Raw genomic sequence first — 55090 nt, 5'->3', positions numbered from 1 at the left:
TACCCGCAGTAAAACGATATATTCCCTCGAAGATTTCAGAATCGAAAGTGGGCTTGTCGCTCGCTCCAGCACACTTCAGGCGATGCAGTATGTACTCCCGGGTTTCTTCAGAATCCAGTGGTCCGAGGTGGCAGGTGGCAATGACTCGCTGCCGCAGTTGCAACATGCCAGGGCTCTGCAGAATCTCACGGAACTCGGGTTGCCCTACAAGAAACGTCTGTAACAAAGCATCCTGTCCATTTTGAAAATTGGACAGCATGCGCAACTCTTCCACTGCCTGCGGTTGCAGGTTCTGCGCCTCATCGACGATCAGCAGGCAGCGCTTTCCCTTCAACGTCTGAGCGACAAAAAACGCCTCAAGCGCTAGCAGCAAATCCCCCTTGGGCACCCCATGCACGCGAACACCGAACGCGGCGCCTACCAAGCGCAGCGTATCGTCCGCACCTAGTTGCGTACTCACCAGATGCGCAGCCACGACGGTGTCAGGGTCCAAACTGTCGAGCAGGCCGCGCACAATCGTGGTCTTCCCTGCGCCGACCTCTCCCGTGATGACGATGAAACCTTCGCAGCACATGACACCGTATTCCAGATAGGCCCGGGCGCGCTGATGCTGCTTGCTGCTGAAATAGAAGCCTGGATCGGGATTGAGCTGGAAGGGTTTGCTGGTTAACCCATAAAAAGCTTCATACATGGATCAAAACCGATGTGTAATGAACCCCATGATGGCCGACTCATTATATCGAGTGACACTCCCATCAGACAATACACGACGCAGCTGAATTCCGACATTCGTACGCCGTGCTACAAGGGTATTCCATCCTAATATGAGCGGACGTACTCGGGTTTCCAACCCAGGGACCGATCCCACGCTATGCATTTCACCAAGACTTGCATTGATAGATGCATTTGGCGTGAGTCGATGGCCGACCATCAGACGCCAGCCGCGCTGACGAATCCGCGTATTGGCATCAAAGTCATCCCCAAGTTGAAGCGTTCCATCCAGCAAGCGAGTATCAGAACGCAGGACCGCTAGAGTGAATGTACTCCGCTGACCTAAGAGCGCCACAGATAGTTCTTGCAACCGCTGCAGCGTGCTCGATGATGTCAGAAAATCTGGGAAAACCTGCATATCTGCAGGAAGCCCCCTACGCTCAATTTCTGCCAAGACGAGCTGCGTACGTCGAATCGCATTCGGTTCGGTCCGCGCATAAAAGCTGTCAAGTAGATCAAACAACGACCCCATTGATGCCGAAGATTGGGCGCCCAGCCCAGCGAATATACCCTTGCGATCCGTGTAGCTCCAGATGGTACGCGAAGTGCGATATTCAAAATTGACTTTATGAGCCTCACCAAAGTAACGACTCTCGCGCTCAAGAAACAGTCGGGTTTTATTGGATGGCCGCCAATCGGCGCCAAACCCCACGATACCATGAGATTTGTGCGTTGGTGACAGCTGATTGGTGGATTCGACCCCGCCAATACCAACAAGAAGCAACTGCGGAGAAGCCAGATAACTCATGCGCGCGCGCAGCGTGGTTGTATCTATATTTCTTCCAGTGGAAAATTCAGCGTCCTCCTGCATTGCATCCAATGCCCACCCAATAATAGTGTGACCATCCGGTTTACTTCCGAGATGCAGAAGCCAACCCTGCACCGTAACACTGGCACGATTTTCCGCATCAGAACGCGTATCTTGCACGCTATAGCGCGCCTCGTAATCGACATTACTTCCAAAACTACCCTTCAGGTATGGCGATACCCGAAAGCTTGACGTCTGCGCCATATTTGGATTTGCGGGCGAATCAACGCCAGGCGCGCCGAATGCCGAAATTGGCTGCAACGCAACGACACCTGCCACATCGACAAAAACCCGGTTCTCAATCGCCTCAGCAGTTCCCTTGGCATTAAGGTTGTGCCAGACTTGGTCAGAAACCGTGCCACGGGCGTAATGTGCGGTTCGCAGAGAATAATCGACAAAGCCGTTGATACGAGCCGTATCACTCACCAACCGAAATCCTGGATTTACCTCAGTCACTTGGTCACTGATATGCGTCGCATCAAGCCGTGCATTGTTGGTGACCGTATGCTGCACCGTGATGCGTGGTTCCAGCCACACCCCTGATTGACGCGAGTCAGCCGGGGCATTGTCTCGCCGCTTTACTATGGCGTCCGTCGGTTCCGTGGGAACAACGGGTGACTGTACGGGGGCAAAGCCAGGCGGCTCCGCCGTGGAAACATCAGGCACCTGCGCCAAGGCAATGCCAGGTGAGAGTGCCGATGCTGCCGCCAGCGCCCACACAGCCCGGCCAGCAACGTGAGTACTTGCTATACGACAGTACTGCAGGTGCATACAGACGCCCTCTCTTCTCTCTTTCATCTCATGCCACAGCAGTGGCCGGCCCACGCTCTCCCACCATCCGTCCGTGGCCATAACCATAGCCGTAGCCATAAGCGCCCAGACCACTGCTACGCACCTGGTTGAGCACCATAAGTTTGATGGGGCACGACTCGATGGTAGACAACGCGTGCTCGACTTGTGATTGGAGCGTTTTTTCTGCCTGAACCACGATCACAACCTGCCCCATATGACCGGCCAGTACCCGGGCCTCCGTGGTCAGCAGTAACGGCGGTGAGTCGAAGATGATGATTCGGTCGCTGTAGCGCTTTCCCATCTCATCTAGCAAAGAAGTCATGGCATCGCTGGCCAACAGCTCCGTCGCGCGTGGATGGGGCAACCCTGCGGGCAGCAGTGTGAGCTTATCCACATTGGTGCGCAAAAGCACATCAGACAATTTGATCTTGTCGTCCTGCAACACATCCAGCAAACCTGCGGCGGGAGGCAGGCCTAACTTGGTCATGACCGAGGGGCATGTCACATCGGCATCTACAAGCATGACCGTGTGATCGAGTTCCATCGCCAGACTCATAGCCAAATTAATGGCTGTGAAACTTTTTCCTTCACCCGGCAGGGCGCTGGTGACCATGATCAAATTGCCATGCGCCACCAGGGAAGCACCTTTACCTGTTGCATTCTCAAGGAGCGGCCGTTTGATGACGCGATACTGCTCAGTGGTGACCGAGCGTGGCGCATTGGGCGTCACAAAGCCACTGGCCCCCAGCGCCGTCAGGTCGATTTGCACAGTTTTCGTGCCCGGTTTCGAGTGTGCTGCTGCTTGAGCCTCGACCGAATCCATTCCCGCAAAATGCGCCGCATGCTCAGGCAGATACGCAGATTCCTGCACTGCGGCTTCGGTTGGCCGTCCTTTGTCGCCAGCCAGCGACACACCCGCCTTGCGCAATTGCTCCAGCCGTTGAGCCGCCTTTTCAATAGAGCTGGTCATGATCGCTGTTACCCCAGAACGCCAGAATGAATGGACAGCGCCGCCATGCCGCCCGCATAAAGCAACAGGAATGCAACACATGCCATGATGAAACGCATCAAGCTACGCGATTCACGTCGCCGCGACTCGTCGCTGGCAATCTGCCCAACTACGCCCAGCAATGGCAACTGCGTCACCTGCCGCAGGGTGGCGCCATCAAAGAATACGGGCCTGACCTGGCTCATCACAAATGCCATGCCCAGCCCTGCGCCAATGGCAACCAAGAGCGAAATTGGCATTAACAGCAGCCGATTCGGAGCGACTGGTTTGGGGGCGACACGAGGGGGGTCGATGACTCGGAATTCGGCCACGTTGGATGTGTTTTCCAATTTCCCCGACATCAGGGCCGATTCACGACGCGCAACCAAATCAGCATAATTTTTCTGATTGACTTGGTAATCACGGTTGAGCTGCGCCAACTCCGCCTCCAACTGTGGGGCAACTTTGAGTTGCTCATGAATACGGCGAGAGCGCGATTCGTATTCGACCACACGCGCCCTCAGCGACGCCACCTGCACCTCTGCTGCAGAATAAATGCGACTGAGCTCCAAAATCGCCGGATTGGTCTCAACAGCAGGTGCGGCGTGCCCCTCCTGCGCTTTGCGGCGCAAGGCCTCTACTTCACGACGCTTCTGTGCTTCGAGATCCGCAATCAAGAAACGCGTCCTGACGACGTCAGGATGTTCGTCGGTGTAACGCTGCAGCAGCGTATCCAGATTGCGCTTTTGCGCATAGATACGCGCGTCAAGCTCGGGCGTTTGCACGTCGGGCGCAGAGGCGACCGGAGACTTGGCCGCTTGCGAGCGCAGTATCTCCAGTTGGCGACCTGCCGCCACCCGCGCACTTTCAGCTTCACGCAAATCAAGCCTGGCCTGACTCAGCTGATTGTCAATTTCAGCAGCCCGCCCGGCAGAATCGAGGCCGCTCTGGGATTGCATCTCGATGTTGCGCAGTTTGAATGCCTTGAGACGCCCTTCCGCCTCCGTCAACTTGGCCTCGTAACTCTTGATCTGCTCGTCCAGAAAGCGACGTGCGCTATCCGAATCCTGGCGCGCAGCGCCCAGGCTTGATTCGACAAAGATGGTCAGCAGGGCCTGTACAACCCGTTGCGCCTTTTCAGGGCTTGGATTGCGATAGGACAGCGTATAGAGGTTGTCGCGCCCGGTGGACTGGATGCTGATGGATTTTGTTACAGAATCAACCACTGCATCTGTCGATGCCTTGGATTGCGAACCCAAATCAAGATCCGCAATACGGACCAGCCGTTCCACCGTGGGACGATTGATCAGCGTACGACTGAGCATGGATACCTGCTGCTCGATATTCGGCTGCACGGCAATGCCGGTCATGAGCGGCCTCAGGATGGACTGTGTATCTACGAACACGCGCGCCGATGCCTGATAGTAATCAGGCATCAAGAGCACCACACCGACGCCGATGGCCCCCACCAGCCAAGTGGTCAGCATCGCCACCCGGCGATAGATCCACATACCACGCGCAGCGGTAGTGATCTGACCTAGAAGCTCATCCATTCCATCCCCCTAACAAACGCACGCTGCACCCAGCCGACAAGCCGGGTCAGAACCACCCTTGGGGGATGATGAGAATGTCTCCGGGAAGCACGTCCACGTTGGCGCCGATATCTCCACGCTTGATCAGATCATCGAGGCGCACCTTATAGCGTTTGTTGCCCTCGGCCGAGCGCACCAGCGTGGCACGGTTGCCATCGGCAAAATCGGTCAACCCGCCAGCTGCGATCATGACATCCAGAACCGTCATTTTTTGCTTGTAGGGCAAGAACTGCGGCTTGGCTGCCTCACCTACCACGCGGATCTGTTCGCTATACGGTCCAACGAAATTAGTCACGATCACGGTAACGACCGGATCCCGCACGTACTTGCCCAGTTCCTTTTCCACATCCCGGGCAATCTGGGCGGAGGTTTTGCCTTGCGCTACAAGCCCATCGATTAGTGGTGTGGACACCTGACCATCTGGGCGCACGGGAACGACCTGCGACAGTTCAGGATTGCGCCAGACGATGATGTTCAGCGTATCGCCAGGCCCCACGACGTAGTTGTAATCCGGAGTGGCCGCCTGGGCGGGTGCGGCCGGGTAGTCCCCACCTCTCATGGCACCGCAACCCACCATTGCCACGGCGACACCGGCCATTGCCAGGACACGAACCATTGAACCAAGGAGCCTCGAAACGTTTTTGTGCATGGCGCAACTCCAATACAAAGGTTTATAGAGCCCGATTTAACCAAATGTTACTACAGCATACTGTGGATGACTGTCGCACGTAAACACATATCTGACTTCTGCATTTCGCTACGTTTCACACTGTTTTACGTAGCAGCCAGCTTCTGATCCAATGACCCACACTAAGGCACACCACAATGCAACGGCTATCAGGCTGTCCACATGATAGACGGAAAGCATGTATTCACCTCCCGTAATAGTCTTCGAATCGCACGATATCGTCCTCGCCCAGATACGAACCGGACTGCACCTCGATCATCTCTAGGTCGACATGACCAGGGTTCTCTAGGCGGTGCGTCACGCCCAGGGGGATGTAGGTCGACTGGTTCTCCGTCAACAAAAAGACCTCCTCGCCCTTGGTCACGCGGGCGGTGCCGCGCACTACGACCCAGTGCTCTGCGCGGTGATGGTGCATCTGCAGCGACAGCTTGCCTCCAGGCTTGACCATGATGCGCTTGACCTGGAAGCGCTCTCCGCCATCGACCCCGTCGTACCAGCCCCAGGGGCGGTAAACCTTGCGGTGCAGTACCCCCTCCGTACCGCCATCGCGTTTCAGGCGATCAACGATCTTTTTCACATCCTGGGTGTGCCGTTGATCTGCCACCAAGACCGCGTCGGGGGTTTCCACGACAACCAGCCCTTGAACGCCGACGCAAGCCAGCAAGCGCCCCGAGGACAGCGCCAAGGTATTACTGCTGTCCTGCATGAGGGTTCTGCCCTGCACCACGTTGCCATCGGCGTCCTTGGGCAAGATCTGCCAGAGCGCGTCCCAAGCCCCCACATCGGACCATCCTGCAGACAACGGCAGCACCACGCCGCGCGGCAGCCCTGCCACCGATTGCGCACCAGCCAGACGCTCCATCACGGCGTAGTCGATGGAGTCGCTCGGGCAGGCGGCAAACGCCTCCGCATTCACACGCCAAAACGACAAGTCGGACGCACCGCCTTTCCACGCGGCTTCGCATGCTTCCAGAATATCGGGCCGGCACAGCGCCAATGCCTTGAGCCAGACGGAGGCCCGCAGCACGAACAAACCACTGTTCCAGAGATAGTCGCCCGCCTGCAAATAACCCTCCGCCGTGGCGCGATCGGGCTTTTCAACGAAGCGCGCAATGGCGCGCGCTCCATCCTCATCGACCGCAGCACCGGCCTGGATGTATCCGTAACCGGTTTCGGGCCGGTCAGGGGTGATGCCGAAAGTGACGATGGCGCCGTCCTGTGCCAGTCGCGCGGCATGGCGCACGCCCTCTTGGAATGCCGCGAGCTGGGTTACGACGTGATCGGCCGGCATGATCAGCAGCACCGGGTCTTCCCCGCCAGACTGCGCAGCCAGCGCGGCAAGCGTCAATGCCGGCGCGGTATTGCGCCCCACAGGCTCCAGAACGATACGCCCGAGCCTGCCGATCAGACGCAATTGCTCCGCAACCACGAAGCGGTACTCATCGTTGCACACCACCAGCGGCGGCGCGCTGTCTGCTCCGCTCACCCCGTTGAACCGCCGCAGTGTTGCCTGCAGAAGGGAGTCCTCGCCCATCAGCGCCAGTAGCTGCTTGGGATATTTCTCTCGCGACAGGGGCCACAGGCGTGTGCCCGAGCCGCCCGACAAAACCACCGGCTGAATCAACATGGTCGGCACGCACTCCGTTTGACCAAACACAAAAACCTATCCGACGCCACCCCACCAGCATGGGGCCTCAGGGGCTGCGAGTCTCCATCAAAGGTCCCCCGATGCATCCTAGCGGGGCCGCGCCCGGCACGCCAGCCCGACGATCCCCCGGCCAAGCGCATTGAACTATCGCAAAGGCCATGCTGCGGCGCAATAGGCACTTAAAGCGCTGCCCCTTGATCAGGCACTAAGCGATGAGGAACTCAGCCCTGGCGTCGGAAAGTTTTACAGAGCGTTGCCAAGAAAAAGTGAACCGCCCATAACACCATGTTTTTAAAAGAAAATTTTTCATGGCGCGCATCTTGCTATTTAAAACCGACCGCTCCAGCGGTTCAAGCCACCGATCCACCTGCCCCCAAGGAGTCCTTCAAATGCTCACTCTTTCGAAATTCCTGCGGCACATCGGCAGCGCATTAGCGCTAGCTACCGCTTCGCTGGCGACCTACGCGGCGCCCGTCACGACCCAACTTGGCTTCTTGGTCGACGCTTCGGGGAGCATCGGGTCATCCAACTTCCAAACGATGAGGAATGGCTATGCCGCAGCATTGGCGGCCCTGCCTACAGATGGTTCGATCGAGGTGACGGTGGTCACCTTCTCGTCTGGCACGACTACCGTGGTGTCCCCCACCGTCGTGACCGCCGCCTCACTGCCGGGCATCATCGCGGCAGTGAACAGCATGGCGTATTCGGCTGGCTTGACGGCCACTGCAGCCGGCATCGCCGCCATCTCCAGTTTGATGACAGGGTCCAGCAACTTCAGCACCGGACTCAATTCGATGATTAACATCGCCACCGATGGCGAGCCCAATATTCCTGGCAACAATCCGAATCAGGCAGCCATCAATGCCGCCATTGCCGCAAGGGCCGCAGGTATCGACGCGCTCACCGCCGAAGCCATCGGTAGCTTTGACGTGTCTGCTCTGAGGAGCTTGGTGTTTTCACCTGTCAATGGGCCCTGCAACAATTGCGGCACCTTCTTGCCTGACGGATCGTCACCACCCAACCCCATGACTTCCAACCCCTGGGTTCTGGCAGTGAATAGTTTCAACGACTTCCCCACTGCCATCCACAACAAGGTCCAGGCATCCACAGGACAAGTGCCGGAGCCCGGCATCTTGATGCTCATGGCGCTCGGTTTGGTTGGCTTGGGCATTACGCGTCGCAGCCGGTCTGCCTGACGTCCGTCAAGACCAGCCATAGCCCATAGGCTGCCCAGGCGAGGAGCGCCACACAGCGTGGCACTCCTCGCTTTTCCTTTTGCCTTTGGCACCAGGCCGTGGACAATGAAAGCGGTTGGGCAGTCGCACGCGCAATGCGATTGCAAATTCCACTCACCCCTTCAGAAAGCAAGCCATGCATCCCACCCTGAAATCATTGGCCCTGGTGACCTCGACGCTTGCGATGGCGGCGCCCTCGGTGACGCATGCGGCGCAAAACGGCTGCACGGTGAAAGCCCGCAGCGACTCGGTGGTGTTGATGCACTGCAAGGAAAACCTCTCCGAAACGGCATGGGTGGAAGCCGCCAAGGCAGCCTGCGAGCCCGGCAAGGCCTGCAACGTGTGGATCTGGGAGGATCCCGGCAAGATGCCGCTGGTGGCGCCCAAGACCGATGCAGAGCTGCCCAAGAGCGCAACCGGCGCAGCCGTGGCGGTATGGGCCAACGACACTGCCAGTCTGATCAAGCTGAAAAAGGTACGTTGATACGCACGCCTGCGATTTCACCGGAGCACGAACCGGAACACCGCTCCGGCTCCCGGCTGAGACATCAGCCGGATCGTGCTTTCATGCAGCTGCAGGATGCGATGCACGATCATGAGCCCAAAGCCACCCGAGCGAGCGCCTTGCGCGGCCGCGTAGCCTGTGAATGCGGGGCGTTCGAACAGGTGTTCCTGCAATGCAGCAGAAATGCCTGGGCCGGTATCCCGCACTGTGACCTCGATGCCACCCTGCGCATGCGGCTGTAGTTCCACGGTGATCTCGCCGCCTTCAGGCGCGACGCGCACCGCGTTGTCGATCAGGTTCATCAGCACGCGCTCCATCATTGCGAGATCGGCCGTGATGGGGGGCAACCCCGGCGCGATGTCCGCCACCAGGCGCTGATGCTTGGCCTCCGCGGCAAGTTCGAATTTCTGGAATACGTCCTGCAGCAGGTCGGCGAGGAAGAACTGCTCCATCTCCGGCTTGACCACGCCGTATTCCAGCCGCGCAAGTTCGAACATTTCCTGCGCCAGGCGGCCGACCTTGCGGCTTTGCTCCAGTGCGATGTCGAGATAGCGGCGCTGCTCCTGCGGCTCCAGCACCTCGGACTTCATGCGCAAGGTCTCCAGATAGCCATGCAACGAGGTGAGCGGCGTGCGCAAATCATGCGAGAGGTTGGCAAAGAGCTCGCGCCGCTGCTGGTCCTGGTTGCGAAGGGCCTGCCATTGCTCTTGCGTGCGTTGCGCAAGCCGCTCGAAGCTCTGGCCGAGCAACGCAATCTCTCCGCCGCTGCGGGCGGCCTGCTTCAGCAGTGGCCTGGCTTGCGGCAGCCAGGACATGCCATGCGTTTCCAGGCCGCGCACGGCTTCGGTCAGTGTACGCAGCGGGCGCGTGATGAGGCGAAACGCCGCAAGCCCCGCCATCAGGCCGAGCAGCGCGACCAGCGTCATGGACCACAGTATGGCGTTCGCCGCACTGCCGGCATTCACGCGCGCGGCCAGCGATTCGCGGCTCTCTCCTTGAAGAATCACGTAGACGTAGCCCGCATCGCGGCCCGCAGCTTTCAACGGCGCCGCGCTGAAGACCTTCCGCCCATCGGGACTGCGCGGGTCGTCCCCGAAGATCGGCAGTGCGCCGCCGCCCAGCAACCGGCGCACGGGCGCCAGATCCACCTGCAGACGCTTGACCGCGCCCTCCGGGGCCGAATAGGACTGGATGCGACCTCCCGCATCGAGCAGGTACACCTCGACGCTCGGATTCACTGCCATGAGTTTGTCGAACAGCCCGCTCACGGCCGAAGGGTTGAAGCCCCGTGGCTCCATCAGTTCGGGGTAGCGTGCGATTTGCGGCGCCAGATCCAGCGAAAGCCGCTGAATGACTTCCTGTTCGTGCCTTTCGCTGCCCCGCATCTGCAGCACCACCGAGGCGGCGCAGCAGGCCAGCAGCAGCAGCACGAACACAGCGGACAGGCGCTGCGAAAGCGAGAGACTCTGCACCGTCACAGGGCATCCTCCGCGAGTTTGTAGCCGCGACCCCAGACGGTGAGGATGCGCTTGGGGTCGGCCGGGTTCCTTTCGATCTTGATCCGCAGCCGGTTGATGTGCGTATTCACCGTGTGCTCATAGCCGTCATGCCGATAGCCCCAGACCTGGTTGAGTAGATCGAGCCGCGAGAACACCTTGCCCGGCTGGCGGGCAAAGAAATACAGCAGGTCGAACTCGCGCGGCGTAAGTTCGACGGACTGGCCGTCCACCCGGGCCTCGCGCGCGATCGGGTCGATGCTCAGGCCCCCCAGCGAGAGCACGCCGGCCTCGAGCTTGGCATTACGCGCGAGCGCCTCGCTGCGCCGCAGGAGCGCGCGCACCCGCGCGACGAGCTCCATGACGGAGAACGGCTTGGCCAGGTAGTCGTCGGCCCCCAGCTCCAGCCCCAGGATGCGATGCACCTCGCTCGAACGGGCGCTGGTGATGATGATGGGAACGTAGTAAGTCATGGCCCGCGCCCGCCTGCAGATCTCCAGGCCATCCACCCCGGGCAGCATCAGGTCGAGCACCAGCGCATGCCAGCCTCCACGCTCCACGGCGGCAAGGCCCAGCCTGCCATCGGCCACGCGCTCGACGTCGTAGCCTTCGTCGCTCAGATGCATGCGCAGCAGCTCGGCGATGCTGTCATCGTCTTCGACGATCAGGATGCGTTTGGGGGTGTCCATCGGCGCATTCTCCCGCAGCGGCCCGCGCCGAAAGATCACGATTTTTTGAACTTTCGGTGAGGATTTCGAGACCGGGCGCGCCGAACAATGCCCCCATGTCGTCGCCCACGCCGCAACCGTCGAAACACAGCAAGCCACTGCAACCGCTCTGGCTGCGCGTCACCCACTGGCTCAATGCCGTGGCCGTGTTGGTCATGGTGACGAGCGGCTGGCGCATCTACAACGCCTCGCCCATCTTCGATTTCGTTTTTCCTGCGGGCATCACGCTGGGCGGCTGGCTCGGCGGCGCGCTTCAGTGGCATTTCGCCGGCATGTGGCTGTTCGTGCTCAACGGGCTCGCCTACCTGCTGCTCAATCTGGCGACCGGCAGGTTCGCGCGCCGCCTGCTTCCCGTCACGGCGCGCGGCATTCTCCGCGATGCCTGGCTCGCGCTGACGGCGCGCCTGTCGCATGGGGACATGGGCCGCTACAACCAGGTGCAGCGCGCTGCGTATCTGTTCGCCATTGCGGACCTCGTCGTGCTGGTGCTCAGCGGCCTCGTCGTCTGGAAATCGGTGCAGTTCCCGTTGCTGCGCGAACTCCTGGGCGGCTACGACACGGCCAGACACATCCATTTCTACGGCATGGCCGCCATAGTCGGCTTCGCCTCCGTGCACCTCGTCATGGTCGTACTGGTGCCGCGCTCGCTGCTCGCGATGCTGCTGGGCCGGTCCACGCTCCGCCGGACGACCGCCAAGGAGGCCACGCCATGAGCCCCCCTACCTCCATCTGGCACAGGGACAACGCCGAAGCCGTGGTGGCCGATGCACGCAAGCTGCTCGCCAGGCAGCTGCCGCAAGCCTCGCGCCGGCAGTTTCTGACGCGCGGGCTCACGCTTGGCGGCCTGGGCCTGCTCAGCGGCTGCAGCATCGACGACAACGCCACGGCCGAGGCGGCACTGATGCGCATCTCGCGTTTCAACGACCGGGTACAGGGCTGGCTGTTCGATCCCTCGCACCTTGCGCCCACCTACCTCGACTCGATGATTACCCGGCCCTTCCCGTTCAATGCCTTCTATGGCGAGGGCGAGGTACCGCAGGTCGACGGTGACGGCTTCCAGTTGGAGGTCACCGGCCTCGTGGCCGACAAGCGCCGCTGGCGGCTGCATGAGTTGCGCGCGCTGCCACAGTACACGCAGGTTACGCGCCACATCTGCGTGGAGGGCTGGAGCGCCATCGGCAAGTGGGGCGGGCCGCGCTTCGGCGATTTTCTGCGCGCCGTCGGAGCGGACCTCGGCGCGCGCTACGTGGGCTTCGAATGTGCCGACGGCTACTACACCAGCATCGACATGGCGACCGCCCTGCACCCGCAGACGCTGCTCGCACTCGATTGGGACGGGCAGCCGCTGCCGCCCAAGTACGGCTTTCCGATGAAGCTGCGCATGCCCACCAAGCTTGGCTACAAGAACCCCAAGCACATACGGGCCATCTTCGTGAGCAACACCTTCAACCGCGGCTACTGGGAGGACCAGGGCTACAACTGGTTCGGCGGCAGCTGAACGAGCGCATCCACCTTTCGATTCCCCCTGCGGCGCATGCCGCCTTTTTCAGCCTCAACCAAGGAGCATCATCATGAAAAACGCATTCACCACCGCCACGCTCTCCATGTGCCTCGCACTGGGCGCCACCTCGGTTTTCGCGGCCGACTCGACATCCAAGGACTCCATGGGCAAGGGCCAGATGGGCATGGAGAAATCCTCCATGGACAAGAGCGCCAGCCACAAGGACGCCATGGGCATGAGCAAGGGCGCAATGACCAAGGACGGCAAGTCCTCCATGGATCAAATGGGCAAGGGCGGCATGTCCAAGGACAAAATGAGCAAGTAAGCGCCGTGACCGCAACAAATAAAGTCCGTCGGAACTTCCGCTCATAACTCGTTGATTCGTCGTCTACTGGTCTGTTCTGGAAAGTCCGTCGAAAATCGCTTAATCGACGACTCCCAGAACGCTCCAACAAAGAAAATCCGTCGGGCACCTTCCCGACAGCATCAACCGGACTTCCGAGCCCCCCGCTCTTTCATGTATGGCGCGGTCTGGGTTCGCGCGGGCTGTATATGGTGGAGTTAGACCCAAACCGGCGACATCTGGGAAGGGCTTGTGCGGGTAACCATTCCTATATGGACTCCCCCACAACAGCAAGAGCCTGACCGATTGGGGACCAAGGGGTAAAAAACCTGCAGTCGTATATCCGGCATCTGTAGTGGACTCTTTTCTGGTCCGTGCCGACATGGAATCTGCGTCACCGCGTCGCCACACGTTGCAAGCGGCAGGCAAGCTGCCGGAAGAGTTATCGGCGTAGTGCGGTGTGGGAGGAACCCGATTGGCCATGATGGTCGATCAAACCCTTCGCAAGTGGTGAAGGAAACTGGCCGTGGCGTGTGTCTCAGGCTGGCATGACATAGCTTTGGCGGTGGGTCTTTTTGCACAACCGCGCCGCCTCGTCAAACGGTGCGTGGTCGCGCAGCGTGGCGTAGCAAATGCGCGCCAGCTTGTTCGCCGTATGCGGCTGGCGAACCCATCTTGAATGAGGTGGTAAGGCTGAGCAAGATCGTGTGCACGCAACATTGGCGTGGACACGATGCTCAAAGACCCTCAGACCCCGCGCTATGCGCAGCGGCGCACGCACCGCACCTACACCCCGCAATTCAAGGCCGAGCTGGTGGCTGCCTGCCGACAGCCAGGCGCATCGGTCGCGGCGGTGGCCCTGCAACATGGCATGAACGCCAACGTGCTACACCGCTGGCTCAAGGAATGGGCGCAGGGATTTCACCGTCTTGAAGCTGGCGTCAGCACTGCAGTCGTTGCTTCCCCACCCCCGGCCTTTATCCCCATCGACCTGAGCGCAGTACCGCCGGCGTCTGCTGGTGAGCTGCCATCCGCGTCCTTGCCAACGCCAGCGGACGGCATCCGCATCGAATGCCAGCGCCCCGGCATGTCCGTGACCGTGCACTGGCCCTTGTCTGGCGCCGCCGAGTGCGCCCAGATGCTGCGGGAGTTGTTGCGGTGATCCGTATCGATGAGGCCTGGCTGGCCACCACCCCGCTGGACATGCGCGCGGGCACGGACACGGCCCTGGCGCGGGTGATCGCCACCTTCGGCGCGGCCCACCCGCACCATGCCTACGTCTTCGCCAACCAGAGAGCCAATCGCCTGAAGGTCCTGGTACATGACGGTGTGGGGCTGTGGCTGGCCGCGCGCCGGCTGCACCAGGGCAAGTTTGTCTGGGCACCTGCGGGCAGTCCGAACGTGGCGTTGGAACACGCCCAGCTCAACGCCCTGGTGCTGGGCCTGCCCTGGCAGCGTGTGGGCTCGCAAGGTGCCATCAGCGTGGTCTGAATCGTCGGCGCAAGGGCGTGGCCGTGGCAATCGGGAGATGCGTCAATGGCTGGACCCAGGGTGAGCGGGCACACTGCCAGCCATGGTGATCGACGAGCAAGCCCTGAGCGAACTGGACGCAGAGCAACTGCGCGAAGTGACCCAGCGCCTGCTGGCCGAACTGCGTCACCAGCGCGCGCTCAACGAGAAGCTCACCTATGAGTGCGCGCTGCTCAAGCGGCTGAAGTTCGCCGCCCAATCCGAGCGGCACAGCGCCGATCAGAAGAGCCTGCTGGAAGACGAGATGTTGATTTCCACGCAGAAGTGACCCACTAACCCCCGGGATTTCCATCCAAACCTGACCCACGTACTAACCCTAACCTGCTGCTTTGCTGAGCAGCAGGAGACCAGGAGTGATAGACGTGGCAACACTGAGTGTCATCAGGCGCTGGGCCCTGCGAGAGCAGCTGTCCATCCGGGAGATAGCCCGCCGCACGGGCCTCTCGCGCAACACCATCCGCAAGTACCTGCGCGTAGGCGAGGCCGAGCCGCACTATGCCAAGCGGGTCAGTCCATCCAAGCTCGATCCCTTCGCCTTGAAGCTCGCTGGCTGGCTCAAGACGGAAGCTGGCCGATCCCGCAAGCAGCGCCGCACCGTCAAGCAGATGTACGTGGATCTGCAGGCGCTCGGTTATGGCGGCTCCTACAACCGCGTAGCGGCCTTTGCCCGCCTCTGGCACGAGCAGCGCCTTGTGGCCCAGCAGACCACTGGCCGCGGCACCTTCGTTCCCCTGGCCTTCGGTCCGGGTGAGGCCTTCCAGTTCGACTGGAGCGAGGACTGGGCTGTTCTCGCCGGCGTGCGCACCAAGCTGCAGGTAGCCCACTTCAAGCTCAGCCACAGCCGAGCGTTCTACCTGCGCGCCTATCCGCTGCAAACGCACGAGATGCTGTTCGATGCCCACAACCATGCATTCGCAGTCCTGGGCGGTGTGCCCCGCCGTGGCATCTACGACAACATGCGCACCGCCGTAGACCGGGTGCGCCGTGGCAAGGAGCGCGACGTCAATGCGCGCTTTGCGGCCATGGTCAGCCACTTCCTGTTCGAGGCCGAGTTCTGCAATCCTGCTTCGGGCTGGGAGAAGGGCCAGGTGGAGAAGAACGTGCGCGATGCCCGCCATCGCCTGTGGCAGGTAGTGCCGCCATTCCCAAGCCTGCCCGATCTCAATGCATGGCTTGAAGAGCGCTGCGTGGCGCTGTGGCACGAGATCGAGCACGGCAAGCTGCCGGGCACCGTCGCGGACATCTGGACCGAGGAGAAGAACGACTTGATGCCAATGCCCCGGCCCTTCGATGGCTTTGTGGAGCACACCAAACGCGTCTCACCCACCTGCCTCGTCCACTTCGAGCGCAACCGCTACAGCGTGCCGGCGCCTTATGCCAATCGGCCGGTGAGCCTGCGGGTCTACGCCGATCGCCTGGTGGTCGCCGCCGAAGGCCAGATCGTGTGCGAGCATCAGCGCCTGATCGAGCGTAACCACCATGGTGCGGGACAGACCGTGTACGACTGGCGCCACTACCTGGCAGTGCTGCAGCGCAAGCCCGGGGCCTTGCGCAATGGTGCTCCATTCCTGGAACTGCCAGCAGCCTTCAAGCGCCTGCAGGCCGCCCTCTTGAAGCAGCCAGGCGGCGACCGAGAGATGGTGGAGGTTCTGGCTCTGGTGCTGCACCACGATGAACAAGCTGTGCTCGCTGCAGTGGAGTTGGCACTGGAGTCAGGGGCTGCCAGCAAGACCCACATCCTGAACGTGCTGCACCGCCTGCTGGACGGTAAGCCCGCCCCAGCACCGGTCACCTCGCCCCAGGCCCTCAAGCTGTCTGTGGAACCCCAGGCCAACGTGCTGCGCTATGACCAATTGAGGGAGGTGCGCTATGCGTCATGACCCTGCCATCGCTTCCATCGTGATCATGCTGCGCGAGCTCAAGATGCACGGCATGGCCCAGGCGGTTGCGGAACTGGCTGAGCAAGGTGCGCCGGCCTTCGACGCAGCGCAGCCCATCCTGTCCCAACTGCTCAAGGCCGAGACCGCCGAGCGGGAGGTGCGCTCTGTGGCCTACCAACTCAAGGTGGCCAGGTTCCCTGCGTACCGGGACCTGGCTGGGTTTGACTTCAGCCACAGCGAGGTGAACGAGGCATTGGTACGCCAGTTGCACCGCTGCGAATTCTTGGAGAACGCCAACAACGTGGTGCTGGTGGGTGGACCGGGTACGGGCAAGACCCACATCGCCACAGCCCTCGGGGTGCAAGCCATTGAGCACCATCACCGCAGGGTGCGGTTCTTCTCCACGGTGGAGCTGGTCAATGCACTGGAAGAGGAGAAGGCCCAGGGCAAGCCGGGGCAGATCGCGCACCGCCTAGCCTATGCCGATCTGGTGATCCTGGATGAACTGGGCTACCTGCCATTCAGCACGTCAGGAGGAGCCTTGCTGTTCCACCTGCTGTCCAAGCTGTACGAGCGCACGAGCGTCGTGATCACCACCAACCTGAGCTTTAGCGAGTGGGCCAATGTGTTCGGAGATGCCAAGATGACCACGGCGCTGCTGGACCGGCTCACGCATCACTGCCATATTCTTGAGACCGGCAATGACAGCTACCGGTTCAAGAATAGCTCCGCACAGCAACCACCACAGACCACCAAGAAGGAGAAGGCGACCAAGAACTTATCCACAACGTGAGCGTGAAGCTCACGAACCAGGGTGGGTCAAGATTCGATGGAAATGGTGGGTCAGCTTTGCGTGGAAATCAACAGGCATGAACGACTTCGTGAGCAGCAGACCCAGAAAATAGGCGCCAACCCGTCGTTCGAAGTCGCCCCCAGCTCCCCCCGTTGAGATCACGCTCGCCACGCTCATTTCGCCCCCTTTTTCTCGCACGCTTGGTAATTGTCCATGCTCTCGCAGATTGGAACCGGATGCGAGTCAAAGGGTGCTTCGATGCGCGCTTTCAGAGGGCTATTTCAGCTATAGCGCATGGTGCGCACGAGTCTCTCGGATGGTTCATGAAGATGCGCCTTCGTGGCGCTGCTGTCGACAAGTGACCATGACAGTCGTGTCACGTTGATGAAGGCGTCCAGCGTCCGTTGTCGAGTGATGCAGTCGTTCATGGACTGACGTGTGAATGACGGCTGCCAGCCTGAAACGGTCAACTGACTAATTGCGACGAAACATCACTTTTCAGAGAAGCAAATTTCAGTGCAGGCGCGTTCAGGAGTAGTTGACACCTTGCCAACGGGGACTTTCCTTCAAACGAAAAACTCCCCCAGCGACTGAACTCCATGCAAAATTTACAGAGTTAATTTTTACATTACAGAGTTTATTTTTACGATCAAGCCGCCGCCCCGGAGCGTGCCGGTCACTCCACCGTCACGCTCTTGGCCAGGTTGCGCGGCTTGTCCACGTCGGTGCCGCGCGCGCAGGCCGTGTGGTAGGCCAGCAGCTGCAGGGGCACGACGTGCAGCAGCGGCGACAGCAGGCCGTAGTGCTCGGGCATGCGGATCACATGCACGCCTTCGCTGCTCTCGATGTTGGTGCGGGCGTCAGCCAGCACGTACAGCACGCCGCCGCGCGCGCGCACTTCCTGCATGTTGCTCTTGAGCTTTTCCAGCAGCTCGTCGTTGGGCGCCACTGTGACCACGGGCATGCTGCTGGTGACGAGCGCCAGCGGGCCGTGCTTGAGCTCGCCCGCGGGGTAGGCCTCGGCATGGATGTAGCTGATTTCCTTGAGCTTGAGCGCGCCTTCGAGCGCGATCGGGTAATGGATGCCGCGGCCCAGGAACAGTGCGTTCTCCATCTTCGCGAAGTCCTCGGCCCAGCTGATGACCTGCGGCTCCAGCGCCAGCACGGCCTGCAGGGCCGCCGGCAGGTGGCGCATGGCCTTGAGGTATTGCTCCTCGCTTTCCTCGGAGAGGCGGCCCTTGGCCTGCGCCAGCGCCAGGGTCAGCAGGAACAGGCCCGCGAGCTGCGTGGTGAAGGCCTTGGTGGAGGCCACGCCGATCTCGACGCCCGCGCGCGTGACGTAGGCCAGCTGGCACTCGCGCACCATGGCGCTGGTGGCCACGTTGCAGACGGTGAGCGTATGCCGCATGCCCAGGCCCTGCGCGTGGCGCAGCGCGGCCAACGTGTCGGCCGTCTCGCCCGACTGGCTGATGGTCACCACCAGCGTGCGCGGGTTGGGCACGCTGGTGCGGTAGCGGTATTCGCTGGCAACCTCCACCTGCGTGGGGATGGCGGCGATGGATTCGAGCCAGTACTTGGCCGCGCAGCCGCTGTAGTAGCTGGTGCCGCAGGCGAGGATGAGCACGGAGTCGATCTCCTTGAACACGCGCCAGGCCGCCGCGCCGGGCTGGCCGTGCCGGGGCGCGCCGTCGAACAGCTCGGGGGCGATGCCCTGCAACCCCTCCAGGGTGTCGGCGATGGCGCGCGGCTGCTCGAAGATCTCCTTTTGCATGTAGTGGCGGTAGGGCCCAAGCTCGGCCGCGCCGCTGTGCGCATGCACGGTGCGCACGGGGCGGCTGTCCGCAGGCAACGGCTGGCCGTCGGGCCCGGTGATCCAGTAGCGACCCAGCTGCAGGTCCACCAGGTCGCCCTCCTCCAGATACACGATCTGGTCGGTGACGCCGGCCAGCGCCATGGCATCGCTGGCCAGGAAGTTCTCGCCGTCGCCCACGCCCAGCACCAGCGGTGAGCCCGCACGCGCGCCCACCACGCGGTGCGGCTCGTCCTTGTGGATCACCGCGATGGCGAATGCGCCGCGTAGCTTCCCGGCGGCGCTGCGCACGGCCTGGAACAGGTCACCGTCGTACAGGCTATCCACCAGGTGGGCGATGACCTCGGTGTCGGTCTGGCTGGAGAACACATAGCCGCGCGCCTGCAGCTGCGCGCGCAGCTCCTCGTGGTTCTCGATGATGCCGTTGTGCACCAGGGCCACGCGGCCGGCGCGCGCGGCATCGGCCGGCGCCTCGCCGGCGCCGTGGCTGAAGTGGGGGTGGGCGTTGTGCACCGCCGGCGCGCCATGCGTGGCCCAGCGCGTGTGGGCGATGCCGGTGGCGCCCTGCAGGCCGTCGTGGGCCACCTGCGCCAGCAGCTCGGCCACGCGCGCCGTGCTGCGTGCGCGCCGCAGGCCGCCCGCGGGCTGCCCGCCCAGGCTGGCCTCGTGCACGGCCACGCCGCAGGAGTCGTAGCCGCGGTATTCAAGCCGCTGCAGGCCCTGTACCAGGATGGGAACGATGTTGCGCGTGGATACCGCGCCGACGATGCCGCACATGAAAGACTCCTGCCGATGAATGGGCGTGATGCTAGGGAACGCCGGAAGAAATTTCTGACCTAGTTTTCCATATTTTTGTAGAAATCTTTCATCAAAGATAATGAATGCAATATTCATTCGAATATGGCAATCATATGGAATACGATTTCACGCCAGATGCCATCGACCTGCAACTGCTGGACCTGCTGCAAAGCGATGCATCGCTGAGCAACCAGGCCCTGGCCGAGCGCGTGCACGTCTCGCCCCCCACCTGCCTGCGCCGCGTGCGCAGGCTGCAGGCGTCGGGCCTGATAGAGCGCCAGGTGGCCCTGCTGCAGCCCGACAGGCTGGCCGCGCTGCAGGGCCACGGACTCACGGCCATCGTCGAGGTCTCGCTGGACCGCCAGGGCGCCGAGCACCTCGCCGCGTTCGAGGCCCGCGCCGTGGCCGACCCGGCGGTGCAGCAATGCTGGCGCGTATCGCCGGGGCCGGACTTCGTGCTCGTCGTCCATGCGCGCGACATGCCCGGCTACCTGGCGCTGTCGCAGCGCCTGTTCACCCAGGATGCGAACGTGCGCAACGTCAAGGCCTTCTTCGCCACGCACCGTGCAAAATTCGAGACAAAACTGCCTGTAGCGCTTTCCTGACAAGCGCCTACAGCTACGAAAATGAAAGCACCGCATCGTGCGGTACTTGACCTTGCGCTCCATCGCCCCCACTCTCGCACGGTGATGCCAAGCATGGAGGACGCATGGAGTTCAAGGACTACTACAAAATCCTCGGCGTGGAGCGCGACGCCAGCGCCGCCGACATCAAGAAGGCCTACCGCAAGCTGGCGCGCAAGTACCACCCGGACGTGAGCAAGGAGGCCGACGCCGCCGCGCGCATGGCCGAGGTGAACGAGGCCAACGCCGTGCTGTCGGACCCCAAGAAGCGCGCGGCCTACGACTCCCTGGGCCGCGAGGCGCCGCACCGCCCCGGCCAGGACTTCCGCCCGCCACCGAACTGGGACGCCGGTTTCGAGTTCACCGGCGCCCCCGGCGCCGAAGGCATGGACAGCGCCGAATTCAGCGACTTCTTCGAGCAGCTCTTCGGCCACGCGGCCCGGGCACAGCGCGCCCAGCGCGGAGGCGGCGCCCAGGCCCGCGGCGCGGAGCAACCCCGCCAGCGCGGACGCGACCACCACGCCAGCATCGAGCTGGACCTGCGCGACGCCTACCACGGCGCCCAGCGCACGCTGACGCTGCACGGCGCGCGGCTGGACGAAGGCGGCCACCTCGTCAACGAAGAGCGCCAGCTGCAGGTGACCATCCCCAAGGGCGTGCGCGAGGGCCAGCTGATCCGCCTGACCGGCCAGGGCGGCCCGGGCCTGGGCGGCGCGCCGGCGGGCGACCTGTTCCTGGAGGTGCGCTTCAAGCCCGATGCGCGCTGGCGCGCCGAAGACCGCGACGTGTACCAGTCCGTCTCCGTGGCCCCGTGGGAGGCGGAGCTGGGCGGCGCCATCGAGGTGCAGACGCCCGGGGGCAACACCGTGGAGGTGACCGTGCCGCCGCACTGGAAAAGCGGCCGCAAGCTGCGCCTGAAAGGGCGCGGCATACCCGCCGCCACGCCCGGCGACCTGTACCTGGAGCTGCACGTGAGCCTGCCCGCCGCCGCCACGCCGGCGCAGCAGCAGGCCTACCGCGCCTTTGCCCAAGCCTTCCCGCAATTCCAGCCCCGCGCCGCGCACGGCACGCAAGGAGCCTGAACATGGCCACGACGCCCAACTTCCTCGACAACGCCCTGGCCGAGCTGCTCGACGAACAGGCCCGCCTCACGCTGGACGACCTTGCGCGCTCGTGCTGCATGGCGCCCGGCTGGGTGATCGAACGGCTGGAGGCCGGCCTGCTGCACGGCGAACAGGCGGGCGGCCACTGGCAATTCACCAGCGCCACCGTGGTACGCGCGCGCCGCCTGGCGCGGCTGGAATCGACCTTCGACGCCGACCCCGAGCTGGCCGCGCTCACAGCCGACCTGATCGAAGAGGTGTCGGCCCTGCGTCAGCGCCTGCACCAGCTGGAGGCGCGGCTGGGCCTGATGCCCTGAGAAGGTGTGAACGAATCCGCCGGGCGCACTACGCGGCGCCCGGCCAGTCGAGCCGGATGCTGCAGCCCGCGCCGGGCGCGGCCGCCGCGGTGATCGTGGCGCCATGGCGCTGCGCTATCGCCGCGCACAGCGCCAGGCCGGCGCCCACGCCCTCGAAGTCGGCCTCGCGGTGCATGCGCTGGAACACGCCGAACAGCTGCTGCGCGCGCGCGCCGTCGAAGCCCGCGCCGTTGTCCTGCACGGTGATGCGCACGCGGCCCTGCCCATCGGGCTCGGCGTGCACGGCGATGCGCGCCTGCGCCATGCCGCGCGTGAACTTGAGCGCATTGCCGAGCAGCTGGGCGAGCAGCTGGCCGAACAGCTCGGCATCGGCCCGCACGGCCGGCATGGCGGGCGCGACGTCCCACTGCACGCCGTCGCCGGCGCCGCCCAGCAGCGCGCGCGCCTGCTGCACGGCGGCGCCCAGGTCCACCGCCTGCAGCCGCAGCGGCACGCGGCCGGCGCGCGCGATGGCCTGCAGGCCGTCGATCATCAGCCCCATGCGGCGCGCGGAGGCATCCATGGTGGCCAGGAAGCCCAGCGCCTCCTCCACCTGGGGATACTGGGCCGGCAGCTCTTGCAGCAGCTCGCGCACCAGCGCGCCGTAGGAGGTCACGTGGCGCAGCGGCGCGCGCAGGTCGTGCGACACGCCGCGCAGAAACGCTTCGTGCGCGGCCGCCATGGCGGCCATCTGGCGGCGTGCCTCATCCAGCTCGGCCTGCAGCCGGTCCTGCGCGGTGCCGCCGCGCGTCGCGCCGCCTTCCGCCGTCATTTGGCCTGCCTGGCCGGACGCTTCCAGCCCGCGATACTCACCTGCTTGCCGCGCGCCACGCTCAGGGCGCCCGGCGGCGTGTCCTTGGTGATGGTGGAGCCGCCGCCCACCGTGCCGCCCGCGCCGATCGTGACGGGCGCCACCAGCACGCAATTGCTGCCCACGTGCACGTCCGCCTCGATCACGGTGCGGTGCTTGTTGGCGCCGTCGTAGTTGGCGGTGATGCTGCCCGCGCCGTAGTTCACGCGCTCGCCCACCGTGGCGTCGCCCAGGTAGGCCAGATGGTTGGCCTTGGCGCCGTCGGCCAGCTGGGAGTTTTTGATCTCGACGAAGTTGCCCACATGCACCTCGCGCCCGAGCTGCGCGCCGGGGCGCAGGCGCGCGAAGGGGCCCACGAGCGCGCCCTCGCCCACGCTGGCGCCGGCCTTCTCTCCGTCGATGTGGGTGAAGGGGTGGATCACCGCGCCCGCGCCGATGACGGCGTTGCCGATGTGGCAGTAGGCGCCGATGCGCGCGCCCTCGCCGATCTCCACGCGGCCGGTGAAGATGCAGCCCACGTCGATCTCCACGTCCTGCCCGCAGACCAGCTGGGCCCTGCCGCCGCGCGCGTCGTCGCGCAGGTCGAAGCGCGCCGGGTCGGCCAGGCGCACGCCCTGTTCCATCAATGCCTGCGCCTGGCGCTGCTGGTGCGCGCGTTCGAGCTCGGCCAGCTGCACCGGGCTGTTCACGCCGGCCACTTGCAGCGCATCCGTGATGCGGTGCGCCACCACGGGCACGCCGTCGGCCACGGCCATGGCGACGACGTCGGTGAGGTAGTACTCGCCCTGGGCGTTGTCGTTGGTCAGGCGCGCCAGCCAGGCGGCGAGCAGGCGCGCGGGCACGGCCATGATGCCGCTGTAGACCTCGCCGATGGCGCGCTCGGCCTCGCTCGCGTCCTTGTGCTCGACGATGCGCAGCACCGTGCCGCCGGCGCCGCGCACGATGCGCCCGTAGCCGGACGGGTCGGGCAGGCCGACGGTGAGCAACGCCAGGCGCTCGCCGCCCGACGCCTCGACCAGCGCGCGCAGCGTGGCGGCCTGCGTGAGCGGCACGTCGCCCGAGAGCACGACCACCGTGCCGTCGCCCGCCAGCCGCGGCACGGCCTGCTGCACGGCATGGCCCGTGCCCAGCTGCGGCTCCTGGCGCACGCATTGCAGGTCAAAACCGGCCCTAAGGCCCGCCCCGCCTGCGCAGGCAGCTTCCACTTCCGTAGCGCCATGGCCCGTCACCACCACCACGCGCCGCGCCTGCAGGCTGGCCGCCTGGTCCAGCACGTGGTGCAGCAGGGGCCGCCCGGCCAGGCGCTGCAATACCTTGGGAATGCGGCTTTTCATGCGCGTGCCCTTGCCCGCGGCCATGATGATGATGTCGAGTTGCGTCATTGGGATGGAGATGGATGCGCTTGCGGCGAAAGCGTGGATTATCCGGCTAGCATGTCCGCCATGCCCTCCCCCTCTCACCTGCGCACCCGCCCCGTCGCCGTGGGGCACTGGCGCGCGTTTCTTGCCGTCGCGCGGCACCTGAACTTCCGCGCCGCCGCCGACGAACTGGCCCTGACGCAATCCGCCGTGAGCCGCCAGATCCAGGCGCTGGAGGACGAGGTGGGCGTGCCCCTGTTCCTGCGCCACACGCGCGCCGTGGAACTGACCGGCGCGGGCGTGCAGCTGCACCGCGCCGTGGCGCCCGCGCTCGATCGGCTGGACGCCGCCGTGCGCCAGGTGCGGCAGATGGCCGGGCGGCGCAGCGTCGCCATCGCCACCTGGGCGAGCTTCGCCTCGATGTGGCTGATCCCGCGCATGGAGGAGTTCCAGTGCGCGCACCCCGACATCGACATCCGCATCGACACCAGCGACAGCGTGGTCGATCTGGACACCGCCGACGTCGATCTGGCTCTGCGCTGGGCCACGCCCGGCGGCTCCGCTCCGGGGGCCGAGCGGCTCTTCGGCGAGCAGCTCGCCGTGGTCGCGAGCCCCTGGCTGCTCAAAAGCATGCCGCCCGTGCGCCAGCCGGCCGACGTGGCGCGCTTCGCGCTCATCGAGGCGGGCGACGCGCACCGCCAGCCCTATTTCGACTGGATCACCTGGGGCCGCTGGTTCGAGGCCAACGGCCTGGGCGGCCTGCAGCCGCAGCGCTGGCTGTACCTCAACTACGCACAGCAGATCGCGCAGGCGGCGCTGGCAGGCCAGGGGCTGGCGCTCGCGCGCATGCCACTCGTCGCGCAAAGCCTGGCAGCGGGCGATCTGGTGGAAGTGCTGCCCGGCCACCGGCTCGACGCGCCGCTGGCCTACTGGCTGGTGATGGGCCCGCGCAGCGGCGAGCGGCCCGAGGTACAGGCCTTCCGCGCCTGGCTTCTGCTGCAGGCCGAGGCCACGCGCGCCGCCGTGGGCGAGCCGGATTGACTACGGTTTCGATAGCTGCCAGCGCTTTGCTGGCAAGCGCTAGAGGCCGATTTTCTATAAATCAGCCCAGCGCCACGCGCGCGAACTTGCGCTTGCCCACCTGCACCACGTAGGTGCCCGCGCCGAGCCTGAGGCCCTTGTCGCTCACCACGCCGCCGTCCACGCGCACGCCGCCGCCGTCGATCAGGCGGTTGGCCTCGCTCGTCGAGGGCGCGAGGCCGGCCTGCTTGAGCAGAGCGCCGATGCCCAGCGGCGCGCCGGACAGGCTCAGCTCGGGAATCTCGTCGGGAATGCCGCCCTTGCTGCGGTTGTTGAAGTCCTGCTCCGCCGCATCGGCCGCGGCCGCGCTGTGAAAGCGCGCCGTGATCTCCTTGGCCAGCATGACCTTGGCGTCCTTGGGATTGCGCCCGGCCTCCACCTCTTTCTTCAGCGCGGCGATCTCGGCCAGGCTCTTGAACGACAGCAGGGTGTACCAGTCCCACATCAGCGCGTCCGAGATGCTCAGCACCTTGGCGAACATGGTGTTGGCGTCCTCGGTGATGCCGATGTAGTTGTTCTTCGACTTGGACATCTTGTCCACCCCGTCGAGCCCCACCAGCAGCGGCATGGTGAGCACGCACTGCGGCTCCTGGCCGTATTCCTGCTGTAGATGGCGCCCCATGAGCAGGTTGAACTTCTGGTCCGTGCCGCCCAGCTCCAGGTCGGACCTGAGCGCCACCGAGTCGTAGCCCTGCAGGAGCGGGTACAGGAACTCGTGCAGGCTGATCGAGCTGCCGTCGGTGAAGCGCTGGTGGAAGTCGTTGCGCTCCATCATGCGCGCCACCGTGTATTTGGCCGACAGTTCGATCATCCCGCGCGCGCCCAGGGCGTCGCTCCACTCGCTGTTGTAGCGGATCTCGGTGCGCGCCGGGTCGAGCACCTTGGCGGCCTGGGTGTAGTAGGTCTCGGCGTTGACCTTGATCTGCTCGGCCGTGAGCGGCGGGCGCGTGCTGTTGCGCCCCGAGGGGTCGCCGATCAGCGTGGTGAAGTCGCCGATCAGGAAGATCACCTGGTGCCCCAGGTCCTGCAGCTGGCGCATCTTGTTGAGCACTACCGTGTGGCCCAGGTGGATGTCGGGCGCCGTCGGGTCCAGCCCCAGCTTGATGCGCAGCGGCTGGCCCGTGGCCTGCGAGCGCGCCAGCTTCTGCACCCACTCCTGCCTGGGCAGCAGCTCATCGACGCCGCGCAGGGACACTTCGAGCGCCCGCCCTACCTCATCGGTGACCGGGAATGTTGTAACAGCAGATTGATTCATAAGGGTTTTTTGGGGTGTCACCAAAGCCCCAGGGACTATACTCTCGGGCACTTTCAAGCAGCGGATTCTAGTGGCCCGCCCCCGCCTGGCGCCGACCACCCTCCGCAGCGCAACGACATTCCTGGTGCTTCCCGCCCTCACGCCCTCCCCGGCCCGGGCCTGGAGGCACCTATGCCTGGGGTAACACTCTTGAACAACGGCCTGACCACCGCCTGCCTGTTATTGCTCGACCGGCTCAAGCAATCCGTTCAAAAACATCCGAAACGCATCACCGCCGCCGTGGCGACCCTGCTGCTCACCGGCGGCGGCGGCGCCTTTGCCGTGGCCTCGTTCGCGCCGGACCCGGCCGACCTGCCCGTGACCACCGTGTCCCTGCCCGTGCAGTCGCTGGCCGGCGACGAGCAGCTGTCGTCGCTGGTGGACATGCCGCCCTTCGCGCTGTACCGCTCCGACACCACGCGCGGCTCCGACACGGCCGAAAGCATCCTGCAGCGCCTGGGCGTCGCCGATCCGGCGGCCGCAGCGTTCCTGCGCGGCGACGGCCTTGTGCGCCAGCAGCTGTTGGGCCGCTCGGGCCGGTCCATCTCGGCCGAGACCACCGACGACCACCGCCTCGTGCGCCTGACGGCGCGCTGGGCGCCGGACGAAGGCAGCCAGTTCCAGCGCCTCGTGGTCGAGCGCAAGGGCGACGGCAGCTTCGCCTCGCGCACCGAGACGGCGCCGCTCACCGTGGGCAGCCGGCTCGCCGGCGGCATCATCCGCAGCTCGCTCTTCGCCGCCACCGACGCGGCCAGCATCCCGGACGCCGTGGCCATCCAACTGGCCGAGGTGTTCTCGGGCGACATCGACTTCCGCCGCGCGCTGCGCAAGGACGACCGCTTCTCCGTGGTCTACGAGACCCTGGAGGCCGACGGCGAACCGCTGCGCAGCGGCCGCGTGCTGAGCGCCGAATTCCAGAATGGTGGCAAGACCTACAGCGCCATCTGGTTCCAGCCCCCCGGCGCGGGCAAGGGCTCGTACTACACGCTGGACGGGCAGAGCATGCGCCGCGCCTACCTGACCTCTCCGGTCGAGTTCTCACGCGTCTCCAGCGGCTTCGCCATGCGCCTGCACCCCATCCACAAGACCTGGCGCGCCCACCTGGGCACCGACTTCGCTGCCCCCACGGGCACGGCCGTGCGCACCGTGGGCGACGGGGTGGTGGACTTCGCCGGCGTGCAGAACGGCTATGGCAACGTGATCTACGTCAAGCACCGCAACCAGCATGTCACCGTCTACGCCCACCTGAGCCGCATCGACGTGAAGAAAGGCCAGGCCGTGGACCAGGGGCAGAAGATCGGCGCCGTGGGCGCGACGGGCTGGGCCACGGGCCCGCACCTGCATTTCGAATTCCGCGTCAACGGCGAGCACCGCGACCCCATGACCATCGCCCGCGAAAGCGAGTCCGCCCAGCCCGTGCCGGTAGCCGCGCGCCCCGCGTTCGACCGCCTGGCGGCGAACATGCGCGTGCAGCTGTCCTCGGCCGAGCAGATCATGCAGGCCAGCGCCGAATAAAGGCGCCGCCCACCAGTGGACAGCCGGGCGCGGTGGTACTTCGGGCTGATGTCGGGCACCTCGCTCGACGGCATCGATGGGGTTCTGGCCGAGTTTTCAGAGGGAAAATGCCGGGTAGCGCTTCATGGGTCTGCCCCATTAGCTCCTGATTTAAGAGCAGAACTCCTCGCCCTCAATACCAGCGGCAACGACGAGCTGCACCGCGCCGCGCTGGCCGCGAATGCCCTGGCGCGCGGCTATGCCGGGCTCGTGCACGGCCTGCTCGCGCAGGCCGGGCTGCCCCCCGAGGCGGTGCACGCCATAGGCGCCCACGGCCAGACGGTGCGCCACCGGCCCCAGGCCTTCGGCGGCACGGGCTACACGCTGCAGCTCAACAACCCGGCCCTGCTGGCCGAATGCACGGGCATCACCGTGGTGGCGGACTTCCGCAGCCGCGACGTCGCCGCCGGCGGCCAGGGGGCGCCGCTGGTGCCCGCCTTCCACCAGGGCGTGTTCGGCCAAGCGGGGCGCACGGTGGCCGTGTTGAACCTGGGCGGCATCTCCAACCTGAGCATCCTGCGCGCCGGCGGCGGCGTGCTCGGCTTCGACTGCGGCCCCGCCAACGCCCTCATGGACCACTGGTGCGAGCGCCACACGGGCCGGCCCTACGACGCGGCGGGCGCCTGGGCCCGCAGCGGCCGGCCCATTGGCGCCCTGCTCCACGCCATGCTGGCCGAGCCCTTCCTGGCCGCCCCCCCACCCAAGAGCACGGGACGCGACCTGTTCAACCCCCGCTGGCTGGCGCGGCAGCTGGACGGCACGGGAAGCGGCGACGCCAGTCCGCAGGACGTGCAGGCCACGCTGGCCGAATTCACCGCCCGGAGCTGCGCCCAGGAGCTGCGGCGCCACGCGCCCGAGTGCGGGCTGCTCATCGTCTGCGGCGGCGGCGCGCTGAACCAGTACCTGATGGAGCGCCTGCAGGCGCTGCTGCCGGGTGTCGGCGTCGAGGACTCGGGGTGCCACGGCCTGCCGCCGCTGCAGGTGGAGGCTGCAGCCTTCGCCTGGCTGGCGCGCCAGTGCATGGCGGGAGAGGCGGCCAACCTGCCCAGCGTGACCGGTGCCCGCGGCGCGCGCATCCTCGGTGCCATCTACCCTGCCTGATTCCAGTTTGCCGGCAATGAAAAAAACCGCCTTCGGGCTAGCCGTTCCGTTAAGGGGTTGCTAAGGCTCTGCTGATTGTTACAGAATGGGCTCCAGTCTTGGACTGGAGCCCTTTTTTGTCAGAAGAAAAATCTCCTTCAGGGTCTGGGAGGCTGAAGAAGTGGCCGTGGCGGTATCCGCCGACGGCCGCCGGCATCCAGGTCAACCATTGCAAGAACCCCTGCTGCCTGAACTTTGGGGTGGCGCCGCTGCATGACCGTAAGCGAGGTCGACCGTTCGGAGGCGGCGCCGAGCCGATGCCGGGCGATTGCATCGTCGGGGCGACAGGGAGGTCACTCCCAAGCCTCAAATGCCTGCTTTGCGGGGAAATCTTTCCCATGCAAAGCAACCTCGCACGCCCAGGCCCCGTGGCAGAGGAAGACATCCTCTACTTCGTGCCTGGCGAACCGCCTCGCCAGCGGGCGCCGGCAACTCATTGAGCCCCAGAAGAAAGCTCCTCACAGCGCGAGGCTGGAGGGCAATCAATGAGGTTCCGGCGGGCGCTTAGCAACTCCTTAACGGAACGGCTAGGCCTTCGGGCGGTTTTTTTCATTGAGGGAGGGACCCCGCGGTCACTGATCCTGGACCGAGAAGCTCGAACCGCAGCCGCAGGTGGTCTCGGCATTGGGGTTCTTGATGACGAACTGCGCGCCCTGCAGGTCTTCCTTGTAGTCGATCTCGGCGCCCACGAGGTACTGGTAGCTCATGGCGTCGATGAGCAGCGACACGCCATTCTTCGTCATGGTGGTGTCGTCCTCGTTGGTGATTTCGTCGAATGTGAAGCCGTACTGGAAGCCCGAGCAGCCGCCCCCCTGCACGAACACGCGCAGCTTGAGGTCGGGGTTGCCCTCCTCGGCGATCAGCTCGGCTACCTTGGCCGCCGCGCTGTCAGTGAAGAGGATGGGTGCGGGCATTTCGGTATCGGCGGGGGTGGCAACGGCGCTCATGGATTGCTCCAATGTTCAAGAACTGGATGGATGCTACTGCAAACTGCCTGGCAGCCGGGGGGCCTGCGGCTTTGCCGCCAGAGTCCATGGGGCCTTTTGGTGGCCCCTGGAAAGCACAAGGCCACCCGAGGGTGGCCTTGTGGATGGGCAGAACCTGCGCGGATCAGCGCTTGGAGAACTGCTTGGCGCGGCGTGCGGAGTGCAGGCCGACCTTCTTGCGCTCGACCTCGCGGGCGTCGCGGGTCACGAAGCCGGCGGCGCTGAGCTGGGGCTTGAGCGCTGCGTCATAGTCGATCAGGGCGCGCGTGATGCCGTGGCGGGCAGCGCCGGCCTGGCCGGATTCGCCGCCGCCGTGCACGTTGATCTGGATGTCGAAGGCTTCGACGTTACCGGTCAGCACCAGCGGCTGCTTGGTAATCATGATCGAGGTCTCGCGGCCGAAGTACTGCTGAATGTCCTTGCCATTCACCGTGATCTTGCCGGAGCCCTTCTTCAGAAACACACGGGCGACGCTGGACTTGCGACGGCCGGTGCCATTGTTCCATTCACCAATCATCTCGGCTCCTTAGATTGCCAGGGGCTTGGGCTGCTGGGCGCTGTGCGGATGCTCCGCCCCGCCGTAGACCTTCAGCTTCTTGATCATGGCGTAGCCCAGGGGGCCCTTGGGCAGCATGCCCTTGACGGCCTTTTCCAGGGCGCGGCCGGGATGCTTGGCCTGCAGGTCGCGGAAGTTGGTGGCCGTGATGCCGCCGGGGTAGCCCGAGTGGCGGTAGTACACCTTGTCGAGCGACTTGGTGCCGGTGACCTTGAGCTTGGATGCATTGACGACGACGATGAAGTCACCGGTGTCGACGTGAGGCGTGTAAATGGCTTTGTGCTTGCCGCGCAGACGGAGTGCCACTTCGCTGGCGACACGTCCGAGCACCTTGTCGGTGGCGTCAATCACAAACCACTCGTGCACGACCTCAGCGGGCTTTGCGCTGAAAGTAGTCATGAGTTTCTCTTCTGAGAGGGTTTGACGGTCCTTTTCCACGGTCGGTGCTCCTCTGGCGGGAGCCTCTTAGGTGGGTGCATGCTCCGCCGCGGGACCAAAAATCGCTGCGAAGCCTGCCATTATACGAAACCACGCGGCGCAGGTCTATTGCGCGTAAAGCTGGCGCTGCAGTTCCTGCTCCTCATGCCTGAGGCGGTTTTCCACGCAGACGGGGTGGCGCGCCATGCCGGCCTTCTGACATTCCCGGTGGATGCACATGGGCCGCGCGAAGAAACCCGCGGACGCGCATGCCTCGTCCGGCCCCGGCGGCGCCGCGCGCGGTGCGGGCGGCGCTGGCGCGGGCATGGCCTGCTGCACGGCCACGGGCGCGGGCGGCGGGGCGGGGATCTCGCCCTCGCGGCGCGCGGGCATGGGCCTGGCCACCTCAGCGGCCGGCGCGAGCCCCATGTCCGCGGGGTGAAGCAGGGCGCTGGCGGTGACCTCGTGCGTCGCGCGCATCAGCCCCGGGGGCGGCGCCGGCTCCGCCAGTTCGGTGATGATCTCGCTCTCCGGGGTGCGGTGCGGCGCGCGCTCGCGCTGCATCCACCACAGGCTGCCCACGAGGGCCATGGCGGCCACGGACCCGGCCATGGCCCACATCATCGGCGCCTGCCCGCCGGTGCGGTGCACCTGCGCCGCCGCGCCCGAAGAGATGTCCGCCTTGCCTGGCTGCCCCGCCGCAGTCCCATGGCCGCGGCCCTGGGCGCGCACGCGGTGCCGGCGCCGCGGCGGGCGCTCGCGCGAGGGCGGCGGCGCGACCTGCGTGTCGGCGAACGCCGGCGCGGCACCGGCATCCGCCACTGCGGTGGAAGCCTCGCCCGCCCGTTGCGCGGCGGATACCGCCAGCGGCGCGGACTGCGGCTGCGACAGCGTCATGGCGTCGATCATGGGCACGGCCACGCCCTGGGCGTCCTTGCTCTGCGGCTCGACCCAGATGTCGCCCAGCGCGTCCCGGAAGTCGAAGGACTCCAGCCCCGCGGGCGCCTCCGCCATGCCCATGGCCTGCACGAAGTCGGCGACGGACTGCGGCCGCTCCTGCGGCTGCAGCGCCAGGCACTGGGCGATGGCCTCGACGAAGGGGCGCGAGTATTCGATGCCGAACTGCCTGCGCACCGTGCGCGCCACGCGCGGGAACGGCACCATGCGGTCGCGCACGGCGCGCAGCGTAGCGGGCAGCGGCGTGTCGTTGCACAGGCAGCCGTGGACCACGGCGCCCAGCGCGTACAGGTCGCTCCAGGGGCCCTGCCCCAGCTCGGCCGACGCGTCGGCGTACTGTTCCAGCGGGGCGTAATGGACCTTGAGCACGGCCGCATGCCCATGGCTGCCGCCGCCGATCGCGTGGCGCGCCGCACCCAGGTCCAGCAGCACCGGCGGCCCGTGGTCCTGCAGGAAGATGTTGTCCGGCGATATGTCGCGGTGCAGCGTCTGCCCGTCGTGCAGCACACGCAGCGCGCTCGTGACCGACCACAGCAGCGTACGCAGCCAGGCCTCGGGCGGGGGCGTGCGCATGTGGGCGCGCGCCTGCTTGAGCGTCATGCCGCGGTACAGGGGCATGACCATGTAGGCCGTGTGATTGGCCTCCCAGAAGCGGAACACCTTGACCAGGCTGGGGTGGTCGAAGCGCGCGAGCAGCCGCGCCTCGTCCACGAACGAGGCCAGGCCCGCCTGGAACGACTGTTCGTTCGACGAGGAGCGCACCCACAGCGAATGCCCGTCCGCGCGCCCGGCCAGCGACGCGGGCATGTACTCCTTGATGGCCACGCAGCGCTGCAGGGAATGGTCGAACGCCTGGTAGACCATGCCGAAGCCGCCCACGCCCAGCAGGGCCTGCACCTCGAACTCGCCGAGCCGCGTGCCCGGCGGCAAGGCATCGGCGTGGCTGGGACGGGGAACGGCGGACATGGGGGCGGGGATGGGTGCGATGGCTGGCAAGGTGGGAAGCGCGGCTCGCGCGCACGCCCATGGTCGATGCGCCGGCAGACGGTCAAGGGCCGCCATGATGGCGCAGGCCGCCGCCGCGGTCGGCAACAAAGCGCATCTGTCGGCCAAAAACATCACTCGGCCATGACGGCGAGCGCATGCGGCTCGCTACCATTGGGCGCATGTTCAGCTATCGCCACGCCTTCCATGCAGGCAATCACGCCGACGTGCTCAAGCACACGGTGCTCATCGCCACTTTGCAACATCTTCTACAGAAAGACGCGGCTCTCACCGTGCTGGATACACATGCCGGCGCGGGCCTGTACCGGCTGGACGGGGACTACGCGAGCACCAGCGCCGAGTCAGCGGACGGCATCCTGCGCCTGGTCCCGCCTGCCGCGCCCGCCGCGCTGGCGCCGGCGCTGCAGGACTACGTGGACATGGTGCGCGCCTTCAACCAGGGCGAGGCCACGCGCGTCTATCCCGGCTCGCCCTTCATCGCCCAGCGCCTGCTGCGCGCCCAGGACAGGCTCAAGCTGTTCGAGCTGCACCCCACGGACGCGCGCGCCCTGGCGGGCAATGTGGCCCAGCTCGATGCCGGCCGCCAGGTGGCGGTGCTGGCGCAGGACGGCTTCGAGGGCGCCAGGCAGTTCTTGCCACCCCCAAGCCGCAGGGCGCTCGTGCTGTGCGACCCCAGCTATGAAATAAAGAGCGACTACGCGCGCGTGCAGGACATGCTGCAGGATGCGCTCAAGCGCTTCGCCACGGGCGTGTACGCCGTCTGGTATCCCATCATCCCTCGGCCCGAGGCGCATGAGCTGCCGCGCCGGCTCAAGACCCTGGCACAGAAGGCCGGCAAGTCCTGGCTGCACGCCACGCTGACGGTGAAGTCCGGCAAGACGGCGCCGGCTGGCACCGCGCCGGGCCGCCGGCCCGGGCTGCCGGCCAGCGGCATGTTCCTGATCAACCCGCCCTTCACGCTCGATGCCGCGCTGCGCGCGGCCCTGCCGCAGATGGCCGAGCTGCTGGCCCAGGACCGGCACGCAGCCTGGACGCTGGAGGGCGGCGCGCCGTAGTCAGCGGCGCTTGTTGCGCCGCGGCTTGCGCGCGGCTGGCGCCTTCGCCTTGGGCGCGGGCTGCTGCAGCGCCTTGGCGGCGGCCTCGGCGTCCAGCCCCAGGCCCGAGCCCTGGGCGGCCGGCTCCAGGCTTTCGGGGCAGGCCTCGTCGTCTGCCCCCAGCTGCCACAGCTCCACCGGCTTGATGCCCAGGCCCACCATGCCGAGCTCCTCTGCCGCGGCGCGGCTCAGGTCGATGATGCGCCCGGGCGTGAACGGCCCGCGGTCGTTCACGCGCACGATGACCGTGCGGCCGTTGACCAGGCTGCGCACGCACAGGCGCGCGCCAAAGGGCAGGCTGCGGTGCGCGGCCGTGAATTCCTCGCGGTCGTAGCGCTCGCCGTTGGCCGTGCGCCGCCCGTGCAGGCTGTCGGCATACCAGGATGCCTGGCCGCTGGCGAGCAGCACCGGCGCCTCGGGCTCGGGTGCACGCAGGGCCGGCGCGCCCGAGCCTTCGCCGGGTCGGCGCTCGGGCTTCATGCGCAGCGCCGGCTCGCGGGGCGCCGGCCGGGCGGGAGGCGCTGCCGCGGCGGCAGGCGCTGGCGGGGCGGCAGTGGGAGGGGCGGATTTGGCCGCTGGCTGCGGCTGCTGCACGGCGCAGCCTGCCAGCACGGCTGCGCAGACGGCCGGCAGCAGGCGTCGCAGGAGGGAAGGCCGGACCAGGGACATGCCATGCACCATAGCAGCCCCGGCCTGGCGGTGCCGTTCTAGCACCCGATCCGCTCGCAGAGCGCCAGCGTCGCCGCGCTCTGGTTCATGGTGTAGAAGTGCAGGCCCGGCGCGCCCGCGCGCACGAGCTGTTCGCACAGCCGGCCGACCACGTCCAGGCCGAAGGCGCGGATGCTGGCCATGTCGTCGCCGAAGCCCTGAAGGCGCAGGCGGATCCAGCGCGGGATCTCGGCGCCGCAGGCATCGGAGAAGCGCATCAGCTGCGAGGAGCCGGTGATGGGCATGATGCCCGGCACGATGGGGATCTCCACGCCCAGGCGGCGCGCGTCGTCCACGAAGCGGCTGTAGGCGTCGGCGTTGAAGAAGTACTGGGTGATGGCCGAGTCGGCCCCGGCGCGCACCTTGGTGGCGAAGGCCTGCAGGTCGGCCTCGGGGCTGCGCGCCTGCGGGTGCATCTCGGGGTAGGCGGCCACCTCGATGTGGAAGTCACGCCCGGTCTCCTGGCGGATGAAGGCGACGAGGTCGCTCGCGTACTGGAATTCGCCGCCCAGCCCGTAGCCGCTGGGCAGGTCGCCGCGCAGCGCCACCAGGCGCTTGACGCCCATGGCCTTGAGTTCGGCGAGCTGCTGGCGCACGCCGGCCTTGGTGGCGCCGATGCAGGAGAAGTGCGAGGCCGCATCCACGCCCTCTTCGATGATGGCGCGCACGGTGGCGAAGGTGCCCTCCTGCGTGGAGCCGCCCGCGCCGTAGGTGACGGAGCAGAACTGCGGCGCGCGCGCGTACAGCTGCCGGCGCACGGCGCGCAGCTTGTCGGCGCCCTCGGGCGTCTTGGGCGGGAAAAACTCGAAACTCACCGGCAGGCTCATGCCGCCCTCCTTGCATGGATGAAAAACTCGCGGTTGCCGTCGCCACCCTGGATGGCGCTGCCGTGCCAGCCGATCACCTGCAGGCCCAGATCCGCGCAGCAGGCGCGGATGCGCCGCTCGACCTCGGCGTAGAGGTCGGCGTCGCGCACGATGCCGCCCTTGCCCACCTGGCCGGGCTGCAACTCGAACTGGGGCTTGACCAGCATGAGCAGGTCGCCGCCCGGCGCCAGCAGCGGCACCAGGGCCGGCAGCACCAGGGTCAGCGAGATGAAGGACAGGTCGCCGGTGACCAGGCCGAACGCCTGCGGGATGGCCACGTCCTCGCGCCCGGGCAGGCGCCGGCGCAGGGTGGCGAGCCGGCCCTCGGCGCGCTCCCGCGCCCTGGTGGCGCGCTCGGCCTTGAAGGCCTCGATCTCGTGCTCCTTGGCGTCCTGGCTGTCGTCGTATGCGTCGTCGACCAGGCCGCCGTTGCGCATCCAGGCGTAGGGTGCCTCGGGCTGGGTGTCGTTGTCCTCGGGCTCGGCCTCGACGCGCTCGCTGAGGGCCTCCTCGCAGGCCTCCAGCAAGGTTTCGGGCGTCATGTGGCGCGCGTTCAGCCCTTCCACGCCGATCACGCGCGGGTCCGCGCGCAGGCGCTCGTGCAGCTGGCCCTGGCCCACGTCCACGCCCACGACCTGCGCCGCGCCGTGCTGCAGCAGGCAGTCGGTGAAGCCACCCGTGCTCTGGCCCACGTCCAGGCAGCGCAGGCCCGCGACCTGGATGCCCGTGGCGGCCAGCGCGCCTTCGAGCTTGAGCCCGCCGCGCGAGAGGTACTTGGCCTCCGCCGCGTCGAGCAGTTGCAGCTCGGCGCCCGCGGGGATGTCGTCGCCGTTCTTGGCGACCCTGTTCCAGGGCAGGCTGCTGGCCAGGCGCCACTGCACGCCAGCGGCGATCAGGCGCTGGGCCTGCGAGCGGGTGGCGGCGTGGCCGCCTTCCACCAGGAATACGTCGGCGCGCATGGCGCTTGTCCTCTCTTGTTTTAATAGCTGCTGGCGCTCATCTACAGACGGTTTCAGATATTTTTCTATCTGAAATGGCGTAGATGCTGCGTCGGCAGCTCCTGGTTCAATAGCGGTAGGTGTCGGGCTTGTAGGGCCCGCTCTTGTTCACGCCGATGTAGGCGGCCTGCGCGTCGGTCAGCTCGGTGAGCTGCGCGCCCACCTTCTTCAGGTGCAGGCGCGCCACCTTCTCGTCGAGGATCTTGGGCAGCACGTAGACCTTGCCCGCCTCGTAGGCGTCGGGGCGCGTGTACAGCTCGATCTGTGCCAGCGTCTGGTTGGCGAACGAGTTGGACATGACGAAGCTCGGGTGGCCCGTGGCGCAGCCCAGGTTCACCAGGCGGCCCTTGGCCAGCAGGATGATCTTCTTGCCGTCGGGGAAGGTGATGTGGTCCACCTGGGGCTTGATCTCCTCCCACCGGCAATGGGCTTCCAGTTTGGCGACCTGGATCTCGTTGTCGAAGTGGCCGATGTTGCAGACTATCGATTCGTCCTTCATCGCCTGCATGTGCTCGAAGGTGATGACGTCGCGGTTGCCCGTGGTGGTCACGAAGATGTCGGCTCGTGGCGCGGCGTACTCCATGGTCACCACGCGGTAGCCCTCCATCGCCGCCTGCAGCGCGTTGATGGGGTCGATCTCAGTCACCCACACCTGGGCGCTGAGCGCGCGCAGCGCCTGGGCGCTGCCCTTGCCCACGTCGCCATAGCCGCAGACTACGGCCACCTTGCCGGCGATCATCACGTCGGTGGCGCGCTTGATGCCGTCCACCAGCGACTCGCGGCAGCCATAGAGGTTGTCGAACTTGCTCTTGGTCACCGAGTCGTTCACGTTGATGGCGCGGAACTTGAGCGTGCCCTTGGCGGACATCTCGTTCAGGCGGTGCACGCCGGTGGTGGTCTCCTCGGTCACGCCGATGATCCGGGCGCTCTTGCGGCTGTACCAGGTGGCGTCCTCGGCCAGCTTGGCGCGGATGGCTGCGAAGACGATCTTCTCCTCCTCGCTGCCAGGGTTGGCCAGCACGGACGGGTCCTTCTCGGCGCGCATGCCCAGATGCATGAGCATGGTGGCGTCGCCGCCGTCGTCCAGGATCATGTTCGGGCCTTCGTCGGCCGAGCCCTTGGGGCCGAACTCGAAGATGCGGTGGGTGTAGTCCCAGTAGTCTTCGAGCGACTCGCCCTTGACGGCGAACACCGGCACGCCCGTGGCGGCGATGGCGGCAGCCGCGTGGTCCTGCGTGGAGAAGATGTTGCACGAGGCCCAGCGCACGTCGGCGCCCAGCGCCTTGAGCGTCTCGATCAGCACGGCGGTCTGGATCGTCATGTGCAGGCTGCCGGTGATGCGCGCGCCCTTGAGCGGCTGCTGCGCGGCGAATTCCTCGCGCACGGCCATCAGGCCGGGCATCTCGGTCTCGGCGATGCGGATTTCCTTGCGGCCCCAGTCGGCCAGGGAAATGTCGGCGATGGCCGAATCTGGGGAGGCTTTGAGAACTGCGCTCATGGCGGCTTCCTTCTGAGAAGATTTGAAAAAGCCACGCGCCCGGGGGATGGAACCGTTCACCGCACAGGACTGGCGTGGGTGAGCGTCGTTGCAAGAATGGGTTCCGAGCCTCACGCCCCGCCGGTAGCTGGGGACGCTGCAACGCTCCTCGGAACCGTTAATTATAGAGTTGTCGCCTGCGTGGCTGCCGTGCCCTGCGCGGCGCCCGACACTGGGATATTCATTTTTTCAGGAGCACTGCATGGACCCCAAGGACAAGGTCGCCATCGTCACCGGCGGCGCCAGCGGCATCGGCCGCGCGCTCGCGCAGCGGCTCGCGGCCGAGGGCGCGCGCGTGGTCGTGGCCGACCTGCACCTGGAGCCTGTGCAGGCCGTGGCCGACGAGGTCAAAGGCATGGCCGTGCGCTGCGACGTCAGCCGCGAGGCCGACATCCAGGCCCTGGTGGCCGCCACGCGCGAGCGCTATGGCCGCGTGGATGCCTACTTCTCCAACGCCGGCATCCTGGGCCGCCCCGGCGGCATCGAGCTGGAGGACCCGCTGTGGGAGGCCATGTGGCACATTCACGGCATGGCCCACGTGTGGGCGGCGCGCGCCGTGGTGCCCGCCATGGCGGCGCGCGGTGAGGGCTTCTTCCTCGTCACCGCCTCGGCGGCGGGGCTGCTGAGCATCGTCGAATCGGCCCCGTATGCCGTGACCAAGCACGCGGCCGTGGCCTTCGCCGAGTGGCTGCGCATCGCCTACGGGCGGCGCGGCGTGCAGGTGGCGTGCCTGTGCCCGCAGGCGGTGCAGACGGCCATGATCTCGGACGGCGGCGGCTCGGCCGGCGTGGACGGCGTCCTGCCGCCCGGGCAGGTGGCGGGCGACGTGCTGCAGGCCATGGGCAGCGGCCAGTTCCTGGTGCTGCCCCACGCCGAGGTGGCGCAGTACTACGCCGCCAAGGCGCAGAACCCCGACCGCTGGCTGGGCGGCATGCAGAAGCACTACGCGCGACACATGCAGCAGCAGGGCTGAGGGCGGCCGGTAAAATCGCGGGCTATCTCCGGCGCGGTCCCGTCCGCGCCGCCGCATTGCCCGGGGGGCCCGCAGGCCCCTGCCACCACCTCTGGAACCCTCGTGTCCTACGCCTCAGAAACCCGGCGCCGCCGCACCTTTGCCATCATTTCCCACCCCGACGCGGGCAAGACCACGCTGACAGAGAAGCTGCTGCTGTTCTCGGGCGCGATCCAGATCGCCGGCGCCGTCAAGGGCCGCAAGGCGAGCCGCCACGCCACGTCCGACTGGATGGAGATCGAGAAACAGCGCGGCATCTCGGTGGCATCGAGCGTGATGCAGATGAGCTACCGCGACCACGTCATCAACCTGCTGGACACGCCCGGCCACAAGGACTTCTCCGAGGACACCTACCGCGTGCTCACGGCCGTCGACTCGGCCCTCATGGTCATCGACGCGGCCAACGGCGTGGAGGCGCAGACGCGCCGCCTGATCGAGGTCTGCCGCCAGCGCGACACGCCCATCATCACCTTCGTCAACAAGATGGACCGCGAGGTGCGCGACCCGCTGGACATTCTCGACGAGGTGGAGCGCGAGCTCGGCATGCCCTGCTGCCCCATGACATGGCCCGTGGGCCAGGGCAAGAACTTCGGCGGCATCATCGACCTGCGCACGCAGAGCATGACCGTGTTCCAGGCCGGCAGCGAAAAGCGCCCCGAAGACTTCGAGGTCATCCCCTTGGCCGAGGTGGACAAGCTGCGCGCGCGCTTCGGCCAGGCCTACGACGACGCCATCGAGAGCATGGAGCTGGCCGTGGGCGCCTCCATCGCCTGGGACCACCAGGAATTCCTGGCCGCCCGGCTCACGCCGGTATTCTTCGGCTCGGGCGTGAACAACTTCGGCGTGATGGAAGTGCTCAACGCCGTGGTGGACATGTCGCCCCCGCCCGGCCCGCGCGTCGCCTTCACCGAGGTGAACCGCCAGCGCGAGGAGAGGACCGTCCACCCCGAGGACGAGAGCTTCGCCGGCGTGGTCTTCAAGGTGCAGGCCAACATGGACAGCAACCACCGCGACCGCATCGCCTTCGTGCGCGTGGCCTCGGGCAAGTACACGCCGGGCATGAAGATGAAGGTGCAGCGCACGGGCAAGGAGCTGCGCCCCACCAGCGTAGTCACCTTCATGAGCCAGCGCCGCGAGGCCGTGGACGAGGCCTACGCGGGCGACATCATCGGCTTCACCACGCACGGCGGCGTGCAGCTGGGCGACACCATCACCGACGGGCCCAGCCTGCAGTTCACCGGCCTGCCCTTCTTCGCGCCCGAGATGTTCATGACCGTGGTGCTCAAGAACCCGCTGCGCACCAAGCAGCTGCAGCAGGGCCTGATGCAGCTGGGCGAGGAGGGCGCAATCCAGGTCTTCAAGCCCGAGGCCGGCGGCAACATGCTGCTGGGCGCCGTGGGCCAGCTGCAGTTCGAGGTGGTGCAGCACCGCCTCAAGACCGAGTACGACTGCGACGTGCGCCTGGAAGGCTGCCAGTACACGGGTGCGCGCTGGATCACCGCCGACACGCCGGCCGAGCTGCGCGAGTTCGAGAACGCCTACCCGCTGCGCATGGCGCGCGACGCGGCCGACACGCTGGCCTACCTGTGCACATCGCCCTATGACGTGCGGCTGGCGCAGGAGCGCTTCCCCAAGATCCACTTCCATCCGCTGCGCGAGCACGCGGGGCTGGCGCTGGGCACGAGCTGAACATGCAGCCGCTCGCACTCTGGCAGCCGCCGCGCATCGCCGGCCTGCTCACCGACATCGACGACACGCTGACCACCGAAGGCGCGATCACGCCCGACGCGCTGGCCGCGCTGGCGGACCTCAAGGCCGCGGGCCTGCACGTCATCCCCATCACCGGGCGGCCCGTGGGCTGGAGCGAGCCCTTTGCCCAGGCCTGGCCCGTGGACGCGATCGTGGCGGAGAACGGCGCCGTCGCCCTGCTGCCCGGAAGTTCGAAGCAAACCGGCTCACAGAGCGCACCGGACAGGCGCATGCAGCTATCAAAGATATACCAGCAGGACGACGCCACGCGCGCCGCCAACTACGCGCGCATGCAGCAGGTGCTGGCCGACATCGAGGCGCGCGTGCCCGGTGCGCGCCGCGCCACGGACTCGCCGGGGCGCGAGTGCGACATCGCCATAGACCACAGCGAGTTCACGCACCTGCCGCAGGCGGCCATCGACGAATGCGTGCGGATCATGCGCGCCGCGGGCATGAACGCCACCGTGAGCAGCATCCACATCAACGGCTGGTATGGCGCGCACGACAAGCTCGAAGGAGCGCGCTGGATCGTGCGCGAGCTGCTTTCGCGCGCGCTGGACGACGAGCTCGGCCAGTGGGTCTACGTGGGCGACTCCACCAACGACCAGCGCATGTTCGAGCATTTCCCGCACAGCGTGGGCGTGGCGAACATCGCGCGCTTCGTGCCTCAACTCTCGCACCTGCCACGCTACGTGACCCAGAGCGAGCGCGGCGCAGGGTTTGCCGAGCTGGCGCGCGCCATCCTGAACGGCCAGGCGCGCTGATTTGCCCTCGGGCGCCACGGCGCCCACAATGGCACGCAGCCCCACCCAAGCGCCGCTGCCATGACCCGCTTCATAGACCTGCCCACGCTGGCCGCCCTGGTGCACGACATGGGCGCCGCCCATTTCCTGTGCGAGCTGGCCGACGAGATCCACACCGATTTCCTGCGCTGGAGCGCGTTCGACAAGACGGCGCGCACGGCCAGCCACAGCCCGCATGGCGTGATCGAGCTCATGCCCGTGTCCGACGACACGCTCTACAGCTTCAAGTACGTCAACGGCCACCCGGGCAACCCGGCCTGCGGCCTGCCCACGGTGATGGCCTTCGGCATGCTGGCCGAGGTGGCCACGGGCCTGCCTCTGCTGCTGTCGGAGCTGACCCTGGCCACCGCGCTGCGCACCGCCGCCACCTCGGCCCTGGCGGCGCAGGCGCTGGCGCGCTCGGGCAGCCGCAGCATGGCGCTGATCGGCAACGGCGCGCAGGCCGAGTTCCAGGCCCTGGCATTCCATGCGCTGCTGGGCATCAAGGAGCTGCGCGTGTTCGACACCGCGCCGGACGCCACCGACAAGCTGCTGCGGAACCTGGCGCGCACGCCGGGGCTGAAGATGATCCGCGCGGCGTCGGTGGCCGAGGCCGTGCGCGGCGCCGACATCGTGACCACGGCCACGGCAGCCAAGCGCCACGCCCGCATCATCACGCCGGACATGCTGGAGCCGGGCATGCACCTGAACGCCGTGGGCGGCGACTGCCCCGGTAAGACCGAGCTGCACCCCGGCGTGCTGCGGCAGGCGCGCATCGTCGTCGAATACGCGCCGCAAAGCCGCGTGGAGGGCGAGATCCAGCAGCTGGCCGAAGACCACCCGGTGACCGAGCTGTGGCAGATCCTGTCGGGCCAGGCGAGCGGGCGCGAACATGCCGGCCAGGTCACCGTCTTCGACTCCGTGGGCTTCGCGCTGGAGGACCATGCCGCCCTGCGTTTCATCCACCGCCAGGCCCTCGCGCGGGGGCTGGGCGCGGACCTGGCGCTGGTGCCCACGGACGGCGACCCCAGAGACCTGTTCGGGCGCACGCGCAGCCACCTGCGCAGGGTGGTTTGATTTTTAGCCAGGGCGCTCGTAAACGTCCGTACAGCAAGCGGCTGCAGCTATCAAAAAAGAAAAAGGTGCCAATGGCACCTTTTTGCATGGCGACCCGGCACGGGGTCAGTGCTGCAGGATTTTGTTGAGGAAGTCCTTGGTGCGCGGCTGGCGCGCGTCGGGGTTGCCGAAGAACTCCTCCTTGCTGCAGTCCTCCAGTATCTTGCCGCCCACGTCCATGAAGATGACGCGGTTGCTGACCTTCTTGGCGAAGCCCATCTCGTGCGTCACGCACATCATGGTCATGCCCTCGTGGGCCAGGCCCATCATCACGTCGAGCACCTCGCCCACCATCTCGGGGTCCAGCGCCGAGGTGGGCTCGTCGAACAGCATGACGATGGGGTCCATGGACAGGGCGCGCGCAATGGCCACGCGCTGCTGCTGGCCGCCCGAGAGCTGGCCCGGGAACTTGTCCTTGTGCGCCGTGAGGCCCACGCGGTCGAGCATCTTCAGGCCGCGCTTCTTGGCGTCGTCGGGGCTACGCCCCAGCACCTTGATCTGTGCGATGGTCAGGTTCTCGGTCACCGAGAGATGGGGGAACAGCTCGAAGTGCTGGAACACCATGCCCACGCGCGAGCGCAGCTTGGGCAGGTCGGTCTTGGGGTCGTGCACGGCCGTGCCGTCGACCCAGATCTCGCCCTTCTGGATGGGTTCGAGCGCGTTGATGGTCTTGATGAGCGTGGACTTGCCCGAGCCCGAGGGGCCGCAGACCACCACCACCTCTCCCTTCTGGATGCTGGTGGAGCAGTCGCTCAGCACCTGGAAGCTGCCATACCACTTGGAAACGTTCTTGAGTTCGATCATGTGAATTCCTTCCGAAAAAACGCCTCAGCGGATGATGGCGATCTTCTTGTGCAGACGCTTGACGGCCCAGGACAGCGAGTAGCAGATCACGAAATAGGCCACGGCGGCGGCCAGGTAGGCCTCCACGGGACGGCCGAAGTTCTTGCCCGCGACGTCGAAGCCCTTGAGCATGTCGTAGGCGCCGATGGCGTAGACCAGCGAGGTGTCCTGAAACAGGATGATGGTCTGCGTCAGCAGCACCGGCAGCATGTTGCGGAACGCCTGGGGCAGCACCACCAGCTTCATGTTCTGGCTGTAGGTCATGCCGAGGGCCTGGCCCGCGAAGACCTGCCCGCGCGGGACGGACTGGATGCCTGCGCGCATGATCTCGCTGAAGTAGGCCGCCTCGAACGCGACGAAGGTGATGATGGCCGAGGCCTCGGCCCCGATGGGCCGCCCGATGATCAGCGGCACGAGCAGGAAGAACCACAGGATCACCATCACCAGCGGGATGCTGCGCATGCCGTTGACGTAGATGGTGGCGGGGGCCATCAGCCATTTCTTGCCCGACAGGCGCATGAGGGCGAGCAGCGTGCCGAAGAACACGCCGCCCAGCGTCGCGATCACGGTGAGCACCATGCTGAAGATGAAGCCCTTGAGCACGAAGCCGCGCAGCAGCTCCCAGCTGAGGAAGGACCAGTCGATGTGCATCAGCATCTCAGTGCCCTCCCCCGCCGGCGGCGATCATGCCCGGCACGCGCGAGCGCTTCTCGATGAAGGCCATGATGCGGTTGATGGCCAGGGCCGACACCACGTACAGCGCCGTCACCAGCAGGTACACCTCGATGCCGCGCGAGGTCTCCTCCTGCACCTGCATGGCGTACATGGTCAGTTCGGACACCGACACCGCGAACGCCACGGACGAGTTCTTGAAGATGTTCATCGTCTCGCTGGTCAGCGGCGGGATGATGATGCGAAACGCCATGGGCAGCAGCACGTAGCGGTAGTACTGGACCGTGGTGAAGCCCATCGCCATGCCCGCGTAGCGCTGGCCGCGCGGCAGCGCCTGGATCCCCGAGCGCACCTGCTCGGCGATGCGCGCCGACGTGAAGAACCCGAGCGCGAACACCACCAGCACGAAGCCCGGCAGCGACTTCATGGCCGGGAAGATGGCCGGGATCACGTGGTACCAGAGGAAGATGTGGACCAGCAGCGGAATGTTGCGGAAGAACTCCACCCAGGCATTGCCCAGGCGCACGACCCACGGGCTGTCCGGCAGCGTGCGCAGCGTGCCGATCAGCGAGCCCACGACGAGCGCGATCGCCAGCGCGAGCAGCGAGACCGATACCGTCCAGCCCCAGGCCGAGAGCAGCCAGTCGAGGTAGGTGATGTCGCCGCCCTTGCCGAAGCAGCTCTGCGCGACCTCTTGCGTAATGGTGTCCTGGCAGAACACCTGCCAATCCCAACTCATAGGAGCACCTCTTTCATTGAAACCCAACCCAGCCACGCCGCGGCGCTGGCAACAAAAAAGCCCCTCCAAACCCCGGGTCTGAAGGGGCGGCACGCATCACGGATTACTTTTGGTAGTCTTCCATGGGCTTGTCATTGGGGTGCTCCCAGGCCTGCTTGGTGGCCGGAGACAGCGGCAGGCCCACCTTGGTGTTGTTGGGCGGAATCGGCTGCATGAACCACTTGTCGTAGGACTTGGCCAGGGTGCCGTCCTTGATCTGGGCCACGATGGATTCGTCCACGGCCTTCTTGAACGCCGGATCGTCCTTGCGCAGCATGCAGGCGATAGGCTCGACCGACAGCGCCTCACCCACGATCTTGAAGTCGTTGGGGCTCTTGGACTTGGAGATGTTGCCCGCGAGGATGGAGCCATCCATGATGAAGGCGTCGGCGCGGCCGGTCTCCAGCATCAGGAAGCTGTCGGCGTGGTCCTTGCCCATGACTTCGCGGAAGTTCATGCCCTCGGCGCGCTTGTTCTTGCGCAGCGTCTGCACCGAGGTGGTGCCCGTGGTGGTGACGATGGTCTTGCCGTTCAGGTCCTTGATATCGTTGATGCCCGAGTTGGCCTTGACCGCGATGCGCACTTCCTCCACGTAGGTGGTGTTGGCGAAGGCCACGTCCTTCTGGCGCGCCAGGTTGTTGGTGGTGGAGCCGCACTCCAGGTCCACCGTGCCGTTGACGACCAGCGGGATGCGGTTCTGCGAGGTCACCGGCTGGTACTTGATCTCCAGCTTGGACAGGCCCAGCTTCTTCTGCAGGTCACGCGCGACGCGCTCCGCCATCTCGGTGTGAAAGCCCACGTACTTGCCGTCGCCTAGGGTATAGGCCAGAGCGCCCGACGATTCGCGCACGCCCAGGGTGATGGCGCCGCTCGACTTGATCTTGGCCAGCGTATCGTTGGCCTGCGCAATCGCGCTGCCTGCGGCCAGGACGGTGATCGCAGCGGCCAGCAAATGCTTCTTCATGTGTACTCTCCTTGTGGGTGAAACGGTGGGCGAAGTGTAGTGAATGGATGGCACGCCGCGAGGCAACTCCTGTGAAGCGCCCCCCTCCATCCACCATCCTCCCCCGGATTGCGGGACAGGCTTCCTATTGTGCGTGCTCCAGTGCCCGCAGGGGCGCTTCGTTCCTAGGGTATTTCCAGAACCCCGGGCGGGGCGCGGCCGCGTCAGATCGGGTTTTTCCCGCCCTGGGCCTGCAGGTAGGTCCACAGGGCCTGCGCCAGGCTCTTGGCCGGCTCCTTGCGCGAGGGCTTCTCGCGGTAGGCCCGCACCTCCATGACCATCTGCAGGTCCTCCACCCCCGGCGGCGCGGCGCTCGCCAGCTTGCGCGAGCGCAGCTCCTTCTTCACCGCGCTGTAGGGCAGGAAGGCCACGCCGTGGCCCTCCAGCGCCATGGCCTTCAGGCCCTCGGCCATGTCGGTCTCGTACACGCGGTCCAGGTGGATGGCCGTGCCCGCCTGCTTGAGGATCAGCTCCGTCACCCGGCCCAGGTAGGCCCCGGGCGCATAGGCCAGGTAGGGCAGCGGCTCGCCCGCGCGCCCCGGCAGGCTGAACAGCGGCTGGCCATCGGGGCCTGCCTTGGCGTAGGGGGCCAGCACCTCCTGGCCCAGGGTCACCATTTCATAGCGCTCGGCGTCCAGCTGCAGCGGCTGCGAGGGGTGGTGGTACGAGATCAGCAGGTCGCACCCGCCCTCCACCAGGCGCAGCACGGCGTCGTGCACGTTGAGCGCGATCAGGCGGCTCTTGAGCGGCCCGAAGTCCGCGCGCACGGCCGACACCCAGGCCGGGAAGAAGGTGAACGCGAGCGTGTGCGGCACGGCGAACTCGATCATGTCGGTGCCGGCGCTGGTGTGGGCGCGCAGTATGGCGCGCGTGTTCTGCAGCGCCTGCAGCACCTCCAGCGCCTGGTCGTACAGCGTGGTGCCGGCGGCCGTGAGCCGCGTGGGGTAGGAGCTGCGGTCCACCAAGTCCGTGCCCGCCCAGGCCTCCAGCGCCTGGATGCGGCGCGAGAACGCCGGCTGCGTCACGTGCCGCAGCTGGGCCGAACGGCTGAAGCTGCGCGTCTCGGCCAGGCTGACGAAGTCTTCGAGCCATTTGGTTTCCATGGCGCGCATTATCGGCCCCCTCGGGGAACACCCTGCGGCCTGGGCCTGCGGATTTGATAGCAAAATACGCGCTTTGGCGCCCACAGCGCCGCTACCCAAGTCCAGGCCCCCGGTGCACGACGCCGGCCGGCAGAGCGACCCGCCCTCATGTCTGATTCATCTGCCCTCCATCCCCATGTCCTCCCACCCCACACCCGGGCCGGCCGAGCATGCCGCCCCGGCCGGCGCAGCCGACCCTAGCGAACCGCGCTCACTGCGCATCGAGGACTGGCTCACCGTCATCGTCATGGCGCTGCTCGCGCTGATCACGTTCGCCAACGTGATCGTGCGCTACTTCACCGATTCGTCTTTCGCCTGGACCGAGGAGATCTCGGTCTTCCTGATGATCGTGCTGGCGCTGGTGGCCGGCTCGGCCGCCGTGGCGCGGGACCGCCACATTCGCATCGAGTTCTTCTGCGAAAGCGGCTCGGCCATGCGCCGCAGGCGCTTGGCGCAGCTGGGCGCGCTGCTGGTGGCCCTGCTGTTCGCCGTGATCGCCGTGCTCAGCATGCGCGTGGTCTGGGACGACTGGCGCTTCGAGGAGACCTCGCCCGGTATCGGCGTGCCGCAGTGGTGGTATTCAGTCTGGCTGCCCGTGCTCTCGCTGCTCATCGCCTGGCGCGCCATCGGCCTGCTGGTGCGCCGCACGCGCCAGAGCGACGTGGAGTACCTGCTCGACGAGGCCGGCGACGATGGCAACGGGGAGCCCCGGCCATGATCGCCACCCTGCTCTTCGTCGCCTTCCTGGTGCTGATGTTCGTGGGCGTGCCCATCGGCGCGGCCCTGGGCCTGGCGGGCGCGGCGGCCATCGCGCTGGCCAACGCCGAGACGCAGTGGTTCGGCCTGCTGGCCGTGCCGCAGAACTTCTACGCCGGGCTGGGCAAATACCCGCTGCTGGCCATCCCGATGTTCGTGCTCGTGGGCTCGATCTTCGACCGCTCGGGCGTGGCGCTGCGGCTCGTGAACTTCGCCGTGTCCATCGTCGGGCGCGGCCCCGGCATGCTGCCGCTGGTGGCCATCACCGTGGCCATGTTCCTGGGCGGCATCTCAGGCTCGGGCCCGGCCAACGCGGCCGCCGTGGGCGGCGTGATGATCGCCGCCATGAGCCGCGCGGGCTACCCCGGCAGCTTCTCGGCCAGCGTGGTGGGCGCGGCCGCGGCCACCGACATCCTGATCCCGCCCTCGGTGGCGTTCATCATCTACTCGGTGCTCGTGCCCGGCGCCTCGGTGCCGGCGCTGTTCGCGGCGGGCATGGTGCCCGGCGTGCTCGCGGGCGTGGCGCTCATCGCCCCGGCCGTGTGGATGGCGCGCAGGCACAGGATGGGCGCGCTGGAGGCCGACATGCCGCGCCCGCCGTTCTGGCGCAGCCTGCGCGAGGCCTCGTGGGGCCTGGCCGCGCCGGTGCTGATCCTGGGCGGCATGCGCGCGGGCTGGTTCACGCCCACCGAGGCCGCCGTGGTGGCCGTGTTCTACGGCCTGTTCGTGGGCATGGCGATCCACCGCACCATCGGGGTGCGCGACCTCTACGTGATCCTGCGCGAGGCGGGCGAGCTCTCGGCCGTGATCCTGGTCGTGGTGTCGCTCGCGGGCATCTTCGCGTTCTCGCTGTCCACGCTGGGCGTGATCGACCCGGTGGCCCACGCCATCGTGAACTCGGGCCTGGGCGAATACGGCGTGCTGGCGCTACTCATCCTGCTGCTCATCACCGTGGGCATGTTCCTGGACGGCATCTCCATCTTCCTGATCTTCGTGCCGCTGCTGCTGCCCATCATGCAGCACTACCACTGGGACCCGGTGTGGTTCGGCGTGATCCTCACGTTGAAAGTAGCGCTGGGCCAGTTCACGCCGCCGCTGGCCGTGAACCTCATGGTGAGCTGCCGTATCGCCGGCGTGCGCATGGAGTCCACCGTGCGCTGGGTCGGCCCCATGCTGCTGGCCATGTTCATCGTGATGGTGGCCGTCATCGCCTTCCCGCAACTCGCCCTGTGGCTGCCGGCCAGGCTGGGCTATTGATTCTTTACAAGGAGACCCTTCCCATGAAACTGCGCACCTTCCTCACCACCGCCGTGGCCGCTGCTGCCGCCCTCGCCTTCGGCACGCCCGCGCTGGCGCAGAACTACAAGAGCGAATACCGCATGTCCCTGGTGCTGGGCCCCGCCTTTCCCTGGGGCAAGGGCGGCGAGATCTGGGCCGCCAAGGTCAAGGAAAAGACCCAGGGGCGCATCAACATCAAGCTCTACCCCGGCGTGTCGCTGATCCAGGGCGACCAGACGCGCGAGTTCTCCGCGCTGCGCCAGGGCGTGATCGACATGGCGATCGGCTCGACCATCAACTGGTCGCCCCAGGTCAAGCAGTTGAACCTGTTCTCGCTGCCCTTCCTGTTCCCCGACTACGCGGCCGTAGACGCCGTGACCCAAGGGCCGGTGGGCAAGCAGATCTTCCAGACGCTGGACAAGTCCGGCGTGGTGCCGCTCGCCTGGGGCGAGAACGGCTACCGCGAAATCAGCAACTCCAAGCACGCCATCAAGAGCCCGGCCGACCTCAAGGGCCTGAAGATCCGCGTCGTCGGCTCGCCGCTGTTCCTAGACACCTTCACGGCCCTGGGTGCCAACCCCACGCAGATGAGCTGGACCGACGCCCAACCCGCCTTCGCCAGCGGCGCCGTGGACGGACAGGAAAACCCCATCGCCGTCTATATGGCCGCCAAGCTGCACACCGTGGCGCAGAAGCACATCACGATGTGGGGCTACGTGAACGACCCGCTGATCTTCGTGGTGAACAAGGACGTGTGGAACAGCTGGACGCCGGCCGACCGCGAGATCGTCAAGCAGGCCGCCATCGACGCGGGCAAGGAAGAGATCGCCATTGCGCGCAAGGGCATGGTCGAGGAGGGCAAGCCCCTGCTCAAGGACATCGCCGCCAACGGCGTGACGGTGACCCAGCTGAGCCCCGCCGAACGCGAGGCCTTCGTGAAGGCCACGCGCCCCGTGTTCGACAAGTGGAAGGGCCAGATCGGCGCCGACCTGGTGAGCGCGGCCGAGAAGGCAATTGCCGCGCGCAAGAAGTAATACTATGAAAACAGGAGCTGCCAGCGCTTTCCACACAAGCGCTGGCAGCTTTTTTCATTTGTATTCCCTGCCCCCGGCGACCGGGTGCTTGCGCGCATTCTTGGCGAGCTTGGCAAGCACCGCCTGCTCCAGGTCCACGCCCGTGTGGTCGGCCAGCTGCAGCAGGTACAGCAGCACGTCGGCGATCTCGTCGGCCACGCGCTCCTTGTCGGCGACGTCGATGGTGAGGCTGCGCGACTCCTCCGGCGTGAGCCACTGGAACAGCTCCAGCAGCTCCGCCGCCTCCACCATCAGCGCCATCGCCAGGTTCTTGGGCGTGTGGTAGGGCTGCCAGTCGCGCGCCGCGGCGAAGTCGCGCAGCTGGCGCTGCAGGGCTTTCACGTCCATACCGGGCTCACTTCCCTTTTGATAGCTGCAAGTGCTCTACACATAAGCCTTAGAACGTGTTTTCGCTTGAATTCTGCTGCAGCGCCCACATGCTCGCGTAGCGCCCGCCCTGGGCCAGCAGCGCGGCGTGCGTGCCGCGCTCGACGATGCGGCCGGCCTCCATCACCACGATCTCGTGCGCATCGACCACGGTGGACAGGCGGTGCGCGATCACCAGCGTGGTCTTGCCCTGGGCCACCTGGCGCAGCTCGGCCTGGATGGCGCGCTCGTTGGCCGAATCGAGCGCGCTGGTGGCCTCGTCGAAGATCAGGATGGGCGGGTTCTTGAGCAGCGTGCGCGCGATGGCCACGCGCTGCTTCTCGCCGCCCGAGAGCTTCAGGCCGCGCTCGCCCACCATCGTCGCGTAGCCCTGCGGCGTGCTCATGATGAAGTCGTGGATGTGCGCTGCGCGCGCGGCCTGCTCCACCTCGGCCTGCGTCGCATCCGTGCGGCCATAGGCGATGTTGTAGGCCACCGTATCGTTGAACAGCACCGTGTCCTGCGGCACGATGCCGATGGCGCGGCGCAGGGACTGCTGGGTCACGGCGCGGATGTCCTGCCCGGCGATGGTGATGCGCCCATCCTGCAGGTCGTAGAAGCGGTACAGCAGGCGGCTCAGGGTGCTCTTGCCCGCGCCCGAGGGGCCGACCACGGCCACGGTCTTGCCGGCCGGTATCGTGAGGCTCACGCCCCGCAGAATGGGCCGCGCCGGGTCGTAGGCGAAGTGCACGTCCTCGAAGCGCACCGTGGGCGCGTCCAGCCCGGCAAGGGCCACGGCGCCGGGCGCGTCGGCCACCTCCTGTTCCTTGTCCATCAGGGTGAACATCTTGTCCAGATCGGTCAGGTTCTGCTTGATCTCGCGGTAGATCACGCCCAGGAAGTTGAGCGGGATGTAGATCTGGATCATGAAGGCGTTGACCATGACCAGGTCGCCGAGCGTCATGCGCCCGGCCGCCACGCCCTCGGTGGCGCGCCAGAGCATGGCCACCAAGCCCACGGCGATGATGAGCTGCTGCCCGCTGTTGAGCATGCTCAGCGTGCTGCGGCTCTTGAGCTGGGCGCGCCGCAGCTGCTCCAGGCTCTCGTCGTAGCGCCGGGCCTCGAAGGCCTCGTTGTTGAAGTACTTGACCGTCTCGTAGTTCAGGAGCGAGTCGATGGCCTTGCTGTGCGCGGCCGAGTCGAACAGGTTGGCCTGGCGCCTGAACTGTATGCGCCACTGCGTCACGCCCACGGTGAAGGCAATGTACAGCGCCAGCGCCGACAGCGTGATGGCGGCGAACCAGACGTCGAACTGGCGCGCCAGGATGAACAGCACCAGCAGCACCTCGATCAGCGTGGCCCCCAGGTTGAACAGGGCGAACGACACCAGCGACTCGATGCCGCGCACCCCGCGCTCGATGTCGCGCGTCATGCCGCCGGTCTGGCGCTCCAGGTGAAAGCGCAGCGAAAGGGCGTGCAGGTGCTCGAAGGTCTTGAGGGCGATGGCGCGCGCCGCGCCGTGGGTCGCCTTGGCGAACACCAGCTCGCGCAGCTCGCTGAACACCGAGTTGGCCAGGCGCAGGCCCCCGTAGGCCAGCAACAGCCCCACGGGCACGACCAGCAGCGCCGTGGGGCTGCCGGCGGGCAGCGCCATGGCATCGACGAGCCTCTTGAGCAGCAGCGGCACGCCGACGTTGGCCAGCTTGGCGCCCACCATGAAGGCGATGGCGGCCAGCACCCGGCCCTTGTACTCCCACAGGTAGGGCAGCAGGCGCCGCAGGGTGGCCCCGTCGGAGCGGATGCGTGGGCTGTCGGGGGCAGGGGCTTCGCCGTAGCGGCGCATGATGGACAATCCGTGGAGTCAGCAAAACCAGAGATTGTGCCCATGTCCCAGGATCGCACCTGCACCCACACCCAACTGCCCGCCGACAAGGAACTGGTGCTCAAGGTGATGCCCATGCCCGCCGACACCAACAACAACGGCGACATCTTCGGCGGCTGGGTCATGGCGCAGGTGGACCTGGCCGGCTCCGTGCTGCCCGCGCGGCGCATCCAGGGGCGCATGGCCACGGTAGCGGTCAACGAATTCGTCTTCAAGCAGCCCGTGCGCGTGGGCGACCTGCTGTCGTTCTTCGCCGAGGTCAAGCGCGTGGGCAACACCTCCATCACCGTGCAGGTCGAGGTCTATGCCGAGCACATCCGCACGCAGGGCCGCTACCTGAAGGTGACCGAGGCGTCCCTGACCTACGTGGCCATCGACGAGAACGGCCGCCCGCGCCCCATACCGAAGCTGCCCGGCGACGCGCCATAAAAAAACCGGGAGCGCCTTGCGGCCTCCCGGTTGCAGCGGCGGGGCGGTCCGTCAGGCGGCTGCGAGCGCAGGCGACGGCGACGGCGATGCTGCCGGGGATGCGGACGAGGACGGCGCAGCCTGCGTGCGCACGCTGCCCACCCCGACCGAAATCTCGCCCGAGAGCTGGCCGCCCTCCTCGATCACCACCTTGCCGTAGCGGATCTTGCCGCTGACCTTGCCGGTGCTGAAGATCACCAACTTCTCGCGCACGGTGAGCGTGCCGTCGAACTCGCCGTGAATCTCGGCGATGTCGATCTCGGCGGTGCCGTGGAACGCGCCCTGCTCGGCGATCTGGATCACGCGCGAATCCATGGTGGCCTCCACCGTGCCTTCGACGACGAGGGTATCGCAGTCGGTGATCTCGACGCCCTTGAGCTTGATGTTGGGCCCCACGGTGAGCTTGCTGCCGCCGCTCTCGGTGGTGTTGGAGGCGGCAGGCTTGGCCGCGGCGGCATTGCTGCTGGCGCCGGCCGTGCTGGTCACGCTGCCACCAAGCACGGAGGACGAAGGTTGGCGAGGCTGGAACGATTCGGTCTCACGTTTGCCAAAGAAGGGATTTTGCACGGCCATCGGTTCGGTTCTCCTGGAAAAGATCCGTCGATGCTAGAAGTTGCAGCGCAGCAAAACCGTCCCCGTTACGCAAGAACGGTAACCAAACCACTCGTTCGTTGCATGCACTTGCAGGGTTTGCAGCGTCACACAGCAAGCGCCCTGCTTTCAAAGCGTGTTCACGATCTCAGCACTTGCTGAAATCCGGGTGGCGCTTTTGGCGAAAGCCCCCCCGACTGCTCGCGCCGTCCGGCCGCCTGCGGCGTCCTCCGAATTTCAGCACTTGCTGAAATCCGGGTGGCGCTTTTGGCGAAAGCCCCCCCGACTGCTCGCGCCGTCCGGCCGCCTGCGGCGTCCTCCGAATTTCAGCACTTGCTGAAATCCGGGTGGCGCTTTTCCATGAAGGCGGAGAAGGCCTCGCGGGCGGCCGGTTCGCGCAGCATGCGGCCGAAGCTCGCCCCCTCCTCGGCCATGCGCTCGAGCACGGCAGCGGTCTGCCCCTTCTTGAGCAGGCGCTTGGTCTCGATGAGCGCCGACAGCGGCTTGGCCGCGAGCTTGCGCGCCTGGGCCTGGGCGATCGCGTTGCACTCGGTGGGCGGCACCACACGGTTGACCAGGCCCACCTCCAGCGCCGCCTCGGCCATGAAGGGCTCGCCCAGGAGCAGCGCCTCGGCCGCGCGGTGGTAGCCCAGCATCTGCGGCACGAGCAGGCTGGACCCCGCCTCGGGGCACAGGCCCAGGTTCACGAAGGGCATGGAGAACGCCGCGTTGTCGCCCGCGTAGACCAGGTCGCAGTGCAGCAGCATGGTCGTGCCGATGCCCACGGCCGGGCCGCACACGGCCGCCACCACGGGCTTGGGGAAGGTGGCGATGGCGCGCAGGAAGCGGAACACGGGCGCGTCCTGCGTACTGGGCGGCTGCTGCAGGAAGTCGCCGATGTCGTTGCCGGCGCTGAAGACGGCCACGTCGCCCTGCAGCACCACCACGCGCACGGCCGCGTCCTGCGCCGCGGTCTCGAAGGCGTCGGCCAGTTGCGCGTACATGGCGGTGGTGATCGAGTTCTTCCGCTCCACGCGGTTGAAGGTGATGGTGCGCACGCCGCCCTCGTCGTGCACCAGGATGTCCTGGGAAGTATTGCTCATGGTGTCTTCATTCTTTGTAGTAGACGATCTGGTGGCTCGTGGCCAGCACGATGCCCGCCTCGTTCCACAGGAGCGCCGTCTGGTCGAAAAAGCCGTTGCGGAACTCCTGCGCACGCGCCTGGCCCAG

At 66.2% G+C, this 55090-nt stretch carries 54 protein-coding genes, 1 pseudogene and 1 riboswitch (2 of these 56 running past the window's edge); of the genes and pseudogenes, 25 read left to right on the top strand and 30 right to left on the bottom strand.

Annotated features, from left to right (window positions below; genetic code table 11):
- The 6 genes from ALIDE2_RS03450 to ALIDE2_RS03430 form a co-directional block, all read right to left on the bottom strand.
- Positions 1-691, bottom strand: the 5' portion of a protein-coding gene (locus tag ALIDE2_RS03450; protein WP_013517633.1) for an XrtA/PEP-CTERM system-associated ATPase. Its footprint begins 410 nt before the window's first position; the window shows 691 of its 1101 coding nt (coding positions 1-691); it begins with the start codon at positions 689-691; the stop codon falls past the left edge of the window.
- Positions 692-694: 3 nt separating this feature from the next.
- Positions 695-2350, bottom strand: a complete 1656-nt coding sequence (locus ALIDE2_RS24195; RefSeq protein WP_013721402.1) for a TIGR03016 family PEP-CTERM system-associated outer membrane protein — start codon at positions 2348-2350, stop codon at positions 695-697.
- Positions 2351-2378: 28 nt separating this feature from the next.
- Entirely contained in the window at positions 2379-3341 is a 963-nt protein-coding gene (locus ALIDE2_RS03445) for an XrtA-associated tyrosine autokinase (RefSeq protein WP_013721401.1), read from the bottom strand.
- Between the two features lie 8 nt (positions 3342-3349).
- Entirely contained in the window at positions 3350-4912 is a 1563-nt protein-coding gene (locus tag ALIDE2_RS03440) for an XrtA system polysaccharide chain length determinant (protein WP_013721400.1), read from the bottom strand.
- Positions 4913-4958: 46 nt separating this feature from the next.
- On the bottom strand, positions 4959-5600 hold the full coding sequence (locus tag ALIDE2_RS03435) for an XrtA/PEP-CTERM system exopolysaccharide export protein (protein WP_013517629.1): 642 nt from the start codon (positions 5598-5600) through the stop codon (positions 4959-4961).
- Positions 5601-5823: 223 nt separating this feature from the next.
- Positions 5824-7266, bottom strand: a complete 1443-nt coding sequence (locus tag ALIDE2_RS03430; RefSeq protein ID WP_013517628.1) for a mannose-1-phosphate guanylyltransferase/mannose-6-phosphate isomerase — start codon at positions 7264-7266, stop codon at positions 5824-5826.
- Between the two features lie 410 nt (positions 7267-7676).
- On the opposite strand from ALIDE2_RS03430, the gene ALIDE2_RS24190 reads away from it, so the two are divergent.
- Together ALIDE2_RS24190 and ALIDE2_RS03415 are read left to right on the top strand one after the other, a co-directional pair.
- Positions 7677-8483 (top strand): VWA domain-containing protein, encoded by an 807-nt coding sequence (locus tag ALIDE2_RS24190; RefSeq protein WP_013517627.1) that lies wholly within the window; start codon positions 7677-7679, stop codon positions 8481-8483.
- A gap of 175 nt (positions 8484-8658) precedes the next feature.
- On the top strand, positions 8659-9006 hold the full coding sequence (locus ALIDE2_RS03415; protein ID WP_013517626.1) for a hypothetical protein: 348 nt from the start codon (positions 8659-8661) through the stop codon (positions 9004-9006).
- 17 nt (positions 9007-9023) lie between these two features.
- On the opposite strand, the gene ALIDE2_RS03410 is transcribed toward ALIDE2_RS03415, so the two are convergent.
- Positions 9024-10505: a sensor histidine kinase gene (locus tag ALIDE2_RS03410; protein ID WP_013721399.1), complete on the bottom strand. Its 1482-nt coding sequence runs from the start codon at positions 10503-10505 to the stop codon at positions 9024-9026.
- Positions 10502-11212 carry a response regulator transcription factor gene (locus tag ALIDE2_RS03405; protein ID WP_013721398.1) on the bottom strand — a complete coding sequence of 237 codons (711 nt, stop codon included), beginning with the start codon at positions 11210-11212 and terminating at the stop codon, positions 10502-10504. The genes ALIDE2_RS03410 and ALIDE2_RS03405 overlap by 4 nt, the downstream gene beginning before the upstream one ends.
- 95 nt (positions 11213-11307) lie before the next feature.
- Between ALIDE2_RS03405 and ALIDE2_RS03400 the strand changes: the two genes are divergently transcribed.
- The 8 genes and pseudogenes from ALIDE2_RS03400 (at position 11308) to istB (ending at position 17298) form a co-directional block, all read left to right on the top strand.
- Positions 11308-11964: a cytochrome b/b6 domain-containing protein gene (locus ALIDE2_RS03400; RefSeq protein WP_013721397.1), complete on the top strand. Its 657-nt coding sequence runs from the start codon at positions 11308-11310 to the stop codon at positions 11962-11964.
- The gene (locus ALIDE2_RS03395) at positions 11961-12749 is read left to right on the top strand and encodes a molybdopterin-dependent oxidoreductase (protein WP_013721396.1); all 789 of its coding nucleotides are present in this window, start codon (positions 11961-11963) and stop codon (positions 12747-12749) included. Before ALIDE2_RS03400 ends, ALIDE2_RS03395 begins: the two co-directional genes overlap by 4 nt.
- A gap of 73 nt (positions 12750-12822) precedes the next feature.
- Positions 12823-13077 (top strand): hypothetical protein, encoded by a 255-nt coding sequence (locus ALIDE2_RS03390; protein ID WP_013721395.1) that lies wholly within the window; start codon positions 12823-12825, stop codon positions 13075-13077.
- 751 nt (positions 13078-13828) lie between these two features.
- Entirely contained in the window at positions 13829-14257 is a 429-nt protein-coding gene (tnpA, locus tag ALIDE2_RS03385; RefSeq protein ID WP_013516301.1) for an IS66-like element accessory protein TnpA, read from the top strand.
- A complete protein-coding gene (gene tnpB, locus ALIDE2_RS03380; protein ID WP_013516300.1) occupies positions 14254-14586 on the top strand; it encodes an IS66 family insertion sequence element accessory protein TnpB in 333 nt (110 codons plus the stop codon). The genes tnpA and tnpB overlap by 4 nt, the downstream gene beginning before the upstream one ends.
- 82 nt (positions 14587-14668) lie before the next feature.
- Positions 14669-14872, top strand: a pseudogene (locus ALIDE2_RS03375) (IS66 family transposase); the annotation flags it as partial.
- A gap of 106 nt (positions 14873-14978) precedes the next feature.
- Entirely contained in the window at positions 14979-16505 is a 1527-nt protein-coding gene (gene istA, locus ALIDE2_RS03370) for an IS21 family transposase (protein WP_013721393.1), read from the top strand.
- Entirely contained in the window at positions 16495-17298 is an 804-nt protein-coding gene (gene istB, locus ALIDE2_RS03365) for an IS21-like element ISThsp10 family helper ATPase IstB (protein WP_005800888.1), read from the top strand. Before istA ends, istB begins: the two co-directional genes overlap by 11 nt.
- A gap of 676 nt (positions 17299-17974) precedes the next feature.
- Here the strand turns inward: istB and glmS are convergent.
- Complete coding sequence (glmS, locus tag ALIDE2_RS03360; protein ID WP_013721392.1) at positions 17975-19885, bottom strand: glutamine--fructose-6-phosphate transaminase (isomerizing); 1911 nt, start codon at positions 19883-19885, stop codon at positions 17975-17977.
- Between the two features lie 134 nt (positions 19886-20019).
- On the opposite strand from glmS, the gene ALIDE2_RS03355 reads away from it, so the two are divergent.
- The 3 genes from ALIDE2_RS03355 (at position 20020) to ALIDE2_RS03345 (ending at position 21949) form a co-directional block, all read left to right on the top strand.
- A complete protein-coding gene (locus tag ALIDE2_RS03355; RefSeq protein ID WP_013517616.1) occupies positions 20020-20511 on the top strand; it encodes an Lrp/AsnC family transcriptional regulator in 492 nt (163 codons plus the stop codon).
- Positions 20512-20615: 104 nt separating this feature from the next.
- A complete protein-coding gene (locus tag ALIDE2_RS03350) occupies positions 20616-21611 on the top strand; it encodes a DnaJ C-terminal domain-containing protein (protein ID WP_013721390.1) in 996 nt (331 codons plus the stop codon).
- Positions 21612-21613: 2 nt separating this feature from the next.
- Positions 21614-21949: a chaperone modulator CbpM gene (locus ALIDE2_RS03345; RefSeq protein ID WP_013517614.1), complete on the top strand. Its 336-nt coding sequence runs from the start codon at positions 21614-21616 to the stop codon at positions 21947-21949.
- Between the two features lie 28 nt (positions 21950-21977).
- Here the strand turns inward: ALIDE2_RS03345 and ALIDE2_RS03340 are convergent, their stop codons facing one another.
- Positions 21978-22760 carry a sensor histidine kinase gene (locus ALIDE2_RS03340; RefSeq protein ID WP_013721389.1) on the bottom strand — a complete coding sequence of 261 codons (783 nt, stop codon included), beginning with the start codon at positions 22758-22760 and terminating at the stop codon, positions 21978-21980.
- On the bottom strand, positions 22757-24181 hold the full coding sequence (gene glmU / locus ALIDE2_RS03335; protein WP_013517612.1) for a bifunctional UDP-N-acetylglucosamine diphosphorylase/glucosamine-1-phosphate N-acetyltransferase GlmU: 1425 nt from the start codon (positions 24179-24181) through the stop codon (positions 22757-22759). Before glmU ends, ALIDE2_RS03340 begins: the two co-directional genes overlap by 4 nt.
- A 51-nt stretch (positions 24182-24232) precedes the next feature.
- Between glmU and ALIDE2_RS03330 the strand changes: the two genes are divergently transcribed.
- Positions 24233-25198, top strand: a complete 966-nt coding sequence (locus tag ALIDE2_RS03330; protein WP_013721388.1) for a LysR substrate-binding domain-containing protein — start codon at positions 24233-24235, stop codon at positions 25196-25198.
- Positions 25199-25259: 61 nt separating this feature from the next.
- Here ALIDE2_RS03330 and tyrS read toward each other — a convergent pair whose 3' ends face one another.
- Entirely contained in the window at positions 25260-26492 is a 1233-nt protein-coding gene (tyrS, locus tag ALIDE2_RS03325) for a tyrosine--tRNA ligase (RefSeq protein ID WP_013517610.1), read from the bottom strand.
- A gap of 189 nt (positions 26493-26681) precedes the next feature.
- Here tyrS and ALIDE2_RS03320 point away from each other — a divergent pair, with 189 nt between their 5' ends.
- Together ALIDE2_RS03320 and ALIDE2_RS03315 are read left to right on the top strand one after the other, a co-directional pair.
- On the top strand, positions 26682-28046 hold the full coding sequence (locus ALIDE2_RS03320) for a M23 family metallopeptidase (RefSeq protein WP_174764541.1): 1365 nt from the start codon (positions 26682-26684) through the stop codon (positions 28044-28046).
- Between the two features lie 15 nt (positions 28047-28061).
- The gene (locus ALIDE2_RS03315) at positions 28062-29186 is read left to right on the top strand and encodes an anhydro-N-acetylmuramic acid kinase (RefSeq protein WP_013517608.1); all 1125 of its coding nucleotides are present in this window, start codon (positions 28062-28064) and stop codon (positions 29184-29186) included.
- A 611-nt stretch (positions 29187-29797) separates the two neighbouring features.
- Here ALIDE2_RS03315 and erpA read toward each other — a convergent pair.
- The 4 genes from erpA to ALIDE2_RS03295 form a co-directional block, all read right to left on the bottom strand.
- Positions 29798-30172, bottom strand: a complete 375-nt coding sequence (gene erpA, locus ALIDE2_RS03310) for an iron-sulfur cluster insertion protein ErpA (protein WP_013517606.1) — start codon at positions 30170-30172, stop codon at positions 29798-29800.
- A 163-nt stretch (positions 30173-30335) separates the two neighbouring features.
- A complete protein-coding gene (gene rpsI, locus ALIDE2_RS03305; protein WP_013517605.1) occupies positions 30336-30728 on the bottom strand; it encodes a 30S ribosomal protein S9 in 393 nt (130 codons plus the stop codon).
- A gap of 9 nt (positions 30729-30737) precedes the next feature.
- A complete protein-coding gene (gene rplM / locus ALIDE2_RS03300; protein WP_041700593.1) occupies positions 30738-31166 on the bottom strand; it encodes a 50S ribosomal protein L13 in 429 nt (142 codons plus the stop codon).
- Between the two features lie 144 nt (positions 31167-31310).
- On the bottom strand, positions 31311-33107 hold the full coding sequence (locus ALIDE2_RS03295; protein ID WP_013517603.1) for a serine/threonine protein kinase: 1797 nt from the start codon (positions 33105-33107) through the stop codon (positions 31311-31313).
- 200 nt (positions 33108-33307) lie between these two features.
- Here ALIDE2_RS03295 and ALIDE2_RS03290 point away from each other — a divergent pair, with 200 nt between their 5' ends.
- Entirely contained in the window at positions 33308-34201 is an 894-nt protein-coding gene (locus ALIDE2_RS03290; RefSeq protein WP_041700590.1) for a 23S rRNA (adenine(2030)-N(6))-methyltransferase RlmJ, read from the top strand.
- Here ALIDE2_RS03290 and ALIDE2_RS24825 read toward each other — a convergent pair whose 3' ends face one another.
- The 4 genes from ALIDE2_RS24825 to ahcY all read right to left on the bottom strand — a co-directional run bounded on the left by ALIDE2_RS24825 (position 34202) and on the right by ahcY (position 38310).
- Positions 34202-34909 carry a septal ring lytic transglycosylase RlpA family protein gene (locus tag ALIDE2_RS24825; protein WP_049787114.1) on the bottom strand — a complete coding sequence of 236 codons (708 nt, stop codon included), beginning with the start codon at positions 34907-34909 and terminating at the stop codon, positions 34202-34204.
- A gap of 38 nt (positions 34910-34947) precedes the next feature.
- Positions 34948-35775: a methylenetetrahydrofolate reductase [NAD(P)H] gene (metF, locus tag ALIDE2_RS03280; protein WP_013517600.1), complete on the bottom strand. Its 828-nt coding sequence runs from the start codon at positions 35773-35775 to the stop codon at positions 34948-34950.
- The gene (locus tag ALIDE2_RS03275) at positions 35772-36773 is read right to left on the bottom strand and encodes a TlyA family RNA methyltransferase (protein ID WP_013721386.1); all 1002 of its coding nucleotides are present in this window, start codon (positions 36771-36773) and stop codon (positions 35772-35774) included. Before ALIDE2_RS03275 ends, metF begins: the two co-directional genes overlap by 4 nt.
- Before the next feature lie 106 nt (positions 36774-36879).
- A complete protein-coding gene (ahcY, locus tag ALIDE2_RS03270) occupies positions 36880-38310 on the bottom strand; it encodes an adenosylhomocysteinase (protein WP_013517598.1) in 1431 nt (476 codons plus the stop codon).
- A 73-nt stretch (positions 38311-38383) separates the two neighbouring features.
- Positions 38384-38466, bottom strand: a riboswitch (S-adenosyl-L-homocysteine riboswitch).
- 85 nt (positions 38467-38551) lie between these two features.
- Here ahcY and ALIDE2_RS03265 point away from each other — a divergent pair.
- From ALIDE2_RS03265 to ALIDE2_RS03250, 4 genes are all read left to right on the top strand, one after another.
- On the top strand, positions 38552-39322 hold the full coding sequence (locus ALIDE2_RS03265) for an SDR family oxidoreductase (RefSeq protein ID WP_013721385.1): 771 nt from the start codon (positions 38552-38554) through the stop codon (positions 39320-39322).
- Positions 39323-39424: 102 nt separating this feature from the next.
- On the top strand, positions 39425-41050 hold the full coding sequence (locus ALIDE2_RS03260) for a peptide chain release factor 3 (protein WP_013721384.1): 1626 nt from the start codon (positions 39425-39427) through the stop codon (positions 41048-41050).
- 2 nt (positions 41051-41052) lie between these two features.
- Positions 41053-41874, top strand: coding sequence for an HAD-IIB family hydrolase (locus ALIDE2_RS03255; protein ID WP_013517595.1), 822 nt, complete (start codon positions 41053-41055; stop codon positions 41872-41874).
- 60 nt (positions 41875-41934) lie between these two features.
- Entirely contained in the window at positions 41935-42969 is a 1035-nt protein-coding gene (locus ALIDE2_RS03250) for an ornithine cyclodeaminase (RefSeq protein WP_013517594.1), read from the top strand.
- Between the two features lie 105 nt (positions 42970-43074).
- Here the strand turns inward: ALIDE2_RS03250 and ALIDE2_RS03245 are convergent, their stop codons facing one another.
- From ALIDE2_RS03245 to ALIDE2_RS03225, 5 genes are all read right to left on the bottom strand, one after another.
- Positions 43075-43812 carry an amino acid ABC transporter ATP-binding protein gene (locus ALIDE2_RS03245; protein WP_013517593.1) on the bottom strand — a complete coding sequence of 246 codons (738 nt, stop codon included), beginning with the start codon at positions 43810-43812 and terminating at the stop codon, positions 43075-43077.
- Between the two features lie 24 nt (positions 43813-43836).
- Positions 43837-44508 (bottom strand): amino acid ABC transporter permease, encoded by a 672-nt coding sequence (locus ALIDE2_RS03240; RefSeq protein WP_013721383.1) that lies wholly within the window; start codon positions 44506-44508, stop codon positions 43837-43839.
- Position 44509: 1 nt separating this feature from the next.
- Positions 44510-45262, bottom strand: a complete 753-nt coding sequence (locus ALIDE2_RS03235; RefSeq protein WP_013721382.1) for an amino acid ABC transporter permease — start codon at positions 45260-45262, stop codon at positions 44510-44512.
- A gap of 103 nt (positions 45263-45365) precedes the next feature.
- A complete protein-coding gene (locus ALIDE2_RS03230) occupies positions 45366-46265 on the bottom strand; it encodes a transporter substrate-binding domain-containing protein (protein WP_013721381.1) in 900 nt (299 codons plus the stop codon).
- A gap of 203 nt (positions 46266-46468) precedes the next feature.
- Positions 46469-47407 carry a LysR family transcriptional regulator gene (locus ALIDE2_RS03225; RefSeq protein WP_180987883.1) on the bottom strand — a complete coding sequence of 313 codons (939 nt, stop codon included), beginning with the start codon at positions 47405-47407 and terminating at the stop codon, positions 46469-46471.
- 175 nt (positions 47408-47582) lie between these two features.
- On the opposite strand from ALIDE2_RS03225, the gene ALIDE2_RS03220 reads away from it, so the two are divergent.
- Genes ALIDE2_RS03220 through ALIDE2_RS03210 form a run of 3 tightly spaced genes read left to right on the top strand, consistent with a single transcriptional unit; the run spans position 47583 to position 50514 of the window.
- Positions 47583-48164: a TRAP transporter small permease gene (locus tag ALIDE2_RS03220; protein ID WP_013721380.1), complete on the top strand. Its 582-nt coding sequence runs from the start codon at positions 47583-47585 to the stop codon at positions 48162-48164.
- Positions 48161-49459 (top strand): TRAP transporter large permease, encoded by a 1299-nt coding sequence (locus tag ALIDE2_RS03215; RefSeq protein ID WP_013721379.1) that lies wholly within the window; start codon positions 48161-48163, stop codon positions 49457-49459. Before ALIDE2_RS03220 ends, ALIDE2_RS03215 begins: the two co-directional genes overlap by 4 nt.
- Positions 49460-49482: 23 nt before the next feature.
- Complete coding sequence (locus ALIDE2_RS03210) at positions 49483-50514, top strand: DctP family TRAP transporter solute-binding subunit (protein WP_013721378.1); 1032 nt, start codon at positions 49483-49485, stop codon at positions 50512-50514.
- Positions 50515-50568: 54 nt separating this feature from the next.
- Here ALIDE2_RS03210 and ALIDE2_RS03205 read toward each other — a convergent pair whose 3' ends face one another.
- The gene (locus ALIDE2_RS03205) at positions 50569-50901 is read right to left on the bottom strand and encodes a nucleotide pyrophosphohydrolase (RefSeq protein WP_013721377.1); all 333 of its coding nucleotides are present in this window, start codon (positions 50899-50901) and stop codon (positions 50569-50571) included.
- A 49-nt stretch (positions 50902-50950) separates the two neighbouring features.
- Positions 50951-52762 carry an ABCB family ABC transporter ATP-binding protein/permease gene (locus tag ALIDE2_RS03200; RefSeq protein WP_013721376.1) on the bottom strand — a complete coding sequence of 604 codons (1812 nt, stop codon included), beginning with the start codon at positions 52760-52762 and terminating at the stop codon, positions 50951-50953.
- A 42-nt stretch (positions 52763-52804) separates the two neighbouring features.
- Between ALIDE2_RS03200 and ALIDE2_RS03195 the strand changes: the two genes are divergently transcribed.
- Positions 52805-53230, top strand: coding sequence for an acyl-CoA thioesterase (locus ALIDE2_RS03195; protein WP_013721375.1), 426 nt, complete (start codon positions 52805-52807; stop codon positions 53228-53230).
- Positions 53231-53281: 51 nt separating this feature from the next.
- On the opposite strand, the gene ALIDE2_RS03190 is transcribed toward ALIDE2_RS03195, so the two are convergent.
- The 3 genes from ALIDE2_RS03190 to ALIDE2_RS03180 all read right to left on the bottom strand — a co-directional run.
- Positions 53282-53842, bottom strand: coding sequence for a bactofilin family protein (locus ALIDE2_RS03190; protein WP_013721374.1), 561 nt, complete (start codon positions 53840-53842; stop codon positions 53282-53284).
- A 344-nt stretch (positions 53843-54186) separates the two neighbouring features.
- The gene (locus tag ALIDE2_RS03185) at positions 54187-54963 is read right to left on the bottom strand and encodes an enoyl-CoA hydratase (RefSeq protein WP_013517576.1); all 777 of its coding nucleotides are present in this window, start codon (positions 54961-54963) and stop codon (positions 54187-54189) included.
- Between the two features lie 7 nt (positions 54964-54970).
- Positions 54971-55090 carry the final stretch of an acyl-CoA thioesterase gene (locus ALIDE2_RS03180; protein WP_013517575.1) on the bottom strand. Its footprint extends 714 nt past the window's final position, so only the last 120 of its 834 coding nucleotides appear in the window; its start codon lies beyond the right edge, outside the window — the gene reads right to left on this strand; the stop codon is at positions 54971-54973.

Source organism: Alicycliphilus denitrificans K601, from assembly GCF_000204645.1.
Taxonomy (GTDB): Bacteria; Pseudomonadota; Gammaproteobacteria; order Burkholderiales; family Burkholderiaceae_C; genus Alicycliphilus; species Alicycliphilus denitrificans.
The sequence above is the reverse complement of the archived record's forward strand: the minus strand, read 5'-3'. Positions and strand labels throughout refer to the sequence as shown.

Coding starts and splice junctions, on each gene's coding strand:
- ALIDE2_RS24195 (WP_013721402.1), bottom strand. CDS start 2,350: ATGCACCTGCAGTACTGTCGTATAGCAAGTACTCACGTTGCTGGCCGG.
- ALIDE2_RS03445 (WP_013721401.1), bottom strand. CDS start 3,341: ATGACCAGCTCTATTGAAAAGGCGGCTCAACGGCTGGAGCAATTGCGC.
- ALIDE2_RS03440 (WP_013721400.1), bottom strand. CDS start 4,912: ATGGATGAGCTTCTAGGTCAGATCACTACCGCTGCGCGTGGTATGTGG.
- ALIDE2_RS03435 (WP_013517629.1), bottom strand. CDS start 5,600: ATGCACAAAAACGTTTCGAGGCTCCTTGGTTCAATGGTTCGTGTCCTG.
- ALIDE2_RS03430 (WP_013517628.1), bottom strand. CDS start 7,266: ATGTTGATTCAGCCGGTGGTTTTGTCGGGCGGCTCGGGCACACGCCTG.
- ALIDE2_RS24190 (WP_013517627.1), top strand. CDS start 7,677: ATGCTCACTCTTTCGAAATTCCTGCGGCACATCGGCAGCGCATTAGCG.
- ALIDE2_RS03415 (WP_013517626.1), top strand. CDS start 8,659: ATGCATCCCACCCTGAAATCATTGGCCCTGGTGACCTCGACGCTTGCG.
- ALIDE2_RS03405 (WP_013721398.1), bottom strand. CDS start 11,212: ATGGACACCCCCAAACGCATCCTGATCGTCGAAGACGATGACAGCATC.
- ALIDE2_RS03400 (WP_013721397.1), top strand. CDS start 11,308: ATGTCGTCGCCCACGCCGCAACCGTCGAAACACAGCAAGCCACTGCAA.
- ALIDE2_RS03395 (WP_013721396.1), top strand. CDS start 11,961: ATGAGCCCCCCTACCTCCATCTGGCACAGGGACAACGCCGAAGCCGTG.
- ALIDE2_RS03390 (WP_013721395.1), top strand. CDS start 12,823: ATGAAAAACGCATTCACCACCGCCACGCTCTCCATGTGCCTCGCACTG.
- tnpA (WP_013516301.1), top strand. CDS start 13,829: ATGCTCAAAGACCCTCAGACCCCGCGCTATGCGCAGCGGCGCACGCAC.
- istB (WP_005800888.1), top strand. CDS start 16,495: ATGCGTCATGACCCTGCCATCGCTTCCATCGTGATCATGCTGCGCGAG.
- glmS (WP_013721392.1), bottom strand. CDS start 19,885: ATGTGCGGCATCGTCGGCGCGGTATCCACGCGCAACATCGTTCCCATC.
- ALIDE2_RS03355 (WP_013517616.1), top strand. CDS start 20,020: ATGGAATACGATTTCACGCCAGATGCCATCGACCTGCAACTGCTGGAC.
- ALIDE2_RS03350 (WP_013721390.1), top strand. CDS start 20,616: ATGGAGTTCAAGGACTACTACAAAATCCTCGGCGTGGAGCGCGACGCC.
- ALIDE2_RS03345 (WP_013517614.1), top strand. CDS start 21,614: ATGGCCACGACGCCCAACTTCCTCGACAACGCCCTGGCCGAGCTGCTC.
- ALIDE2_RS03340 (WP_013721389.1), bottom strand. CDS start 22,760: ATGACGGCGGAAGGCGGCGCGACGCGCGGCGGCACCGCGCAGGACCGG.
- glmU (WP_013517612.1), bottom strand. CDS start 24,181: ATGACGCAACTCGACATCATCATCATGGCCGCGGGCAAGGGCACGCGC.
- ALIDE2_RS03330 (WP_013721388.1), top strand. CDS start 24,233: ATGTCCGCCATGCCCTCCCCCTCTCACCTGCGCACCCGCCCCGTCGCC.
- tyrS (WP_013517610.1), bottom strand. CDS start 26,492: ATGAATCAATCTGCTGTTACAACATTCCCGGTCACCGATGAGGTAGGG.
- erpA (WP_013517606.1), bottom strand. CDS start 30,172: ATGAGCGCCGTTGCCACCCCCGCCGATACCGAAATGCCCGCACCCATC.
- rpsI (WP_013517605.1), bottom strand. CDS start 30,728: ATGATTGGTGAATGGAACAATGGCACCGGCCGTCGCAAGTCCAGCGTC.
- rplM (WP_041700593.1), bottom strand. CDS start 31,166: ATGACTACTTTCAGCGCAAAGCCCGCTGAGGTCGTGCACGAGTGGTTT.
- ALIDE2_RS03295 (WP_013517603.1), bottom strand. CDS start 33,107: ATGTCCGCCGTTCCCCGTCCCAGCCACGCCGATGCCTTGCCGCCGGGC.
- ALIDE2_RS03290 (WP_041700590.1), top strand. CDS start 33,308: ATGTTCAGCTATCGCCACGCCTTCCATGCAGGCAATCACGCCGACGTG.
- ALIDE2_RS24825 (WP_049787114.1), bottom strand. CDS start 34,909: ATGTCCCTGGTCCGGCCTTCCCTCCTGCGACGCCTGCTGCCGGCCGTC.
- metF (WP_013517600.1), bottom strand. CDS start 35,775: ATGAGCCTGCCGGTGAGTTTCGAGTTTTTCCCGCCCAAGACGCCCGAG.
- ALIDE2_RS03275 (WP_013721386.1), bottom strand. CDS start 36,773: ATGCGCGCCGACGTATTCCTGGTGGAAGGCGGCCACGCCGCCACCCGC.
- ahcY (WP_013517598.1), bottom strand. CDS start 38,310: ATGAGCGCAGTTCTCAAAGCCTCCCCAGATTCGGCCATCGCCGACATT.
- ALIDE2_RS03265 (WP_013721385.1), top strand. CDS start 38,552: ATGGACCCCAAGGACAAGGTCGCCATCGTCACCGGCGGCGCCAGCGGC.
- ALIDE2_RS03255 (WP_013517595.1), top strand. CDS start 41,053: ATGCAGCCGCTCGCACTCTGGCAGCCGCCGCGCATCGCCGGCCTGCTC.
- ALIDE2_RS03250 (WP_013517594.1), top strand. CDS start 41,935: ATGACCCGCTTCATAGACCTGCCCACGCTGGCCGCCCTGGTGCACGAC.
- ALIDE2_RS03245 (WP_013517593.1), bottom strand. CDS start 43,812: ATGATCGAACTCAAGAACGTTTCCAAGTGGTATGGCAGCTTCCAGGTG.
- ALIDE2_RS03240 (WP_013721383.1), bottom strand. CDS start 44,508: ATGCTGATGCACATCGACTGGTCCTTCCTCAGCTGGGAGCTGCTGCGC.
- ALIDE2_RS03235 (WP_013721382.1), bottom strand. CDS start 45,262: ATGAGTTGGGATTGGCAGGTGTTCTGCCAGGACACCATTACGCAAGAG.
- ALIDE2_RS03230 (WP_013721381.1), bottom strand. CDS start 46,265: ATGAAGAAGCATTTGCTGGCCGCTGCGATCACCGTCCTGGCCGCAGGC.
- ALIDE2_RS03225 (WP_180987883.1), bottom strand. CDS start 47,407: ATGGAAACCAAATGGCTCGAAGACTTCGTCAGCCTGGCCGAGACGCGC.
- ALIDE2_RS03220 (WP_013721380.1), top strand. CDS start 47,583: ATGTCCTCCCACCCCACACCCGGGCCGGCCGAGCATGCCGCCCCGGCC.
- ALIDE2_RS03215 (WP_013721379.1), top strand. CDS start 48,161: ATGATCGCCACCCTGCTCTTCGTCGCCTTCCTGGTGCTGATGTTCGTG.
- ALIDE2_RS03210 (WP_013721378.1), top strand. CDS start 49,483: ATGAAACTGCGCACCTTCCTCACCACCGCCGTGGCCGCTGCTGCCGCC.
- ALIDE2_RS03205 (WP_013721377.1), bottom strand. CDS start 50,901: ATGGACGTGAAAGCCCTGCAGCGCCAGCTGCGCGACTTCGCCGCGGCG.
- ALIDE2_RS03200 (WP_013721376.1), bottom strand. CDS start 52,762: ATGCGCCGCTACGGCGAAGCCCCTGCCCCCGACAGCCCACGCATCCGC.
- ALIDE2_RS03195 (WP_013721375.1), top strand. CDS start 52,805: ATGTCCCAGGATCGCACCTGCACCCACACCCAACTGCCCGCCGACAAG.
- ALIDE2_RS03190 (WP_013721374.1), bottom strand. CDS start 53,842: ATGGCCGTGCAAAATCCCTTCTTTGGCAAACGTGAGACCGAATCGTTC.
- ALIDE2_RS03185 (WP_013517576.1), bottom strand. CDS start 54,963: ATGAGCAATACTTCCCAGGACATCCTGGTGCACGACGAGGGCGGCGTG.